We start from the raw sequence: 54,854 nt of genomic DNA on the forward strand, positions 1-54,854 counted from the left end.
CGGTGCGCTACTCTCGACCTGGTTCCGGCGCATGGAAGAATCCGTCGCCGAAACGGCAGCGGTCGACGCCACGCGTTGACCGCCACTTGCCCCCCGGCAAGGAAATGTGCACTATAGTGCGCACTGTGAGGACGACCTCACGACGCACCGCGTGACCGATCCGGGGACGGCCCCATCAACAGGTGGAGTACTGCGCATGTCCTGGATCATCCTGTTTTTCGCCGGCCTGTTCGAAGTCGGCTGGGCCATCGGCCTCAAATACACCGACGGCTTCACCCGCCCCCTGCCCACTGTGCTCACGGTTGCCGCCATGGCGGTCAGCCTCGGCCTGCTCGGCCTCGCCATGAAGGAACTGCCACTGGGCACCGCCTATGCGATCTGGACCGGTGTGGGCGCAGTGGGTACGGTGATTGCCGGGATCATCCTGTTTGGCGAATCCATGGCGTTGATACGCCTGGCCAGCGTGGCACTGATCATCATCGGCCTGGTGGGGCTCAAGGTCAGCGCCAGCTGACCTTGAGCCCCCGCGCCTAGCGCCAGGTGCCGCGTAGTTCGCTGACCCGCTCGCGCAACAGCGCCGGTTGCGCCGTTTCCACCGGTACGGCGCTACCGGCCACCAGGGTCACCCGCGACCACAGGCGCCGGAAAAACCCCTTGGCCGGGTCACGGCTGAAGAAACTCCCCCACAGGCCTTGCAGCGCCAACGGAATCACCGGCACCGGGGTGCGCTCCAGAATCAGGCTCAATCCGCCCTTGAATGCATCGATCTCGCCATCGGAGGTCAGCTTGCCTTCCGGGAAGATGCACACCAGCTCACCGTCAGCCAGGTAGGCGGCAATTTTCTCGAACGCACGCTCGTAGGTCGGCAGGTCTTCGTTGCGCCCGGCAATCGGGATCGCCCCCGCAGTACGGAAGATGAAATTGAGCACCGGCAGGCGGTAGATCTTGTAGTACATGACAAAGCGGATCGGCCGGCGCACGGCCCCGGCAATCAGCAGCGCATCGACGAACGACACGTGGTTGCACACCAGCAGCGCCGCGCCTTCATCCGGGATCTTGTCCAGGTCGCGGTGTTCGACGCGGTACATGGAATGGCTGAGCAGCCAGATCATGAAGCGCATGCTGAACTCGGGCACGATGCGGAAGATGTAGGTGTTGACTGCGATGTTGAGCAGCGACACCACCAGAAACAGCTGCGGGATACTCAGCTTGGCCAGCCCCAGCAACAGCATGGTGACCACGGCCGAGACCACCATGAACAGTGCATTGAGGATGTTGTTGGCCGCGATCACCCGGGCACGCTCGTCTTCGGGGGTGCGCGACTGGATCAGCGCGTACAGCGGCACGATGTAGAAACCGCCGAAAACACCCAGGCCCATGATCGACAGCAGGATCCACCAGGCCTTGCTCATGCCCAGCAGGGCGAGCCAGTCATACGGCGCGCCGGCGGCCGGGATATCCCCCGAATGCCACCACCACAGCAGGCCGAACACCGTCAGGCCGAACGAGCCGAAGGGTACCAGGCCGATCTCCACCTTGCGCCCGCTGAGGCGCTCGCACAGCAGCGACCCCACCGCGATGCCCACCGAGAACAGCGTGAGAATCAGCGTGACCACGGTTTCGTCGCCGTGCATCCACTCCTGGGCATAGGCCGGGATCTGCGTGAGGTAGATGGCACCGACAAACCAGAACCACGAGTTGCCCACGATCGAGCGCGATACCGCCGGGGTCTGTTTCAGGCCCATGCGCAGGGTCGCGACGGTCTGGCTGAAGATGTTCCATTGCAGCTTGAGTTGCGGCGACGAGGCCGCGGCACGGGGGATTGCGCGGCTGGCCAGGTAGCCCAGCACCGCCACCAGCACCACCGCGCTGGCCACGATGGGCGCGTAGTGGGTGCTGGACATCATCACCCCGGCGCCGATGGTGCCGGCCAGGATCGCCAGGAAGGTACCCATCTCCACCAGGCCGTTGCCGCCCACCAGCTCCTCTTCGCGCAGGGCCTGGGGCAGGATCGAGTACTTGACCGGGCCGAACAGCGCCGAATGGGTCCCCATGGCGAACAGCGCCACCAGCATCATCCACAGGTGGTTATAGAGAAAGCCCGCGGCGCCCACGCCCATGATGACGATCTCGGCCAGCTTGATGGTGCGGATCAGCGCATCCTTGGCGAACTTTTCGCCGAACTGGCCGGCCAGGGCCGAGAACAGGAAGAACGGCAGGATGAACAGCAGCGCGCAGAGGTTGACCAGCATCGTGCCGTCGCCGCCCAGGCTGAGCTTGTAGAGAATGGCCAGGATCAGCGATTGCTTGAACAGGTTGTCGTTGAACGCCCCCAGCGACTGGGTGACGAAAAACGGCAGAAAGCGCCGTTTTTGCAGCAGGGCAAACTGTGAGGGGTGACTCATCGTCCAGGGTCCTGAGTGGGGCTTTGTTATTGGAGGAAGCCAGCCCGCAAAAAGCCACAGATGCACGGGTAAATGCAAGCCACCGCATGAACCGCTTCGCCGACCAGGCCTTCTAGCGCCAGCAAAACCCTGCCGGAGCCGGCCTTGTCGGCGAAACTGCCACCATCGTCACTTGCCCGTGCACCCCGCAATGCACGGCGACACGAACAGCTCGCCACGCCAGGCCCCCGCCAGGGTCCGGCTGGCCACCACCAGCCACAGCCCTGCCAGCGCCACCACCAGCACGTGGCCCATCACCGTGAAGAACCCCAACTGCAGCCACGCCGCCAGCTTCAACGTGGCCAGGGCATACACCCCCAGCGGAAAGGTAAAGCCCCACCAGCCCAGGTTGAACGGCATGCCATCGCGCAGATGGCGCAGCGTGATCAACACGGCAGTGAGCAACCACCACAGCCCCGCGCCCCACAGCACGATACCGGCCACCAGCCCCAGCCCGCGGGCAATCTCGCCCAGGCTGCCCAGGCCATTGGCAGCGAAGATCGCCGGTGCATCACTGCCCAGCAACATCATGCCCAGGGCACCGGTGCCGATCGGCCCGAGTGCCAGCCAGCTCGAAGCGGCCATGCTCGCCTGGGGCAGCTTGTGCAGCGCCATGCGCAGGGTGAGGATGGTCAGGATGCTGAACGCCACCGGCAACGACACCGCCCACAGCACATAGCTGGTGATCAGTACCTGGAACTGGCGATGGACGTCCGTCAGGTGCGGGGCCAGCAGGCCGCCGCTGGCCGCCGCCACTTCGGCCGCTACCACCGGCAGCAGCCATACCGCGGTCATCTGGTCGATGCTGTGCTCCTGGCGGGTGAACATCAGGTAAGGGATCGCCACCCCGCACAGCAGCGCCAGGGCCACGTCCAGCCACCACAACGCCTCGACCCACGGCAGCACCCCCGTGCCCCAGCGCTCGACCCCGAATACCAGCGCCCCATTGAGAATGGTCGCCAGGCCCATGGGGATGGTGCCGAAAAACATCGAGACAGTGGAATGCGCGAAAATCCGCCGCGCCTCATCGAAGAACATCACCCAGCGCGCGGTGTAGAGCACGCTGAACAGCACGAACAGGCCAATGGTCAGCAGCCACAGCGCCTCGGCCATACCCGACAACCCCGGCACCGCCTGCCGCAGCGCCAGCGCCAGCACGCCGGTGCCCATGGTCGCGGCGAACCAGTTGGGGGTGAACTGTCGGATCACCTCGCGCGGGTGAGCCAGGCGGCTCAGCGGGCGCAAGGGGTGGGCTATCTTGGTGCAGGTCATGGTGTCGGTCTCCTGTCCTCCGGTGAGGTGAAATCGATGTTACAACCCTATGGAATATCGATATAACGGGTAATTTCTCTAACTGTTATCTGTTTTACCTATATATAAGCCGTTCGCGAGCCTTTCAAGGCTGACGTATGCTGGCGGCTGACCTCACCGGACAAGGACGTGAACATGCTCGAAAGCCTGCGGGGCTATGGCGCCGAGGTTCGCCTGCTGCTGTGCACCACCTTCGTGCTGACCCTGGCGCGGGCCATCACCCTGCCGTACCTGGTGGTTTACCTGTCGGAGCACTTCGCCCTGGGCATCAGCGCCATCGGCCTGATGATCGGCGGTGCACTGATCGTCGGCTCGCTGCTGAGCCTGTACGGCGGCTACCTGATCGACACCCTGCGCAGCTACACGGTGATCGTGTTCTCCACCCTGGCCTTCGCCCTGGCGTTCTTCGTGGCCGTGGCCAGCCGGCAACTGGGGATGCTGTTTGCCTGCCTGGTGGTGATCAACCTCACCCTGGCAGTGGTGGACATTGCCGCCAAGGCCGGCTTCTGCGCGCTGTTGCCAGTGCAGGCACGCGGCGAGGTGTTCTCGATCAAGTACACCCTGAGCAACGTCGCCTATGCCGTCGGGCCTTTTGTTGGGGTGGCGCTGGTGCTATTGGATGACCGGCTGCCGTTCGTGCTGTCGGCATTGCTGGGGCTGGGCATGTGCCTGAGCTATCAACGCCGGGGCGAGCGTGCGGCACGCGCCGGGCTCGGCGGGCCGACGCTGGGCCTGCTGGCGGTCGGCAGGCACCTGCTCGGCGATCGGCGCCTGGTGTACTTCACCCTGGGCGGCGCGCTCAGTGCGGTGGTGTTCGGCCAGTTCACGGCCTACCTGTCGCAGTACCTGGTGACCACCACATCGGCCATCCAGGCCAACCAGACCGTCAGCTACCTGGTGGCGACCAACGCCATCACGGTGATCGCCCTGCAATACGCCATCGGCCGGCGCATCGGCAGTCGCCAGCTGATGCCCTGGCTGCTGGCCGGGATGCTGCTGTTCGTGATCGGGTTGCTGGGGTTCTCGCTGGCGCAGACATTGTGGGTGTGGTGCCTGGCGATGCTGGTGTTCACATTGGGCGAGATCATCGTGATCCCGGCCGAATACATGTTCATCGACAGCATTGCCCCGGAGCACCTGCGCGGGGTGTATTACGGCGCACAGAACCTGTCCAACCTGGGGGCGGCGCTGGGGCCGGTGCTGTGCGGGTTTGCGCTGGCACACCTGATGCCGACGGCGATGTTCTACCTGATGATGCTGTCGGTGGGGCTTGCGGGGCTGTTCTATTGCCTGGGGGCACGGCGCCAGGCCTGAAGGCCGGCGCCGACAAAGATCCACGCTGCTCTTGCCGCAAAACGCAGCACCATCGAGATCAGATAGATCGCGCTCCGCGCATCGCCGGCAGGTTCAACACCCCCGCCACCGCGCACAACCCGACCAGCACCAGCGCATACACCTCGCTGGTGGCTACCAGCCCGAACTGGCGCACCATCAACCCGGCCGCCAGCGCAGGCATACAGAACGCCAGGTAGCTCAGCACGTAGAACGTGGCCATCAAGCCCGCCCGTTCATGGGCCTCGGCCAGTGGCAGGGTGCTGCGCAACGCACCCAGAAACCCCGCACCAAAGCCGCTGCCCGCCACCAGCGTGGCGGCGAAGAACAGCACCAGGCTGGCGTTGTGCAGCGCCAGCAGAATCAGCCCCACCCCGCCGGCCAGCAGCCCGGTGCCCAGCGCCAGCACCTGCTGTGCCGGGCGCAGGCGCAGCCGATAGATCGCCAGCGCACCACTGAGGGTCAGGGTCGCCACCAGCGCGCCACCGACCAGGCTTGAGCCCAGGCCGCTCACCTCCCGCACCAGCGACGGCCCCAGTGAGAGGAAGAACCCGCCAAGCGCCCACACCGCAATGTTAACCGGCAGCATGCGCCACACCGCGCCACGCGCCTGAGGCGGCACCAGCAGGCTCGGACGCAGGGCGCGCAGCGCGCCCGGCTGGCGGCTGACGCTCTCCGGCAAACGCCACACCAGCAGCGCCAGCACCACGAACAGCGCCAGCAGCACCCCATACACAAGGCGCAGCGGCCACGGCGCGAACTCCACCAGCACGCTGGTGCCCAGCGCCCCGCAGGCCATGCCCAGCAGCGGCGCCAGGCTGTTGACCAACGGCCCCTGTTCGCGGTCGGTATCGAGCAGCGCGGCGCCCAGCACACTGGTGGCCATGCCGGTGGCAAAGCCTTGCAGCAACCGCGCCGCAAGCAGCCAGGGCACCGACTCGGCCTGGATGAACAGCAGCATCGCCACGCTCTCGAGCAGCAACGCCACGAAGATCACCGGCCGGCGCCCCAGGTAATCGGACAGCGACCCCACCGTCAGCAACGCCGCCAGCAGGCTCAAGGCATACACCGCAAACACCAGGGTCAGGGTTGCCGGCGAAAACTGCCACGCATGCTGATACAGCTGGTACAACGGCGTCGGCGCACTCGAGGCCGCCAGAAACCCGAGCAGCGCGACGGCCAGGTACACCAGCCGCAAACGCGCCGACGCCGGACGGCTGAACAATCCGATCATGTGCTTTCTCCACTAAAGCTAACCGTTAGCTTTTGCGCAGTCTGCGCGCCCTGAATCCTTAACGCAAACCCTTTGTGTTAAGGTCGCGCCATGGCGATCAAAGAAGGTATTCGCACGGGTGGTCGCAGCGCCCGTGTCCAGCAATCGGTGCACAGCGCCGTGCGGGCCCTGCTCCAGGAGCAGGACCGCGCGAGCCTGACCGTGCCCATGGTGGCCGCACGTGCCGGCGTCACCCCCTCGACCATCTACCGGCGCTGGGGTGAACTGGCGGCGCTGCTGGCCGACGTGGCGGTGGAGCGCCTGCACCCCGACAGTGAACCCCTCGACACCGGCACCTTGCGCGGCGACCTGCTGGCCTGGGCCGAGCAGTACCTGGACGAGATGAGCTCCGAGCCCGGCCGACACATGATGCGCGACGTGCTCAGCAGCGCCTGCCCCGGCTACTGCACCACCCTGCTGCGCGGCCAGCTGCAGACCTTGCTGGACCGCGCGCAGCAGCGTGGCGAAGCCGGCCCCGGGGTGGAACGGCTGCTCGACCTGCTGGTGGCTCCCACGGTGTTTCGCATACTGTTCGCCGAAGCGCCCCCGAGCCTGCAGCAGCTGCATGAACTGGTCGAACTGGCCCTGCGCGACTGAGCACTGCGACGCTCTGCCACTGCGACCTTCGTCGGCGCTGACGAAGTGAGAACGGCGTGCCAGACTGATTGATCGTGGTTGGCCGTTACCGTTTTTTCGTTCGGAGTTTTCATGTCGCTGTCCAGCGGGCTGATCGCCCTGGTCGCCCTGGCCTATATGGCCATCATGTTCGCCATCGCCTTCTACGGCGACCGGCGCAGCACCCCGCTGCCGCCACGCCTGCGCGCGTGGGTGTACAGCCTGTCGCTGGCGGTGTACTGCACCAGCTGGACCTTCTTCGGCGCGGTCGGCCAGGCCGCCGAACAACTCTGGGCCTTTCTGCCCATTTACCTGGGGCCAGTACTGCTGATGCTGTTTGCACCCTGGGTGCTGCAGAAGATGGTGCTGATCAGCAAGCAGGAGAACATCACCTCCATCGCCGACTTCATTGCCGCGCGCTACGGCAAGTCCCAGACCCTGGCGGTGGTGGTGGCGCTGATCTGCCTGGTGGGCGTGCTGCCGTACATCGCCTTGCAGCTCAAGGGCATCGTGCTGGGGGTCAACCTGCTGATCGGTGCCGGGGCCGATGCCACCGGCAGCCGCGTGCAGGACACCGCGCTGGTGGTTTCGCTGGTGCTGGCGCTGTTCAGCATCGTGTTCGGTACCCGCAGCCTGGATGTGACCGAGCACCACCGCGGCATGGTGCTGGCCATCGCCTTCGAATCGCTGGTCAAGCTGCTGGCGTTTCTCGCCGTGGGCGCGTTCATCACCTTCAGTCTTTATGACGGCTTCGACGACCTGTTCAGCCAGGCCCGCCTGGCGCCCGCCCTTGACGGCTACTGGCAGGAAACCATCAACTGGCCGTCGATGATCGTGCAGACCGGCGTGGCGATGATGGCGATCATCTGCCTGCCGCGCCAGTTCCATGTCACCGTGGTGGAGAACATCGAACCGCAGGACATGCGTCTGGCACGCTGGGTGTTTCCGGCCTACCTTATCCTCGCCGCGCTGTTCGTGGTGCCGATTGCCCTGGCCGGGCAGATGCTGCTGCCCAACTCGGTGCTGCCGGACTCGTTCGTGATCAGCCTGCCGCTGGCCGAAGCACACCCGGCGCTGGCCTTGCTGGCCTTCATCGGCGGCGCCTCGGCCGCCACCGGCATGGTCATCGTCGAGGCCGTGGCGCTGTCGACCATGGTCTCCAACGACATGCTGCTGCCCTGGCTGCTGCGGCGCAACAACGCCGAGCGCCCGTTCGAGGTGTTCCGCCACTGGATGCTCACGGTACGCCGGGTGACCATCGTGGTGATCCTGCTGCTGGCCTACGTCAGCTACCGCCTGCTGGGCTCCACCGCCAGCCTGGCCACCATCGGACAGGTCGCCTTTGCCGCCGTCACCCAACTGGCCCCGGCCATGCTCGGTGCGCTGTACTGGAAGCAGGCCAACCGCCGCGGCGTGTTCGCCGGCCTGGCCACCGGCACCTTCCTGTGGTTCTACACCCTGGTACTGCCGATTGCCGCCCACAGCGTGGGCTGGTCGCTGGAGCTGTTCCCGGGCCTGGCCTGGCTGCACGGCAACCCGCTCAACCTGCCGATCACCCCGCTAACCCAGGGCGTGGTGCTGTCGCTGGCAGGCAACTTCACGGTGTTCGCCTGGGTCTCGATCCTGTCGCGCACGCGGGTATCGGAGCACTGGCAGGCCGGGCGCTTCATTGGCCAGGAAACCAGCGCGCGGCCCAGCAGCCGTTCGCTGCTGGCGGTACAGATCGACGACCTGCTGCACCTGGCCGCGCGCTTTGTCGGCGAAGAGCGTGCGCGCCAGAGCTTCATCCGCTTCGCCTATCGCCAGGGCAAGGGCTTCAACCCCAACCAGAACGCCGACGGCGAATGGATCGAGCACACCGAGCGCCTGCTGTCCGGCGTGCTCGGCACCTCCTCGACCCGCGCCGTGGTCAAGGCGGCCATCGAAGGCCGCGACATGCAGCTGGAGGACGTGGTACGCATCGCCGACGAAGCCTCCGAGGTGCTGCAGTTCAACCGCGCCCTGCTGCAAGGGGCCATCGAGAACATCAGCCAGGGCATCAGCGTGGTCGACCAGTCGCTGCGCCTGGTGGCCTGGAACCGTCGCTACCTGGAACTGTTCAACTACCCCGACGGGCTGATCAGTGTCGGCCGGCCGATTGCCGACATCATCCGCTACAACGCCGAACGCGGCCTGTGCGGCCCGGGCGAGGCCCAGGTGCATGTGGCGCGGCGCCTGCACTGGATGCGTCAGGGGCGCGCGCACACCTCCGAGCGGCTGTTCCCCAATGGCCGGGTGATCGAGCTGATCGGCAACCCCATGCCCGGCGGCGGGTTCGTGATGAGCTTTACCGACATCACCCCCTTCCGCGAGGCCGAGCAGGCCCTCAAGGACGCCAACGAAGGCCTGGAGCAGCGCGTGGCCGAGCGAACCCACGAGCTGTCGCAACTGAACCTGGCGCTGACCGAGGCCAAGAGCCATGCCGAAGCCGCCAACAAGTCCAAGACCCGCTTCCTGGCCGCCGTGAGCCACGACCTGATGCAGCCGCTGAACGCCGCACGGCTGTTCTCCGCCGCGTTGTCGCACCAGGAAGAGGGCCTGTCGGGCGACGCCCAGCAACTGGTGCAGCACATGGACAGCGCCCTGCGTTCGGCCGAAGAGCTGATCAGCGACCTGCTGGACATCTCGCGCCTGGAGAACGGCAAGATCAACCCGGACGCCAAGCCGTTCGCCCTCAGCGAACTGTTCGACGCCCTGGGTGCCGAGTTCAAGGTACTGGCCCAGCAGCAGGGCCTGGATTTTCGCGTGCGTGGCAGCAAGCTGCGGGTGCATAGCGACGTCAAGCTGCTGCGGCGTATCCTGCAGAACTTCCTCACCAACGCCTTCCGCTATGGCAAGAGCCCGATCCTGCTGGGCGTGCGCCGCGCCGGGGACCGCCTGTGGCTGGAAGTGTGGGACCGCGGCCCGGGCATTGCCGACGACAAGCTTCAGGTGATCTTCGAGGAATTCAAGCGCCTGGACAGCCACCAGACCCGCGCCGAAAAAGGCCTGGGCCTGGGCCTGGCGATCGCCGACGGCCTGTGCAAGGTGCTCGGCCACCCGCTGGAGGTGCGCTCATCGCCCGGCAAGGGCAGCGTGTTCCGCGTCAGCGTACCGCTGGCCAACGCCGCGAGCCCGGCCCAGGCCAAGCCAGCCGAACAGGCCGGCCAGCCGCTGGCGGGGTTGCAGGTGCTGTGCGTGGACAACGAAGACAGCATCCTGATCGGCATGAACAGCCTGCTCAGCCGCTGGGGCTGCCTGGTGTCGACGGCGCGCAACCGCGAGGAATGCGCCGCCCTGCTCGAGAAGGGCCTGCGCCCGCATCTGGCGCTGGTGGACTACCACCTGGACAACGGCGAAATCGGTACCGAACTGATGGCCTGGCTACGCACGCGCCTGGGCGAGCCGGTGCCGGGGGTGGTGATCAGTGCCGACGGCCACGGCGAGACCGTGGCGCGGGTACATGCCGCCGGCCTCGACTACCTGAGCAAGCCGGTCAAGCCGGCGGCCCTGCGCGCCCTGCTCAATCGTCATCTGAGCCTGGTGCAGTAAGGCCTTCGGCAAGATTGTCGGTGCCGCCCATGGCGCGTTCCAGCAGGTCGGCCGGCAGGCTCTTGCTGGCCCGCGCGCCGAGCAGCTTGAGCTGCTCGCTGCGACTGATCAGGTTGCCGCGCCCCTCGCAGAGCTTGTTGCGCGCTGCGGCATAAGCCTTGTCGACCTGCTGCAGGCGGTTGCCCAGCTCGTCCAGGTCCTGGATGAACAACACGAACTTGTCGTACAGCCAGCCGGCGCGCTCGGCGATCTCGCGGGCGTTCTGGCTCTGGCGCTCCTGTTTCCACAGGCTGTCGATGACCCGCAGGGTGGCGAGCAACGTGGTCGGGCTGACGATCACGATCTGGCGGTCGAAGGCCTCCTGGAACAGGTTGGGCTCGGCCTGCAGCGCCGCCGAAAACGCCGCCTCGATGGGCACGAACAACAGCACGAAATCCAGGCTGTGCAGGCCCTCGAGGCGATTGTAGTCCTTGCCCGAGAGGCCTTTGACATGGTTGCGCAGCGACAGCACATGCTGCTTGAGCGCGGCCTGGGCCACGTCGGTTTCACTGGCGTTTACATATTGCTGGTAAGCCGTGAGGCTGACCTTGGAGTCGACCACCACCTGCTTGTCGCCGGGCAGCATGATCAGCACGTCAGGCTGGAAACGCTCGCCATCGGCGCTCTTGAGGCTGACCTGGGTCTGGTATTCGCGGCCCTTTTCGAGCCCCGCATGTTCCAGCACCCGCTCCAGAATCAACTCGCCCCAGTTGCCCTGGGTCTTCTGGCCCTTGAGTGCCTGGGTCAGGTTGGTGGCCTCGTCGCTCAGGCGCTGGTTCAACTGCTGCAGGCGCTCGAGTTCCTTGCCCAGCGAAAAGCGCTCGCGGGCTTCCTGCTGGTAGCTTTCCTCGACGCGCTTCTCGAACGACTGGATACGCTCCTTGAGCGGGTCGAGCAGTTGCCCCAGGTGCTGCTGGCTGGTCTGGGCGAAACGCTGCTCGCGCTCGTCGAAAATCTTCGTCGCCATTTCGGCAAACTGTGCACGCAGCTCGTCGCGCGAGCCCTGCAGATCGTTCAGGCGCTGCTGGTGGCTGTCCTGCTGCTCGCGCAGTTCGGCGGCAAGGCCGGCGCAACGCGCTTCGAGGCGGCGCAGCTCGGCTTCACGGGCGTTGCGTTCAAGGTTCCAGGCATGGGCGGCATCGCGTGCGTTGTCGCGCTCGATCTGCAGCAACTCCAGCTCGCGGCCCTGAGCGGCCAGGCTGGCCTGCTTGGCGGCATTGGCCTGGCCCAGATCGCTGATTTCGTCACGACTGGCGTCGAGTTGCGCGCTCAGGCCCTCCTGGGCCAGCAGCGCACTGCTCAGGCGCTCCTCGGCCAGTGCGGCGGCGGCCTGCCTGTCGGCCAGCTGACGTTGCAGACGCACCAGCACCACCACAGCGGGCAAAGCCGCCACCACCATTCCCAGCACGATGCTGGTCAGATCCATTGCAGCCATAGACAGCATGCTCACCCCCAGGGAAATCCCCCAGAGCTTAACAGCCCCGGGCGGTCGATCAGTGGCTCGTGAGTTGCCCGAGCAGCCGCACGGCTTCTTTGGAGCCCTGCGCGGCGGCTTGTTCCAGCCAGTAACGTGCCTGCTCCGGCTCGTTGACCTGGGGCTGGGCGCACAGACGGCCATATTCGAGCTGTGCCCTGCGGTCACCGGCCCGGGCAGCCTGGCGCAGCAGCTCGTGGCCGATGCGCCGGTCACGGGCATTGCCGCAATCGCGGCACAGCATCTGCCCCAGCCGGCTCTGCGCCACCACCACACCCTGGCGTGCCGGTTGCTTGAGCAGGCGCCCGGCGAAGTGCTTGACGTTGGGGTTGTCGCCCAGGCGCGGGCTGTCGAGCAGCCACAGGGCCACCTTCAACGAAAAACGTCGGGGCTCGGCAACGGGGGGTTGGGCAGTAGGGCTTGGGGTTTTGCTGCGAAACTTCATAAAAAACGGCGAAGGCAACTCGAGAGGCGCGCCACTCTACCGGATTTTCTCGTGCATGGCCCGAGGGAATTCGAGGCTTTTTTTCCGTCAGGCGATGTTTTTTTTTGACACGTCAGTGGACATTTCGCGCGAGCCGAAATGCGCCGCGGAAATTGTCAGACACTTCCTGCATTGCTGGCACCCGCGTCCTAGAGCAGACCCGCATGACAATCCACAGAAGCTGTGGATAACTCGGTGGACAACCCCCTCCTACACCCCGCAAACCCCGGTAGAATGGGGCCCGCGCTCAAACTGACGATTTTTTCACCAGCTAAAAAAAGTGTTTTTTTTCATTGACTTGTACTTTCGAACTGGTCATCGCCAGGGCCCTGCCGCGGTGTAGCGCCACATTGACAAGAGGTGTTACAGGTGTGGACAGGTGCCCCAAAGCGAGGCACGGGATTGCACGAAAATGCTCCGCACGCGCGGTGGTGCCTCCTGGGGCCCTCTTCACAGAACAGCCTGAAATCGAGATAATGGCCGGCTTGGCGCACGAAAAGCACAAAGGGTTGCCACAACCTGAAAACTGCTGTAGTGTTGCCAGCGTTAGTACCAAGCTGAAACTCAATTCTGGCCAAAGCAGTCCTTGCAGCGTCCTGATCCGACAACGGAACAGCACCTGTTGAAACCAGGACCGGCCCACTTGATGACTCCCAGGTAACCATTACCTACTCTTGGCGAGTCACCCTGCAGATTGAACAGGATCTTCACACAGCGGCGCAGAACCTTAGCCCTGACGTGTTGCCTGTCTTCCTAGTACCTACCAGTCAGCCCTGGCGCCACCTAATCAATGCGCTTACCTCTGGCTGCCCTGTTCCAGTCAGGTTCTTCGCTCTAGCCCTAAAGCTTTGCGTTACTGGAACGTTTTATATGAACACGGCTCTTATGCTGTGTCTTTTGCAGGAACATCTAATAACTATGAATACATCCATCCATACTCAGGCTGCCATTCGCACCCTTAGCCAGGCATTTGCCCCGTTGAACTGCATGATCCATGCGGCGCGCAAGGGCAGCTTCAGCTTTACCCTGGTCAATGAACACGGCATTGCTCGTCACAGCGAGCGTCTGTATCCGGAGCAGTACGAGAGTGCTGAGCCGCTGCAAGCGGTGATTGACCGGACTCGCCAGGCACTGGTTGCCTGATGGTCGTCTGAGACGCAAGAAGCCCTGCCGATTGGCGGGGCTTTTTTATGCCTGAAATTCAGTGACCGCCGCGCTCGACCTGCCCTCTGCAAGGCCCGGATTCATTGGCCAAACCCCAACCACCGAAAGCGCTTTAACCCCCACGGCCTAATACCCAAGCGTCATATGGGTTATGCCAAGCCACCACAATCGATTTAAAAACAGTCCTTTACAGCATAGATATGACACTACACTTCAACTCAAGCGGCCTTGCCCGCTTCCGGCGGGCCTGACCCCGACCCACCTGCTGCCAAGCACCAGCGTCCCGCCGGCCATTTACGAAGTTCGAGGGCATTATGGCTATCGCCGCGAGCGAGTTGAGTGAATTCGTCATCCGCCCCACCCTGTTGTACCTGGGCCGCTACTGCCCCAGCGCCGAAGCCCTGCTGCTGGGCATCGCAGCCAGCCAGTCGGGCATGGGTTCGGCCCTGCACGACCGCCGTGGCCACGGCCTGTACCGCATCGGCGAACTGCGCCACCAATCGATCTGGGACCAGTTCCTGGCCCACGACCCCGAACTGGCCAGCCTGGTCCGCGGCCTCGCCAGCCAGCACGCGTTCCTCAGCGGCCCGCACCTGGAACTGACCGTCAACCTGCGCTACGCCACTGCCATCGCCTGGATGCTGGTCGAAGAAAAGGCGCTGCCGCTACCAGAATCCGACGACCTGCTAGGTCTCGCAAGAATCTGGCGTCAAACATTCCAGCCCCACGCCCGTTTACGCGACTTCACCCAGGCCTGGCAGGCATGCGTCGGCAAACCGGCACTCCAGGCCTGCTGAGAACCATTTTCAAACAACCGGATAAAATCAGCGAATCTGGTCGGATTGTCCTACAAAAACGCGGTATCTCCTGATTTAGAGCCTATAGCGCACGTCCAAAATTATTGATACTTTGCGCTCCGGTGATCCCATGGAGTTCTAATAATGAAAAAAGTAATACTCAAATCCTCACTCGGCCTCGCTGTCGCTTTCGCATCAACTCAACTCTTCGCCAGCGGTTTTGCCCTCAACGAGCAAAGCATCAGCGGCATGGGCACAGGTTTCGCGGGTCGTTCTTCTTCTGCCGATGACGCCAGCACCGTGTTTGGCAACCCTGCCGGCATGTCCCGCCTCAAACGCGAACAAGTGACCGTCGGCGGCGCGGCCATCATTGCCAAGTCCGACATCAAGGGCAGCGGCACCTTCGGCGGCAGCAACGACGGCGACATGGTCCCCGTGGTTGGCGTACCGATGGGCTACTACGTCAAGCCGATCGATGACCACTGGGCATTCGGCTTCGGGGTCTACGTGCCTTTCGGCCTGATCACCGACTACGAGCACGGCTTTGCCGGCCGCTACTTCGGCAGCAAGAGCGAAGTTCAGGTCGTGACCCTGCAACCGACCATCAGCTACGCCTTCAACGACAAGGTCTCGATCGGTTTCGGCCCGACCATCAACCGTATCGACGGCACCCTGGAGTCCGCCGCGCTGAACCGCGCCACCCCAGGCAGCAACGACGGCAAGGTCAAGATCACCGGTGACGACACCGCCGTCGGCTACAACATCGGCGTGATGGTGCAGGCCACCGACAGAACCCGCGTCGGCCTGACCTACCACTCGATGGTCGACTACAAGCTCAAGGGCGACACCAAGATCAGCGGCCCGGGCTTCGGCCCGTTCAGCGGCAGCAAGTTCGACGCCTCGCTGAAGATCAAGACCCCCGAGTCGGTCGACTTCTCGGTCACCCACGAACTGGATGACAACTGGACCCTGTACGCGGGCAGCACCTGGACCCGCTGGAGCCGCCTGGAGTCCATCGTGGTCAACAACGAGGGCACCGGGCCACTGGCACCGGCACTGGGCCAGATCGCCGAAGAACAGAACTGGCACGACACCTGGGCCCACGCCATCGGCGCTGCCTACAAGCTGAACAAGGAATGGACCCTGCGCGCCGGCTTCTCCGTCGACCAGTCGCCAGCCAACAACCAGAACCGTTCGCCACGCATCCCAACCGGCGACCGCAAGGTGTTCAGCCTGGGGGCAGGCTGGAACCCGAGCGACGACATGACCATCGACGTGGCCTACTCGTACCTGATGGAAGAAGACGTCAAGATTCACCAGAGCACCGCCATCACCGACCCTTCGTTCAAGGGCTCGTACAATGCCAAGTACGAAAACAGTGCACACGGCCTGGGTGCTTCGCTGACCTACCGCTTCTGATCGCTGTTGCATGAAAAAACCGCCTTCCAAAGGCGGTTTTTTTATGCCCGCGCGCGCACGCGCCAGGCCTGCGCCAGGCAGTCCTCCACATACGCCATGAAGGCCCGCACCTTGGGCGTCAGCGCCGAGCGGTCGGCCACGCACAGGTAGATGTCCATGGGCGAGGTCTGTGCATAGGCCTGGTGGGGTTGGGCATATTCGAACAGCGGCACCAGTTGCCCGTTCTCCAGGTAAGGCCGCGCCACGAACTCGGCCAGGCGCACGATCCCACCCCCCATCACCGCCATCTGCGCCAGCACGTCGATGTCATCGCTGATCGACACATCCCCGAACTCGGCATCGAAACGCAGGCCGTCACGCACAAAGCCCCACCGCAGAAAGCGGCCGTCCACCGGGTAACGGAACACCAGGCAGCGATGCCCCTTCAAGGCTTCCGGGGTGCCGGGCCGGCCGGCACGCTCCAGGTAGGCAGGCGCTGCGCAACAGATGAACGGGATCTGGGCAACGTGCCGCGCCAGCAGGCCGTCTTCCAGCTGGGGGGTGATGCGCACACTCACGTCAATCGACTCGCGCGCGTGGTCCACACGCCGGTCGCTCGTAAGCAATTCAATTGAAAGCTGCGGATAGCGCAGGTTGAATGCCGGCATCAGGGGCGCCAGCACATAGCGCGCGAAGGCCGAAGAAGAGGAGATGCACAACCGGCCCTGGGGTTCGCCGTCATCGGCCGTGACGGCCAGCTGCGCCAGCTCCAGATCACGCTCCACATGCCTGACCTTGTCGTAATAGGCGCGACCATTGGGCGTCAACGCCATGCTGCGGGTAGTGCGGGCCAGCAGGCGCACTTGCAGATGGGCTTCCAGGCGCGCGATGTTCTGGCTCACTGCGGCGGCGCTCAAGCCCAGGGTGCGGGCCCCACCGGCGATGCTGCCAGCCTCGACCACCTTGATGAAACTGCGTATCGAGCCCAACAGGTTCACGGCCAAACTCCAGGATTCGTAAGGTTCTCTTTATAAAGACCTAAGCTGGCGTCGTCTACCTCGTACCCTGGCAGCCTGCTAGTCTGGCGCCTCCCCTACCCTCAGGAGCCTGCATGACCAGCCAGACCCGCCCTCGCCCACGCCTGAAACTCGGCGTACGCGCCACCCCCTACGTATTCGCGTTCTACATGTCGTCGATCATGGCGCTGCTGATGTGCTTCGTGATCACCGCCGCCAACAGCGGCGTCGGCGAGCATTACCTGGCCAATGTGCTCAAGGCCTACCAACTGGCCATGCCGGTGGCCTTCGCCTGCGTGCTGGTGGTACGGCCGATCGTGCTCAAGCTGGTGGCCTGGACCGTCCACCCGGGCAAGGCCTGAGCCCGCCTCAGGGCTGCGAGGCGATGGCCTTCTCAATGGCAGCCCTGAACGCCGGGTCGTCCGGCTTGGTCAGGCTGGAGAAGCTGGCCACCACCTTGCCCTGGCGATCGACCACATACTTGTAGAAATTCCACCTGGGCGCATTGCTCTGCCTGGCCAGCTCGCGAAACAGCGGCGTGGCGTCGTCGCCGCGCACCTTCTGTGGCTCGGTCATGGTGAAGGTCACGCCGTAGTTGGCATAGCACACCTTGGCGGTCTTCTCGCTGTCGGCGTCTTCCTGCTTGAAGTCGTTGGACGGCACCCCGAGCATTTCCAGGCCCTGCCCGTGATAAGCCTTGTAGGTGCTCTCGAGCCCTTCGAATTGCGGCGCGAAGCCGCAATAGCTGGCGGTGTTGATCACCACCAGCGGCTTGCCGGCGAAGCGCTCGCACAGGTTCACCTGTTCCTTGGCGCGCAGCTTGGGCAACTCGCCCTGCAGCAAGGCCGGGCAGTCGGCGGCCAGCACGGCCCCCGAACCAGCCAGTATCAATAGCGGTACCAACAGCCAGCGTGCGTACATGGTGCGTCTCCCTTGCCTGAGTGCAGGGGTTCAGCTTACGCCTAGCACACGCCCATGCCCAACTGCATCAGCGCCAGACCACCCTGGTGCCAGCCCCACCACACCAGCGCCAGCATCAGGCCAGCCAGCACCAACGCTACCAGGCGCGCGGTCATGCCGCCTCCGGCCGCGCCTGCAGCCGCGCCACCGGGCGCTCGCGCACCGGCCAGTTGAGCGCGGCAGCCAGCAGGCTGAGCAGGATCGAGATCTGCCACACCAGGTCATAGTTGCCGGTACGGTCGTACACCACACCGCCCAGCCAGCCGCCCAGGAATGCGCCCAACTGATGGAACAGAAAGACGATGCCGCCCAGCATGGACAGGTTGCGCACCCCGAACAGGGTGGCGACGGTGCCGTTGGTCAGCGGCACGGTCGACAGCCACAGCAGGCCCATGGCGATACCGAACAGGTAGGCGCTGAACTGGGTCACCGGCGCCCACAGGAACAGCACGATCACCACCGCCCGCAGCAGGTACAGGGTGGTCAACAGGCGCGGCTTGGACATGCGCCCGCCCAGCCAGCCGGCGGTGTAGGTGCCGACGATATTGAACAGACCGACCAGTGCCAGCACCGTGGTGCCGATGGTGGCCGGCAGGTGCTGGTCGACCAGGTAGGCCGGCAGGTGCACGCCGATGAACACCACCTGGAAACCGCACACGAAAAAGCCCAGCGCCAGCAACCAGAAGCCCGAGTGCGAACAGGCTTCGCGCAGCGCCTGCATCAGGGTCTGTTCGTGCCCCTGGCTGGGCAGCGGGTTATCGCGCAGCATGCCCACCAGCGGCACGATGAAGGCCACCAGCAGGCCCAGCACCAGCAATGCCGCCGACCAGCCCAGCCAGCCGATCAGGCCCAGGGTGCCAGGCAGCATCGCGAACTGGCCGAAGGAGCCTGCGGCGCTGGCGATGCCCATGGCCATGCTGCGCTTGTCTGCCGGCACGGCACGCCCTACCACACCCAGGATCACCGAGAACGAGGTGCCCGACAGGCCGATGCCGATCAGCAGCCCGGCACTGAGCGACAGTGACCACGCCGAGTCCGCCATGCCCATCATCACCAGCCCCACGGCGTAGAGAATGCCGCCGATGATCACCACCTTGGCCGCGCCCAGGCGATCGGCCAGGGCACCGGCAAACGGCTGGGCCAGGCCCCAGATCAGGTTCTGCAAGGCGATGGCGAAGGCGAACACTTCGCGCCCCCAGCCGAATTCGGCGCTCATCGGCGCCAGGAACAGGCCGAAGCCATGCCGCACCCCCAGCGACAATGCCAGGATCAGCGCCGCCCCCAACAGCACCCAACCGCTCGTGCGCCATACCGATGTCATTCTTGTTCTCCCAGACCGCCGCAAGGTTACACGGGTATATACCCGCTTATTGGTGTAATACGCTCAAGCCAACTGTTCCAACAGGCGCACCAGTTCATCGCGCTGCCCTTCGCCAAGGTTGCTCACCAGGGCATCCTGGGCCTGCTCCCAGGCAGGCGTGGCGGCCACCAGGCGCGCCAGGCCCTTCTCCGTCAGCAGTACGATGCGGTTGCGCAAGTCGACACCTTCGGCCAACGCCACCAGGCCGTCGGCTTCCAGCACCCGCACGTTGCGACCCAGCGTGCTGCGATCCAGGCCCATGGACTCGGCCAGCACCGAGATGCTGGGCTGATCGAGGCGCTGCAGATGCCGCAGCAGGGAAAACTGGGCGACATTGATGCCGAAGCCCACAAGGGCTTCGTCATAGTGCCGGCTGACCCCACGGGCGGCCCGGCGCAGATGAGTACAGATGCAATGGCTCTTCAACATAGATGCGTGTATATACCCGTAGTTATCAGGATGCAAGCGTTCAGTGGGGTGCGCCATTGAGGGCAAGGCGTTTTCGAATCGGTTCCAACAGGCTGGAGGGCGTGCGCTTGAGCGGGTCCGGCAGGCCCTTTTCGATCGCCTGCCAATAAGCCCACGGCACTTTGGCGCTGCCCAGCTCGTAGTCCATCCCGTCCCAACTGTCTTCGCGAAAGCTGTAGAAGGCCCAGTGCACCTGCTGGCGATCGAGGGTGCCCAGTACATCCTCCAGATAGGCGGTACAGCCTGCCCAGCGGCGCATGCAGCCGAACTCGCCGGCCACCAGGCGATTGGCCGGCACCGCGTGCCTGCCGGCCCAGTCCAGCGGGCGCTGCAGATACTGCTGCACCCGGGCCTTGTTCCATTGCGCAACGCTGCCGCCAAAGGGCGCGGGCCCAGGGTAGGCATAGGGCGTGGCGCGCTCCAGGTTGGGCGCGCTGGTGGCCGCGTAGGGTTCGTACATGTGAAAGCTGTAGAGCAGGCGCTGGTCGTCGAGCGCGCCAGGCCAGTACTCGAAGGCATCGGCCGCGGCGTACCAGCCGGCATCGAGCATGATCGGGGTGAGTGGATCGACTTCGCGTATCGCCGCCACCAACTGGCGATACAGCGCCGGCAGGTCGCGGGTGCTGCCCTGCTGCTGTCGGTACCAGGCGCGCATCTGCTCGGCGCTGGCGTGCTCGGCCAGGCCGCCGAGTTTCTCGGGCGCCGGTTCGTTGATCAGGTTGTAGGCCGCCACCGCCGGATGGTCCTTGAGCGCCCGCGCCAGGTCACGCCAGAAGTCGGCGGCCTGGGCCCAGTAGGCCTTGTCCTGCCAGAGCCGGTCATCGAACTGGCCGGCGTTGTTCTGTGCCCAGCGCATGCCGGGCAGTGAGAGGGGCGTGATAACGACCTTGAGGCCTGCGGCGTGCGCGCGGTCCAGGGTGGCCTTTAGCGTGGCAAGGTCGGCGGCCGGCAGCCCTTGGTAGGTATCGGCATTACCGAGCAGAAAATCACGCTGCGCCGCTTGCCACTTGTCATAGGACAACCGCACCCAGCTCGCCCCGTAGCCGTGCAGCGCCACGAAATAGGCCTGGTCGGGCGGCAGGCGGTTGAAGCTGTTGCCGCCATGGCGCGGCGTGTTCCAGAAGTCGATCAGGTCGGCGGCGTGGGCCGGCAGGGACGAACAGGCGATAAGGCAGGCCAGCAGCTGGTTGCGCATCGGGGCACCCCGCAAAGACAGAGGAACGTAAGGCTAGCGCTTGCGAAGGCTGACAACGTGCTGCATTCAGTTGCAAAACACTACAGATTCATGACCGCAGCGAAGAGCTCCTGACAGCCCCTTCAGAGTGCCAGGCTTACCACCACCGCCAGCTCCAGCAGCTCCAGCAACGCCCCTGCTGTATCCCCGGTGGTGCCCCCCAGGCGCTTGAGCATCACCTGGCGCAGCAGCGCGAACACCAGCAGCGCCACGCCCACGGCCAGGATACCGTTCCATCCCGCCAGCACCAGGCACCCCAAACCGGTCGCCAGCAACACGGCCTTGGCTTCGCCACGCGGCAGATGCTCGGCCAGCGCCTGTCCCAGGCCGCCTGCGCGCACATACGGCGTGCACAGGAACAACCCCAGCATCGCCGCCCGCCCCAGTACCGGTGCCAGTAGCAGGGCCACCGCCTGCCCGCTGTCGACCAGCGCGAGCAACGCGCAGAACTTGAGCAGCAGCACCAGTACCAGCGTCACCACCGCAATCGGCCCGCTGCGCGGGTCCTTCATGATCGTCAGGGTGCGTTCGCGATCGCCGAACCCGCCCAGCCAGGCATCGGCGCTGTCGGCCAGGCCATCCAGGTGCAACGCACCGCTCAACCACACCCAGATGCACAGCAGCAGGGCCGCCTGCAGCATCGGCGGGCTGCCCGCCAGCAGCGCGCTGGCCGCCCACAGCACCCCGCCGAACAACAGCCCCACCAGCGGGTAGCACAGCAGGGAGCGCCCCATCTGCTCGGGCGCGGGCATGCCCGCCAGGCGCACCGGCAGGCTGCTGAGAAACTGCAGGGCAATCCAGAACGCCTGCATCAGGCGATTTCCGCGAAACGACCGTCGGCCGCGCAATGCAGACGGTGCACCGCGCCGTGCCCGACCACCACCTGCAGCAGCTGCTCGCGCGGCAGGCCGCGGGCACGGGCCAGCAGCAGGCGCATCACGCCGCCGTGGGTCACCAGCAGCACGCGCTCGCCGGCGTGGGCCTGGTACGCCCGCGCCATGGCCGCCAGCACCCGCTCGGCAAACGCCGTGACCGGCTCGCCATCCGGCGGCGTGAAGGCATAAGGGTCGGCCCAGAACAGCCCCAGGCCCTGTTCGTCGGTAAGCATGAGGTCGGCGGTGCTGCGCCCCTCCCAGTCGCCGAAGTGCAGCTCCTGCAGGCCGGCCTCCAGTTGCATGGGCACGCGCACCTGATCGGCAAGTTCTTCGGCGAATCGCGCGCAGCGCTGCAGCGGCGAGCTGATGATCCGCGTCCACGGCCCGCCCTCGACCACAGCCGCACGCATCTGCGCCCAGCCAAGTTCGGTCAGCGCGTCGTCCAGGCTGCCGCGCAGCCCACCGCCCAGTTCGGTTTCACCATGACGCAGCAGGTCGACGATCATGTATCGCGGTCCGCCACCGCCGCCTCGGCGAAGGTCGCCATCTGCCCGTGCAGGTCGCAGGCCATGCGCAGCAGCGGTACCGCCAGCGCCGCCCCGCTGCCCTCGCCCAGGCGCAGGCCCAGCTCCAGCAGCGGTTGCGCCTGCAACGCTTCGAGCACCCGCTGGTGCCCGGGCTCTGCGCCGCGATGACCGAACAGCAGCCAGGCCCGGCAACCGGGGTTGATGCGCGTTGCAACCAGCGCCGCCACGGTGCAGATAAAACCGTCCACCAGCACCACGATGCCTTGCTGCGCGCACGCCAGGTACGCCCCCACCAGCGCGGCAATCTCGAAGCCGCCAAAGCACAACAGCTGCTCCAATGGGTCGTCGGCCAGCGCCGCGTGGGTGAGCAGCGCGCGTTCGATCACGCGGGTCTTGTGTTCGACACCGGCAGCATTCAGGCCAGTGCCGGGGCCGGTCAGCTCGCCAGGGGCGCATTTGAGCAATGCACTGGCCACCGCACTGGCAGAGGCCGTGTTGCCGATGCCCATTTCGCCGCCGATGAACAGTTGCGCCCCGGCATCACGCGCACGCAAGGCGCTCTCGCGCCCGGCCTGCAGCGCCAGGCGCCCCTGCTCGGTGGTCATTGCCGGCACCTGGGCGAAGTTGGCGGTGCCCGCCCCGATGCGCAGATGGCGTACACCGGCAAGTTCCAGGGTCAGGTCGACCGTCCCCAGGTCGACCACCTCCAGCTGCGCACCCAACTGGCGGGCCAGCACGCTGATGGCTGCGCCGCCGCCGACGAAGTTCTGCAGCATCTGCCGCGTGACCACCTGCGGATAGGCCGAAACCCCCTCGGCCACCACGCCGTGATCGCCCGCGAAAATCGCGATCCATACCTGCCGCACGCCAGGCTTGAGCTTGCCCTGCAAGCCGGCCAGCTCCACCGCAACCAGCTCCAGCCGGCCCAGTGAGCCGGCTGGCTTGGTCAGCTCGCGCTGGCGCTCCAGCGCCTGTTCGCGCACAGCCAGGTTGATCGGCTGACACGCGTTCTGCCACCAGTTTTGACTCATGTTCAGGCTCCCTTGAGCGTAAGTGGCAGGCCGGCAACGGTCAGCACCACGTGCTGGCAACGTTCGGCAATGGCCTGATGCAGCCAGCCGGCTTCATCGACGTAACGACGGGTCAGCTCGCCCATGGGCACCACGCCCAGGCCGGTCTCGTTGCTGACCAGGATGATTTCACCCGGCAACTGCGCCAGGCAGTCCAGCAGTGCATCGCGCTCGGCGGCCAGGCGCTCGGGGTCTTCGAGCATCAGCAGGTTGGTCAGCCACAGGGTCAGGCAGTCCACCAGCAGGCAACGCTCGGGCGCGGCGGTTTCGCGCAGCACCTGCGCCAGCGCCAGCGGCTCCTCGATCAGCGCCCACTCGGCAGGGCGACGCGCACGGTGCAGTTGCACGCGGGCATTCATTTCACCGTCCAGCGGCTCGCTGGTGGCGATATAGGTCACCGCCAGCGCGCTGTCGACGGCATATTGTTCGGCCAGGCGGCTCTTGCCCGAACGGGCGCCGCCAAGAATCAGCTTGAGCATGTCAGTCCAGCCCGCAGAGTTGACGAAGCCGGGCGCCGTCCAGGTGCGTGTCCACCAGGTCGGCCAGGCGTTCGATGTCCAGTTCACGCAGAGCATGGTAGTCCACCTGCTGCACATCGTTCAGGCCAGCCCAGCGCAGCAGCGCCGTGCACGAATGCGGCGACTCGAACAGGCCGTGCAGGTAGGTGGCCAGGATCTGCCCGTCGGCGCTGACCGCGCCATCGCTGCGACCGTCGGCCAACTGTACGGCGGGCTGCGCCAGCGCCGGCCCGCGGGTGACCCCGGCATGGATCTCGTAGCCACTGACGGGCGCCTGCTCCAGGTTCAGCGTACCGCTGACATTGCGCAGCTGCTTCTCGGCCTCCAGCTGCGTGCTGTAGTCCAGCCAGCCCAGCCCCGCGCTGCTGCCGGCGGCGCCTTCCAGGCCCAGTGGGTCTTGCACGTGGGTCCCGAGCATCTGCAGGCCACCACAGATGCCCAGCAGTTTGCCGCCGTAGCGCAGGTGGCGGGTTATCGCCTCTTCCCAGCCGCGCTCGCGCAGGTGCGCCAGGTCGCTGCGTACGCTCTTGGAGCCCGGCAGGATGATCAGGTCGGCCGGCGGTATCGCGTCGCCCGGCCCGATGAACTGCAGATCCACCTGCGGATGCAGGCGCAGCGGGTCGAAGTCGGTATGGTTGCTGATGCGCGGCAGCACCGGCACGATCACCTTGAGCACCTGCGCGGCTTTCTGGCCCTGGCGCCGGTCCAGGCCATCCTCGGCCTCCAGATGCAGGTCCAGCACATACGGCAGCACGCCCAGCACCGGCTTGCCGGTACGCGCCTCGAGCCAGTCCAGGCCGGGCTGCAGCAGGGCGATGTCGCCACGAAAGCGGTTGATCACGAAGCCCTTGACCCGCGCCTGCTCGCTGGGCGACAGCAGCTCCAGGGTGCCGACCAGGTGTGCGAACACCCCGCCGCGGTTGATATCGGCGATCAGGATCACCGGGCAGTCGACCGCCTCGGCAAACCCCATGTTGGCGATGTCCCCGGCCCGCAGGTTGATTTCGGCCGGCGAGCCCGCGCCCTCCACCATCACCACCGGGTAGGCGTCGCTCAGGCGCTGGTGCGAGGCCAGTACCGCCTGCATGGCGATGGCCTTGTAGTCGTGATAGGCCACCGCGTTCATGCTGGTGACCGCGCGGCCATGCACGATCACCTGGGCTCCGGTCTCGCTGTTGGGCTTGAGCAGTACCGGGTTCATGTCGGTGTGCGGCGCCAGCCCGGCGGCCTGGGCCTGCACCGCCTGGGCACGGCCGATTTCGCCGCCGTCGGCCGTCACCGCACTGTTGAGTGCCATGTTCTGCGGCTTGAACGGCACGACACCCACGCCCTGGCGCGCCAGCCAGCGGCACAGCGCGGTCACCAGGGTGCTCTTGCCGGCATCGGAGGTGGTGCCTTGCACCATCAGGGTGGTCATGGGTGTTCCTTGCGGTAGTCGTCCAGCGCCTGGACCAGGCGCTGCCAATCGGTGTCGGTGGCCGGCAGGCCGAAACGCAGGCTGCCCAGGTGCTCGAACAGGCGCAGCAGGATGCCGCGCCGCGCCATGAACTGGTGCAAATGCGCGGCGTGGGCAAGCTCCAGGTACTGGAACAGGTCGCAGCCGCCGGCCGGCGTGAAGCCGGCAGCATCGAGTACCTGCGCCAGGCGTGTGCTGGCCTCGGCGCAGCGGGTGATCTGGCGCTGCTGGGCGCCATGGTCGAGCAGGCAGGCCTGGCCCAGCACCCGCGTGGGCCCGGCGATCGACCAGGGCCCCAGTTGTTCGGCCAGCAGCTGCAGCAGTTGGCGTTCGGCCAGCACGAAGCCCAGGCGTACACCGGCCAGGCCGAAGAACTTGCCGAACGAGCGCAGCACGATCAGCCCGTTGCGCCAGGTTTCGGCGGCGATGCTGTGTTGCGGGGTGTTGTCCATGAACGCTTCATCCACCACCAGCCAGCCACCGCGCTGGGCCAGGCGGGCGTGCCAGCCCAGCAGGCGCTCGGCGCTCAACAGGCGCCCGGTGGGGTTGTTGGGGTTGACCACCACCAGCACATCGAGGCTGTCGAGAAAGAACTCCACCTCGGCCTCGCCGACTTCACGCACGCGGTGCCCGGCGCGCCGCCAGCCCTCGGCATGTTCGGCGTAGCACGGCGACAGCACACCGACCTTGCCACTGCGACGCAAGCGCGGCAGGGCCTGGATGGCGGCCTGGGACCCGGCCACCGGCAGCAGTTGCGGCACGCCGTAGTACTCGCGGGCCGCCTGCTCCAGGCCATCGTCGGTTTCGGGCAGGCGTGCCCAGGCGCGCAACGGGATCTCGGGGATCGCGAAGGGCCACGGCGCGATGCCGCTGGACAGGTCGACCCAGTCCTGCACCGCGATGCCGTACTCCAGCACCGCCCGTTGCAAACGACCACCGTGCTCAAGCATAGAATTGCGCCCCCACGCACAACAGCAGCAACCACAACCACACGCCCTTGCACACCAGGTGCCAACCACGCTTGATGGCGTCGGCATCGGCCGGCGGGCCTTCGCCCAGTTGCGGGCGCTGGTGCAGCTCGCCGTGGTACACCGCCGCGCCGCCCAGCTCGACACCCAGCGCACCGGCGCCAGCTGCCATCACCGGGCCGGCGTTGGGGCTGTCCCACAACGGCGCCTGGCGACGCCAGCAGCTCAGTGCCAGGCGCGTCCTGCCCAGCACCGCGTAGGTCAGGGCCACCAGCCGCGCCGGAATATAGTTGAGCAAATCGTCGATGCGCGCTGCGGCCCAGCCAAAGCGCTCGAAGCGCTCGTTGCGATAGCCCCACATGGCATCCAGGGTATTGCTCAGGCGATACAGCACCACACCTGGCGCCCCCGCCACCACGAACCAGAACAGGGCGGCGAACACTGCATCGCTACCGTTCTCCAGTACCGATTCGGTGGCGGCACGCGCCACGGCGGTGTCATCCAGTTCGCCGGTTTCACGGCTGACCAGGTAGCCCACGCGGCGGCGCGCTTCGTCCAGGTCGCCGCCACGCAGCGCCTCGGCCACGGGCCGTACATGTTCGCCAAGGCTGCGCAGGCCCAGCGCGCAATACACCGCCAGTATCTCCACCAGCCAGCCGATGTAGGGCAGCCACGACAGCACAGTCACCAGCAGGGTCAGGGGCACCACCGCCAGAAACCACGCGGTGACGCCATGGCTGCGCCAGCCACGACCGCCGGCATTGAAGCGTTGTTCCAGGCGTCCGGCATAACGGCCGAACGCGACCAGCGGGTGCGCACGCCGGGGCTCGCCCAGCAAGGCATCCAGCGCCACCCCGGCCACACTCAGCAAGGCCACACTCATCAACGCTCTCCCCAATGGTTTTCGTAGAGCATCTCGCTCAATGGCCGCTCGCGGGCCCAGCCTTCGAGCACCAGCATGGGCGCCTCGTAGAACGCCTCGACCGGGCCCAGGCACAGTACCGCCAGCGGTTTGGCACCGGCCGGCATGCCCAGCAGGTCGGCCAGTGCCTGCGGTTCGAACAGCGACACCCAGCCCATGCCCAGGCCCTCGGCACGGGCCGCCAGCCACAGGTTCTGGATGGCGCACGACAGCGAGGCCAGGTCCATTTCCGGCAAGGTGCGACGGCCGAAGATGTGCGCCTCGCGCCCGTCCATCAGCGCCGCCACCAGCACCTCGGCGCAATCGTTGATGCCCTCGACCTTGAGCCGCATGAAATCGTCAGAACGCTGCCCCAGTGCCTCGGCGGTGCGCACCCGCTCCTGCTCCACCAGCGCCTGGATCTGCTGGCGCAGCTCGCGACGGGTGATGCGGATGAAACGCCAGGGCTGCATCAGACCCACGCTCGGGGCCTGGTGCGCCGCCTGCAGCAGGCGTGCCAGCAGCTCGGGGGCCACCTCGCCGCCGCTGAAATGGCGCATGTCGCGACGTTCGCCGATGGCGCGGTAGACCGCCGCGCGCTCGGCGTCGTTGAAGGCCTGGTCGCTCATGGTGCCAGCAGCGCCGCCAGCGCAGACGGGTTGGACGGGAAGTAGAAATGCACATACGAGGCCGTCAGCCGGCCGCAACGGTACACCGCCTCGGCGCCGCGCCCGCCGTTGGGGCTTTGCCCGCGGGCGATGGGTTCGAGCGCGGTGCTGGTCAGCGAATGGTGATAGGTATGCCCGCGCAGGGTGCCCTCGGGCAGCTCTACCGCTTGCAGGGCCAGGGCCGCCAGGCGCTTCTGCATCACCGCCTCGCCCGGCAGCAGGCCGGCCAGTTCGGCCCGTTCGCCGGCCACATCGGTCAGTGCATCGAGCAGGTAGAGCATGCCGCCGCATTCGGCCAGCAAGGGCTTGCCGGCCTGGTGATGGGCCCGGATCGCCGCCAGCATCGGCGTGTTGGCAGCCAGCGCATGGTGGTGCAGCTCAGGGTAGCCGCCGGGCAGGTACAGGCTGTCGCAGTCTGGCAGCAGGCGGTCGTGGATCGGCGAGAAGAAGCTCAGCTGTGCGCCCATCTCGCGCAACAGGTCCAGGCTGGCGCCATAGGTGAATGCGAAGGCTTCGTCGCGCGCCACGCCGATCCGCACGCCGGCCAGCAGTGGCTCGATGCTGCGCGGCTGCGGCGCATCGAAGGCCACCGCCGGCGGCAGGGCCGACTCGCAGCTGTCGCCCAGGGCGTTGGCGGCGGCGTCCAGGCGCAGGTCCAGGTCGGTCAGTTCACTGGCCTGCACCAGGCCCAGGTGACGGCTGGGCAGTTCGATGCCGGTTTCCCGCGACAGCCCGCCGTACCAGCGCAGGCCTTCGGTCAGGCTGCCTTCGAGCAGTTGCGCGTGACGCAGCGAGCCCACCCGGTTGGCCAGCACGCCGGCAAACGGCAGGTCGGGCTGGTAGCGCGCCAGGCCCAGGGCCAGCGCGCCGAAGGTCTGGGCCATGGCCGTGCCGTCGATCACCGCCAGCACCGGCACGCCGAAATGCCGCGCCAGGTCGGCGCTGGACGGCGTACCGTCGAACAGCCCCATCACCCCTTCGATCAGGATCAGGTCGGCGTCGGCGGCGGCTTCCCACAGCAGGCGCCGGCTTTCCTCGGCACCGACCATCCACAGGTCCAGCTGGTACACCGGTGCGCCACTGGCGCGCTCCAGAATCATCGGGTCGAGAAAGTCCGGGCCACACTTGAACACCCGGACCTTGCGCCCCTGGTTGCGGTGCAGGCGCGCCAGTGCGGCCGTCACCGTGGTCTTGCCCTGGCCAGATGCAGGTGCCGCGATCAGCACCGCCGGGCAATGACGGGTTTGCCTCATAGTTCCACGCCCTTCTGGGCGCGAATGCCAGCCTGGAAGGCGTGCTTGACCATGCCCATCTCGGTCACGGTGTCGGCCAGCTCGATCATCTCGGGCTTGGCGCCGCGGCCGGTGACGATCACATGCTGCATCGGTGGGCGTGCCTGCAGGTCGCCGAGCACCTGGTCGAGGTCGAGGTAGCCGTGCTTGAGGGCGATGTTGAGCTCATCGAGCACTACAAAACCGATGGCCGGGTCCTGCAGCAACTGGCGCGAAACCGCCCAGGCAGCCTCGGCGGCGGCGATGTCGCGCTGGCGGTCCTGGGTTTCCCAGGTAAAGCCCTCGCCCATCACGTGGTAGCGCACCTGTTCGGGGAAGCGGCGGAAGAACAGCTCCTCGCCGGTGCTGTTGCGGCCCTTGATGAACTGCACCACGCCGCATTGCATGCCGTGGCCCAGGGCCCGCGCCAGCATGCCGAAGGCCGAGCTGCTCTTGCCCTTGCCGTTGCCGCTGAGTACCAGCAGCAGGCCGCATTCGTTGGGCGAGTTGGCAATGCGTTCGTCGATTACCGCTTTTTTGCGCAGCATGCGCGCCAGATGGCGTTCGTCGCGATCGGTGGTGTCGGTCATCGGAGGCTCCGTGGGCAACTGGCGCGCACAGGGACCGGGGGGGGATCGAGTCGGCGCGACAGCAGGTTGGCGATGGCACACGGAAAACGCGCAGGCCCTGCCACTGGCCGGGAGAACCGCGCATCACCCTCCGTGATGCCGTTGATCTGTGACAGGCCGGTCTCCGGGCTCATGGGCGGGTCTGATCGACCCGGATCGCGCGCGCCTTCCCGGGCTGTTGCACCCAGTGGCCCTGCGCGATCCCGACTCATTTACCGTTGCGGGGGCAGCGCCGGAATCGCACGTTGCACGTGCCCACCGGCTTCCCTGTTTCACCCTGCCGGCATCTTGGCCGCAGAGCACCTGAAACAAGTCGCGAAGGTTAGAGGGTTGGGCCATGAGCGTCAATCAAAGGCGCTGCGAAGCGGTCTGGATCAATGGCATTTATGTCATCTTGTGTCACACTCACTGCAGTGATATCACATAGCCATTATCCGCACCTCTCCGATCCACAATAACAATGGAGCACGGCATGCAAGGTCTGATCATCAACAACCCGCGTCTGGAGTTCCTGCGCCCCGCCCTGGAACGTTGGGCCGAGTGCCTGGAGCGCTACAACCAGACCCTGGGCGACAGCGACGCCCCCTACTGGCAAGGCGTGCAAAGCAACCTTGGCGTGCTGAGCGCGGCGGCCTGGCAGGCGGAGCTGGTGACCTTGCAGGGTGCGCAGACCAAGAAGCAGCGCGACGAAGGCGAGCGTGCGGCGCACTGCGACCTGGTGATCGCCAGCAAGGAAGAGACCGCCTACCTGCAAGCCACCCAGCGCTGGCCACGGGTCGGCAAGCTCGACCTCACCGATGCCCTGCAGGAGAGCGTCGCCCAGGCTCGCCTGGTGGGCTATGCCAGCCAGCTCAAGGTCGCCGCGCTGTTCGTCAGCCCGTACAAGGCCGGGCAACACGCCAGCCCCGAAGAGCTTCAGGACCTGGTCGACGACCTGCAAAAGCACAATGCATGCGCCATCGCCTGGGTGTTCCCCTATGGCTACCGCAAGCTGCACGACGACGTGGGCCGCTACCACCCCGGCATCGCGCTGCTGCTCAAGCAGGCCTGAGCCCCTGCCGAGGGAACCTCGCCGACGTGCCCGCCTCTACCTTACTGGACACGGCCAACTTCGCGAGGGACACCGATCATGGGCAACATGCGCATTGCTGTACTGCTGGCACTCACCACCGGGCTGGTGGCCTGCGGCGAGAACGCCCGCCTGGACGTCACCGATGGCACCGGCCCGTCGCCGCGCCTGCCCGAACCGAACAAGACCCTGATCCCCACGGTAAACATCGCGCCGGCCATCGGCTGGCCGAAGGGCGGCAAACCCAAGGCTGCGGCAGGCACCCAGGTGGTGGCCTTCGCCGACAAGCTCGACCACCCGCGCTGGCTGTACGTGCTGCCCAACGGCGACGTGCTGGTGGCCGAGACCAACGCGCCGCCCAAGCCCGATGACGGCAAGGGCATCAAGGGCTGGGTGATGGGCAAGGTGATGGGCCGCGCCGGCGCCGGAGTGCCCAGCCCCAACCGCATCACCCTGCTGCGTGACAGCGACAAGGACGGCGTGGCCGACACCCGCACCACCTTCATCGAGGGGCTGAACTCGCCGTTCGGCATGGCCCTGGTGGGCAACGACTTCTATGTGGCCGACACCGATCGGCTGTTGCGCTTCACCTACGAGCCAGGCGCCACCCGCCTGCAGGGCAGCGGCACCAAGGTGGTCGACCTGCCGGGCGGCACGCTCAACCACCACTGGACCAAGAACGTGATCGCCAGCCCCGACGGCAAGAAGCTGTACGTGACCGCGGGCTCCAACAGCAACGTGGCCGAGAACGGCATGGAGCAGGAGAAAGGCCGCGCCGCGATCTGGGAGGTCGACCCGGCCACCGGCAGCCAGCGCCTGTTCGCCACCGGCCTGCGCAACCCCAACGGCCTGGCCTGGGAACCCCATAGCCAGCAGCTGTGGACGGCGGTGAACGAACGTGACGAGATCGGCAGCGACCTGGTGCCGGACTACATCACGTCGGTGAAGGACGGCGCCTTCTATGGCTGGCCCTACAGCTATTACGGGCAGCATGTGGATGAACGCGTACAACCGCAGGATGCGAAACTGGTGGCCAGCGCGATTGCGCCGGACTATGCGGTGGGGCCGCACACCGCCTCGCTGGGGCTGGCGTTTACCGTGCCGAACGCCTTGCCGGCGCCGTTCGACCAAGGCGCGTTCATCGGCCAGCACGGTTCATGGAACCGCAAGCCGCACAGTGGCTACAAGGTGATCTTCGTGCCGTTCAGCACGGCGGGCAAACCGTCGGGCAAACCCATCGATCTGCTGACCGGGTTTCTCGACGAGGACGGCAAGGCCATGGGGCGCCCGGTCGGCGTGGTGAACGATCAGCGTGGCGGGGTGCTGGTGGCCGACGACGTGGGCAATGTGATCTGGCGGGTGAGCAAGGCGCAGTAGCACTGCGCTGACGTGTTCGCCGGCAAGGTCGACTCCTGCTGGAGCCGGCTTTGCAGGCCACGCTGTCAGGGATTGCGCGCCAGGTGCGCCGGCTGCAGCACGCGCTTGGCGTTGAGGTAGGCCTTCTGCCAGTAGCTGTTGGACAGGTAGTCCAGGCGCACCGTACCGCCCGTTGACGGTGCATGCACGAAACGCCCCTCACCCACGTAGATACCGGCATGGCTTACCTGGGTGCCGCCATTGGTGGCGAAGAACACCAAGTCGCCCGACTGCAACGCACCCTTGTCGATGTCCGGGGCACGAATGCCGATCATCTCGCGGGTCGAGCGCGGCAGGGCGATACCCGCCGCGTCCCGGTACACGTAGCCAATCAGCCCGCTGCAATCGAACCCCGAGTCCGGGGTATTGCCGCCCCAGCGGTAAGGCGTGCCCACCAGGCCCAGGGCCCGGAACAGCACATCCTCGGCCACTGGCGAGAAATACACCTGGGGCGCCATCACCTTCGGTTCGACCACCTGAGGTTTCTGCGGGGCATGGCTGGAGCAGGCACCCAGCAGGGCAGCCAGGGAAAGTACAGCAACGCGCGCGAGTATCGACATAGTCAGAACATCCTGTCTGAAGCCGCCCGACCCCAAGTCGGAAATAGGTGAGAAACTAGATTAGACGTTTTCTGTAAACACGCACGGCGGCGAGCTTTTCAGCTACGCCGCCGTGCGGGACATCACGCGCAGACTCAGTTACGCGACAGGGTAGTCGGTGCCATGGCCAGCGCGCGCTTGGCTTCGATGAAGGTCTTGCTCCAGTAGCGGTCACCGAGATTGTCGATGCGCACGCCACCGCTGCGGCGGCTGCTGGAGTGGATGAACTGATCGTCGCCCAGATAGATGCCGGCGTGGCTGACGCGGCCGCGACCATTGGTGCTGAAGAACAGCAGGTCGCCTGGCTTGAGCTTGTTGCGCGCAACCAGCGGGGCTTTCACGTTGATCATTTCGCGGGTGGAGCGCGGCAGGTTCATGCCGGCCTCTTCGCGGAACAGGTAGCCGATGAAGCCGCTGCAGTCGAAGCCGGACTTCTCCGAGGTGCCGCCGAAACGGTAGCGGGTACCGATCAGGGACATGCCACGTTCGAGAATGTTGTCGGCCAGGGCTGGCAGTTCGTAGGGCTTGGTGCTGGAGGAGAACGCTTCCAGGTCCTGCTCGGTGGCCAGCTCTTCTTCGAACACCGACGCGGCGGTGGAAGGCTTGGCGGCAGCCTGGGCAGCAACTGGAGCGGGAGCCTGCTGGTGGGTGACGGGACCGGTGGTCGCGCAGCCGAACAGCAAGGTCACAAGTGCGAGGGGCACGAGGGGTGCGAAGCGATTTAGCATGGGCACGACCGTGGCTTGAATTTGATGAAGCCGAGACTATGCCTTCTATCGGATCGATTTGCAAATTCAATCGAAAAAAATGTGACTTTTATGTGCCGAGGCTCTGGGCCGGCCCTACCAGCCCAATGTCTCTTTCAAAAACGGGATGGTCAGCTTGCGCTGCGCCTGCAGTGAAGCCTGGTCGAGGCGTTCGAGCAGGTCGAACAGTGCGCTCATGCTGCGCGTGCCTCGGGTCAGGATGAAATGCCCGACTTCGTCGGTGAGATGCAGGCCCCGGCGCGAGGCGCGCAATTGCAGGGCACGCAGCTTGTCTTCATCCGACAGGGCGCGCATCTGGAAGATCAGCGCCAGGGTCAGGCGCGACTTCAGGTCGGCCAGCTTGATCGGCAATTCCCGGGGGGAGCTGGACGCTGCCAGCAGCAAGCGGCGGCCGCTGTCGCGCAGGCGGTTGAACAGGTGGAACATGGCCTCTTCCCAGTCCGGCTTGCCGGCAATCACATGCAGGTCGTCCAGGCACACCAGTTCGTACTGTTCCAGGTTGTCGAGCAGTTCCACGCCGCGATCGAGCAGTTGCGCCAGAGGCAGGTACACCGCAGGCTCGCCCAGTTGCTCGAAGCGCAGGCACGCGGCCTGCAGCAGGTGGGTGCGCCCTACGCCCTGCTTGCCCCACAGGTAGATCAGGCTTTCGGTCCAGCCGGCGTCGGCTTCGCAGAGTCGCTCGACGTAGCCCAATGCGGCGGCGTTGGCACCCGGATAGTAGTTGATGAAGGTGGCGTCATCACGCAGACGCACACCCAGGGGCAACTGGATCGGTTTCATGCTGGCTGGGCAGTCCCGAGGAACCGCAAGGGGCCTTTGGTGAAAAGTCCGCAAAGTCTATACCCGTGACGCCAACCGCACAATGCGTTAGCAAAATCAAAGGCTTGCGCGGCATATGGGGCAGGCATGGGTCAATCCTCCAGCAGTTCCTCTGCACTCAGGCGAAACAGCTCCACGGTGTTGATGCTCGCCCCTTCGAGCGAGCCTTCCTTATCCAGTACCTGGTTGGCCGCGTTCATCTCCGAACTGCGCCCGGCAACGCGCTGGAAGGTGCTGCGCGGTAGTGCGGCGCTACAGCCATTCTCGAAGGTGTTGTAGGCCAGGGTCAGCGCCGCGGTGAAGTAGTGCTGATTGGCGACCGGGATCCGCACCGCATTGTCGTCCTGGTCATAGGCCGTGAAATGACTGGGCAGCGCCTTGAGCCCCAGACGCTTGAGCACCACCCAGGAAAACGCCGAGGGTACGAACATCGTGAGCTTCTCGGCCGCGTGCCGCGAGTAGCCCTGCTGCTGCAGGGCCGCTGCCACCTCATCCTCGTCGAGGTCGTCGGCCAGCAGCGGCAATGCATCCATCACGCCTGCCAATGCACAGGCGTGGTCGGTTTCATGTTCCATCACTCAGGGTGTCCTTCAAAGGTCCGGGTCGATTTCACCAGCATACATGTCCGACTCTTTATAGAGGTCGTGCATGTGCCGCAGCAACACCATGATCACCGCCGCCACCGGCAGCGCCAGCAGTACCCCGGTGAACCCGAACAGCTCGCCGCCGGCCAGGATCGCGAAGATCACCGCCACCGGGTGCAGACCGATGCGGTCGCCCACCAGCAACGGCGTGAGCACCATGCCTTCAAGCGCCTGGCCCACCATGAACACCGCGACGATGCCCAGCATCGGGTACAGGTCGCCGCCGAACTGGAACATGCCGGCGATCAATGCCGCGCCGATGCCGATGATGAAACCCATGTACGGCACGATGGCCGCAAGCCCGGCCATGATACCGATCAGCAGGCCCAGTTCGAGGCCCACCAGCATCAACCCGGCGGCGTAGATCACCCCCAGCGCCAGCATCACCAGCAACTGCCCGCGCACGAACGCACCGAGCACCTCGTGGCATTCCAGGGCCAGCGACACCACCTGCTCTTCGCGCTGGCGCGGCAACAGGCGGCGCAGCTTGGCCATCATCAGGTCCCAGTCGCGCAGCAGGTAGAAGCCCACCACCGGGATCAGCACCATGTTGGCCAACCAGCCGATCAGCGCCAGCCCGGACGCGGTAGCCTGGCTGAGCACGATGCCGACGATGTCGGTGGTCTGGCCCATGTGCTCGCTGATCGCCGACTTGATCTTGTCGAACTTCCAGAAGCCATCGGCCAGCCCCAGGCGCGTCTGCACCCACGGCAGCGCCACGTGCTGCAACCAGTCGAGCATCTGTGGTGCCAGCTCGTACAGGCGCACCAACTGCTTGGCCAGCATCGGGATCAGCACCAGCAGCATCGCCATGAACACCAGGGTGAACAGGGCGAACACCACCACCACGCCCCAGGTGCGTGACAGCCCGGCGCGCTCCAGCCGGTCCACCAGCGGGTCGGCCAGGTACGCCAGGCCGATACCTATAAGGAAGGGCGAGAGGATCCCGTGCAAGAAGTACAGCAGCGTGCCGATTACCAGCACCCCCAACACCCATACCCAACGGCGTGTATCCATCATTCAGTCACGCTCCCTGCCAACGAAACCGCAAACCGGTGAACGGTGCGGGCGCAGCCACCTGGGCCTCGCCTGGGGCTGCGGGTGCGACCGGCGCTGGGGCGGCGGCCTCTGCCGGCACCTCCTGCAGCCTGGCCAGGCCCAGTTGCGCACGCACCTGTTCGGGGGTGCCGCTGACGGTGTAGGTCAGGGTATCGCCGTCCACATAGGTCAGGCGCCCGCCCAGCGGCTCAAGGGTCTGCAAAAGCTGCGCATAGCGCTCCAGGGTCATGCCCTGCACCTGTATCTGGTTTTCGCCACCGGTGCCCGGCCGCGCGACAAAGCGCGGCGCCAGGCGCGTGCTGACGGCCAGCATCACCGCGTCGGCCAGGGCGGCCTGATCGGCGCCTTCGACCTTGCCCTGCTCACGCTGGTCGCCCAGCCACAGGCGCCAGGTGCCCTGCCATTTGCCCTCGCCCTCGGTGGCATGCACCGCCAGCAACGCATCGGCCGCGTAGCGCTCGGAGGCCTCGCGCAGGGGCGCGGGGTCGGTGCCTTCGAGGTTCTTGGCAGTGGCCACCAGTTGCTCGTTCAGGTCGCCCATGGGCAGGCGCAGCGGCAAGCCACGGTGTTGCGCGGCGCGGCGCAGCGGTTCGGCGCTGCTCTGGCCATCGCCCACCAGGCTCGAACCGCCCACGCTGTCGTTCAACCACCAGCCGAGGATGGCCGGCCGGTTGCTGCCCCACAGGGCCAGCCCGGCCTGGCGCAAAGCCCGGTCGGTGCTGCCGGGGTCGAAATCCACCAGCACGGTTTCAGGCGGGCCGGCCTCGAAACCGAACTGGCTGATGATTTGCTGCGGGTCCTTGCGTAGCCCTGCCAGGCCCGCACTCTGCGGCGCCTTGGGGTCGCCCGTGAGGCGCACCACCAGGGTACTCAGGGCATTCTGGGTGGCCTGGGCGCGGGCTTCGGTGCCCTCGCCGCTGACCGGCTCGCGCACCTGATAAAGGCCAGTGAGGGTTTCGGCCTGAACGCTCAGGCCAAACAGGGCAAGGCAGCCAACGGCCAGGTATGAACGCAAACGCATGGAGGATTCCTGTCCAGGTAAATAGAAAGCGCGGTCAGTGAAAAGTGAAGCTCTGACCACCCCCGCGGGTAAAACATTCAGCCCTGCGGTCAAATTTCATTACCTATACCTTATACAGCCCATGGCGCGGCAACCAGCGGCCATACCGAATCAATGTTTTTATGTCGAATGAGGCCCTGCCCGTCGGCCTGAGGATGGCCGCTACCGGGTAACCCTGATAAAATCGCGCGCCTTCGCAGACCGGCGACGCTCAGGCAGCAGGAAAACCCTCGCAATGCCTGGCAGGTGCCGGTCGATTCCCCCGAATCCCTCCCCCTAAAGGCCTGGATCATGAGCAAGCAACCCTCCCTGAGCTACAAGGACGCCGGTGTAGACATCGACGCCGGTGAAGCATTGGTCGAACGCATCAAAGGCGTCGCCAAGCGCACGGCGCGCCCGGAAGTCATGGGCGGCCTGGGGGGCTTCGGCGCCCTCTGCGAAATTCCGGCCGGCTACAAGCAGCCGGTGCTGGTTTCGGGCACCGACGGCGTGGGCACCAAGCTGCGCCTGGCACTGAACCTGAACAAGCACGACACCATCGGCCAGGACCTGGTCGCCATGTGCGTCAACGACCTGGTGGTGTGCGGCGCCGAGCCGCTGTTCTTCCTCGACTACTACGCCACCGGCAAGCTCAACGTCGACACCGCGGCTGACGTGGTCACCGGCATCGGCGCCGGCTGCGAACTGGCAGGCTGCTCGCTGGTAGGCGGCGAAACCGCTGAAATGCCGGGCATGTACGAAGGCGAAGACTACGACCTGGCCGGCTTCTGCGTCGGCGTGGTGGAAAAGGCCGAGATCATCGACGGCTCCAAGGTGGCTGCCGGTGACGCCCTGATCGCCCTGCCATCGTCGGGCCCGCACTCCAACGGTTACTCGCTGATCCGCAAGATCATCGAAGTGGCCGGCGCCGACATCCAGAACGTCCAGCTCGACGGCAAGCCGCTGACCGAACTGCTGATGGCCCCGACCCGCATCTACGTCAAGCCGCTGCTCAAGCTGATCAAGGACACCGGCGCGGTCAAGGCCATGGCCCACATCACCGGTGGCGGCCTGCTCGACAACATCCCGCGCGTGCTGCCAAAAGGCGCCCAGGCCGTGGTCGACGTGGCCAGCTGGCAGCGCCCGGCGGTATTCGACTGGCTGCAGCAGCAGGGCAACGTCGACGAGACCGAAATGCACCGCGTACTCAACTGCGGCGTGGGCATGGTGATCTGCGTGGGTCAGGATCAGGTCGACAACGCCCTGAACGTGTTGCGCGAAGCCGGCGAGCAGCCTTGGGTGATCGGCCAGATCGCCACCGCCGCCGAAGGCGCCGCCCAGGTCGAGCTGAAGAACCTCAAGGCGCACTGATGCCGAGCACGTCTTGTGATGTAGTGGTGCTGCTGTCCGGCACCGGCAGCAACCTGCAGGCCCTGATCGACAGTACCCGCACCGGCGACAGCCCGGTGCGGATCCGCGCGGTGATCTCCAACCGCGCCGATGCCTACGGCCTGCAGCGCGCCCGCGATGCGGGCATCGACACCGCCGTGCTCGACCACAAGGCCTTCGACGGCCGCGAGGCCTTCGACGCGGCGCTGGTCGAGCTGATCGACGGCTTTGCCCCGCAGCTGGTGGTGCTGGCCGGCTTCATGCGTATCCTCAGTGCCGGTTTCGTGCGCCATTACCACGGCCGCCTGCTCAATATCCACCCTTCCCTGCTGCCCAAGTACAAGGGCCTGCATACCCACCAGCGGGCGCTGGAAGCCGGGGATGCCGAGCATGGCTGCAGTGTGCACTTCGTCACCGAGGAACTCGATGGCGGGCCACTGGTCGTACAGGCTGTGATACCGGTAGTCTCGGATGACACGCCGGCGCAACTGGCCCAGAGGGTTCACAGCCAGGAACACCTGATTTATCCGCTGGCGGTGCGCTGGTTCGCCGAAGGCCGTTTGCGCCTTGGCGAGCACGGTGCTCTACTGGATGGCCAGCCCTTGGCGGCCAGCGGCCACTTGATTCGACCCTAGGAGATTTTATGCGTCGTGCCCTGCTCTTCGCACTTGCCGTGCTTGCACTGCCGCTTCAGGCAGCCGATCTGAAGCCTTTTTCGGCCAGCTACACCGCCGACTGGAAGCAACTGCCCATGAGCGGCACCGCCGAGCGCAGCCTGGCCAAGAACGCCAACGGGACCTGGAGCCTCAACTTCAAGGCCTCGATGATGATTGCCAGCCTGACCGAGCAAAGTACCCTGCGCCTGGACAAGGACACCCTGCTGCCGCAGACCTACCACTTCGAACGTGGCGGCCTGGGCAAGGCCAAGAAGGTCGACCTGGACTTCGACTGGTCGAGCAAGAAGATCACCGGCTCCGACCGTGGCGATGCGGTCAACCTGCCGCTCAACCGCGGCGTGCTGGACAAGTCGTCCTACCAGCTGGCCCTGCAGCATGACGTGGCAGCCGGCAAGAAGAGCATGACCTACCAGGTGGTGGATGGCGACGAGATCGACACCTACGACTTCCGCGTGCTGGGTACCGAGAAGGTCAGCACCAAGACCGGCCAGGTCGATGCGATCAAGGTCGAGCGCGTGCGCGACCCGAGCCAGAGCAAGCGCGTCACCGAGCTGTGGTTCGCCAAGGACTGGGACTACCTGCTGGTGCAACTGCGCCAGGTCGAGACCGACGGCAAGGAGTACGTGATCGTGCTGCAGGACGGCACGGTCGACGGCAAGTCGGTCAAGGGCAGCTGACAGGCCGCTAGCGTGCATTACCCGAAACCCCGCCTTGTGCGGGGTTTTGTTTTTGTGGCGTGGCCCTCCCTGCAGACACCAGCCTTGCTGGCGAAGGAGTCGCCTCGACCGTGCGGCATGAAAGATGTTTCATGCGCCAAGCATTTACTTAGGCTGCTAACAAATTCTATAAAAGAGACCTGCGACACGGTGCCGCAGTTAACTGGATTTGGAGTTAGCAGATGACTGTCAAAGTAACTGAGCGCGATGAATCGAAACTGTCCCACGAAGGCCTGGCCGCAGGCGTGCGTATCTGGGATGTGCATCAGCAGGACCAACTGGTCGGCATGTTCCACAACGAACAGGAAGCCCACAGCTACCGGATCGAACTGGAGTACCTCGAAGCCAAGCGCCAACCCCAGTAATTCCCCGTCTTCAGAAACAGCAAACCCCGCCGAGGCGGGGTTTGTCGTGTCTAGCCCAGCAGGCTTACCACATCAGGTCATCCGGGATGACGTAGGCGGCGTACGGGTCGTCCGCATCCGGCGCTTCGACCTGGGTGTTGAGCAGCACGATGCGCTGCGGGTCGCGCTCCTGGATCTTCAGCGCGGCCTCGCGCGGGATCACCTCGTAGCCACCGCCATGCTGCACGATCGCCAGCGAGCCGCTGCTCAGCTTGCTGCGCATCAACGCGTTGACCGACAGGCGCTTGACCTTCTTGTCGTCGACGAAGTTGTAGTAGTCCTCGGTGGTCAGCTTGGGCAGGCGCGACACCTCGATCAACTGCTTGACCTGGGCGGCACGGGCCTTCTGCTCGGCCTTTTCCTGCTGCTGGCGGTTGAGCTCCTGGTCACGCTTGGCCTTCTCGGCCATGGCTTCCTTGGCCAGGCGCTGCTGGGTGTCGTCGACTTCGACCTGGCCTTTGTGCTCCAGGCGTTTCTGTTTCTTCTGTTCTTTGCTGACCTGCTTGACCTGCTTCTGGTTGACCAGGCCGGCTTTGAGCAGTTGGTCACGAAGGGAAAGGCTCATCGGTGTTCACTCACTTATGCAACAGCTCAGCCGCAGCTGGGCAGGTTCTTTTCCTGACGTTTGGCTTCGCCCCAGAGCGCGTCCAAGTCTTCGAGGGTGCAATCTTCAATCGGGCGCCCCATGTCGCGCAATGCCTGTTCGATAAAACGGAAACGTCGTTCGAACTTGCGATTGGCGCCACGCAGGGCGTTTTCCGGGTCCAGCTTGAGGTGGCGGGCCAGGTTGACGGTGGCGAACAGCAAATCGCCCACCTCGTCGGCCAGCGCCGCCGGGTCGTTGTCGGCCATGGCCTGGAGTACTTCGTCGAGCTCCTCGCGCACCTTGTCCAGCACCGGCAACGGGTCGTCCCAGTCGAATCCGACCTGGGCCGCACGCTTTTGCAGTTTGGCCGCACGCGACAGGGCCGGCAAGGCCGCCGGCACGTCGTCGAGCAGCGACAGTTGTTCGGGCTCGCCCTTTTCGGCGCGCTCCTGGGCCTTGATCTCTTCCCAGCGCTGCTTGACCTGTTCTTCATCGAGCCGTGGCAGGTCCAGCGGCGCATGGAGCTCGCCGGTGGGGAACACGTGCGGGTGGCGACGGATCAGCTTGCGGGTGATGCTGTCGATCACCCCGGCGAATTCGAAACGGCCCTCTTCACGGGCCAGCTGGGCGTAATACACCACCTGGAACAGCAGGTCGCCCAGTTCGCCCTGCAAGTGTTCGAAGTCGCTGCGCTCGATGGCGTCGGCCACCTCGTAGGCTTCTTCGAGGGTGTGCGGGATGATCGTGGCGTAGGTCTGCCTGAGGTCCCACGGGCAGCCGTACTGCGGGTCGCGCAGGCGGGCCATGAGGTGGAGCAGGTCGTCTAGGGTGTACATCGTGTGCTCTCTGTTCGGCAGGTCTGGCCTCATCGCGGGTCAAGCCCGCTCCCACAAGGATCCTGCAGGAGCGGGCCTGCCCGCAATGGCGCCCTCAAGGCGTACGGTTGCGCCGCGTCTCGATGATGTTGGGCAACTGCGAAATGCGCCCCAGCAAGCGCCCCAGGGCGTCCAGGCCCGGGATCTCGATGGTCAGCGACATCAGCGCGGTGTTGTCCTCCTTGTTCGAACGGGTATTCACCGCCAGCACGTTGATGCGCTCGTTGAGCAGCACCTGCGACACGTCACGCAGCAGGCCCGGGCGGTCATACGCACGCACGATGATGTCCACCGGGTAGGTCTGCACCGGCACCGGGCCCCAGCTGACCTGGATGATGCGCTCCGGCTCGCGACCGGCCAGTTGCAGCACCGAGGCGCAGTCCTGGCGGTGAATGGTCACCCCACGGCCCACGGTGATGTAGCCGACGATGGCATCGCCCGGCAGCGGCTGGCAGCACCCGGCCATCTGCGTCAGCAGGTTGCCAACGCCCTGGATCTGGATATCCCCGCGCTTGCCCGGCTTGTAGCCGGTGGCCTTGCGCGGCACCAGCTCGATGTGGTCGATGCGGTCCGGCTCCACCAGTTGCTGCGCGGCGTTGACCAGGTGCGCCAGGCGCAGGTCGCCGGCGCCCAGCGAGGCGAACATGTCTTCGGCAGTCTTGAGGTTGGCCTTTTCGGCCAGGCGCTCGAAGTCCACCTGCGGCAGGCCCAGACGGTTGAGTTCGCGCTCGAGCAGTGTCTTGCCGGCGGCGACGTTCTGGTCGCGGGCCTGCAGCTTGAACCAGTGCACGATCTTGGCCCGCGCCCGCGAGGTGGTGACGTAGCCCAGGTTCGAGTTCAGCCAGTCGCGGCTCGGGTTGCCGTGCTTGCTGGTGATGATCTCCACCTGCTCGCCGGTCTGCAGGCTGTAGTTGAGCGGCACGATGCGCCCGTTGATCTTGGCGCCCCGGCAGTTGTGGCCGATCTCGGTGTGCACGCGGTAGGCGAAGTCCAGCGGCGTGGCGCCCTTGGGCAGGTCGATGGCGTGGCCGTCGGGGGTGAACACGTACACCCGGTCCGGCTCGATATCCACGCGCAGCTGTTCGGCCAGGCCGCCGATGTCCCCCAGTTCCTCGTGCCACTCCAGCACCTGGCGCAGCCACGATATCTTCTCTTCGTAGTGGTTGGAGCTGGGCTTGACGTCGGTGCCCTTGTAGCGCCAGTGCGCGCAAACGCCCAGTTCGGCCTCCTCGTGCATGGCATGGGTGCGGATCTGCACCTCCAGCACCTTGCCCTCGGGGCCGATCACCGCGGTGTGCAGCGAGCGGTAGCCGTTCTCCTTGGGGTTGGCGATGTAGTCGTCGAACTCCTTGGGGATGTGCCGCCACAGGGTATGCACGATGCCCAGCGCGGTGTAGCAGTCGCGCATCTCGGGCACCAGCACGCGCACGGCGCGCACGTCGTAGATCTGGCTGAACTCCAGGCCCTTGCGCTGCATCTTGCGCCAGATCGAATAGATATGTTTGGCCCGGCCGCTGATGTCGGCCTTGACGCCCGTGGCCAGCAGCTCGTTCTGCAGCTGGTTCATCACGTCGCTGATGAAGCGCTCGCGGTCGAGCCGGCGCTCGTGCAGCAGCTTGGCGATCTGTTTGTACTGGTCGGGTTCCAGGTAACGGAACGAGAGGTCTTCGAGCTCCCACTTGATGTGGCCGATGCCCAGGCGGTGGGCCAGCGGCGCGTAGATGTCGAACACCTCGCGGGCCACGCGGTTGCGCTTCTCGTCGTCGGCGCCCTTCACCGCACGAATGGCGCAGGTTCGTTCGGCCAGCTTGATCAGCGCCACGCGCACGTCGTCGACCATCGCCACGAGCATCTTGCGCAGGTTCTCGACCTGCGCCTGCGAGCCCAGCACCAGCGAATGGCGCGGGCTGAGGCTGGCACTGATGGCCGCCATGCGCAGCACGCCGTCGATCAGCTTGGACACCACCGGGCCGAAACGCTGGCCCACCTCGGCCAGGGTCACCTTGCCTTCACGCACCGCACGGTAGATGACCGCCGCCACGAGGGAGTCCTGGTCGAGCTTGAGGTCGGCGAGAATCTCGGCGATCTCCAGGCCCGCCTGGAAGCTCGAGGTACCGTCGGCCCAGGAATGCTTGGCCGGGTTACCTTTTTTCTCTATGTCCTGAGCGAACTCGCAGGCCGCCTTGAGGGCTTCCCGGTCCAGCGCCAGGTCGACGCTGACCACATGATCCAGCCATGCTTCGAGATTGATACTGCCGTCGGTGTTGACCGGCTGGTGCACTCTCACCTGTACCATCTTTGTTTACCTTTCCCTACAGCGCATGCTCATGCGCTTGAAAACACGGGTGTCGCCCCTGCCAGATCGAAGGGGCTACACCGGGCGGGCCAGCGTCGCTAACCCACCTCGAATAACGCCATGGCCTCGACATGCGCAGTCTGCGGAAACATGTCGAGGATCCCGGCACATTTTAACCGGTACCCCTGCTTGACCAGCTCGACGGTGTCGCGGGCCAGCGTCGCCGGGTTGCACGACACGTAGACCAGACGTCGGGCGCCAAGTGCGGCGATGTTGCGCACCACCTCGAAGGCACCGTCGCGCGGTGGGTCCAAGAGTACCGCACAAAAGCCTCCTGCCGCCCAGCCTGAAGTCGCCAGAGGCTGGGATAAATCGGCCTGAAAAAACTGCGTGTTATGCAGTTTGTTGCGTTGGGCATTGGCCGCGGCCCGATCGACCATGGCCTGCACCCCTTCCACCGCCACCACTTCGCGGGCCTGCCGGGCCAGCGGCAGGGCGAAGTTGCCAAGGCCGCAGAACAGGTCCAGCACACGCTCGTCGGCCTGTGGCGCAAGCCATGCCAGGGCCTGCTCGATCATCGCGGTGTTGACCTGGGCATTGACCTGCACGAAGTCACCTGGCCTGTAGGCCAATTCCAGATTCCACGGTTCCAGGGTAAACCCTAGCGTGTCCGCTGGATTGGCCGGGGCCGGTTGCCCCTCACCTTGTAACCAGAGTTGTACACCCGCCTCGCTGCAGAACGCCTGCAAACGTGCCAGGTCGGCCTCGACCAGTGGCGCGGTATGGCGCAGCAGCAGTGCCAGGGCGGTACCGCTGAACAGCTCCACGTGCCCCACCACCTGTGGCTTGCTCAGGCTCTGCAACAGCAGCGGCAGGTGACGCAGTATCGACTGCAAGGGTTGTACCAGCACCGGGCAGTCGTCGATGGCGACGATGTCCTGGCTGGCTTCGGCGCGAAAGCCCACGTCGAGCTTCCGGGCCTTGGCGTCCCAGCGCACCGCAACGCGGGCGCGCCGGCGGTAACCGAATTCGGGGCCGGACAACGGCGCGGCCCACTGCTCGGGCACCACGCCGGCGACCCGCTGCAACTGCTCGGCCAGCAGGCGCTGCTTGAGTTCGAGCTGAGCGGCATGGGGCAGGTGCTGCAGGTTGCAGCCGCCACAGCGATCGAAGTGCTTGCACGGCGCCGGGCGCCGCGCCTCGCTGGCGCTGAACACACGCTCCAGGCGTGCCTCGACCACCTTGCCGTGGGCATTGAGCACCCGTGCCTCGACCTCTTCACCGGCCAGGGCGCCGCTGACGAACCAGGTGCGCCCTTCGAAGAAGGCGATGCCGCGGCCGTCACCGGCCAGGCGCTCGATGCTCAGGCGCTGCTTCTTGCCCGTTGGCACCTGGGGCGCACGGGTACCACCGGTCGGCTGGAAGCGCAGACCGCCATTGCGTTTGGCCTTGGACATCAGTTGGCCGCGTCGAAGATGCCGGTCGACAGGTAACGGTCGCCACGGTCACAGATGATCGCCACCATTACCGCGTTTTCCAGCTCGCGCGACAGGCGCAGCATGGCCGCCACCGCACCACCGGAGGACACGCCACAGAAAATGCCCTCTTCGCGGGCCAGCCGGCGGGTGGTTTCTTCGGCTTCGCTCTGGGCCATGTCGACCACACGGTCGACGCGGCTGGCGTCGAAGATCTTCGGCAGGTACTCGTGGGGCCAGCGACGGATCCCGGGGATCGCCGAGCCTTCCATCGGTTGCAGGCCGACGATCTGCACGTTGGGGTTCTGCTCCTTGAGGTAGCGCGAGCAGCCCATGATGGTGCCCGTGGTGCCCATGGAGCTGACGAAATGGGTGATGCTGCCGCCGGTCTGCTGCCAGATTTCCGGGCCGGTGCTGACGTAGTGGGCTTCGGGGTTGTCACCGTTGCCGAACTGGTCGAGCACCTGGCCACGGCCTTCGGCCTGCAGGCGCTCGGCGAGGTCGCGGGCGCCCTCCATGCCTTCTTCCTTGCTGACCAGGATCAGCTCGGCGCCATAGGCGGTCATGGCGGCCTTGCGTTCGGCGCTGGAGTTGTCGGGCATGATCAGGATCATCTTGTAGCCCTTGATCGCCGCTGCCATCGCCAGGGCGATACCGGTGTTGCCGGAGGTCGCCTCGATCAGCGTGGCGCCTGGCTTGATCTGCCCGCGCAGTTCGGCACGGGTGATCATCGACAACGCCGGCCGGTCCTTGACCGAGCCTGCCGGATTGTTGCCTTCGAGCTTGAGCAGGAGGGTATTGCTGGTCTCGCCGGCCATGCGCTGCAGGCGAACCAGGGGCGTGTTGCCGACGCAATCGGCGATGGTAGGGTACTGCAAGGTCATGGCGTATTTCGCAATCCAGACTGCGGGGGCGCCTATCATACCGGCAAACGGCTTTGGCCCATATCACGCAATGGTTGAGGGTTATAGCCGAGGGATATAAGCAGCCCGCGCGCAGCAACTTGAAACGGTGGTGGTGCATTGGCCGGCAAGGCCGGCGCCTACAGCCGAAGCGGTGCTAGATCACCGCCGGCAGCTGCATGTTCACCCGCAAGCCCTTGGCGTTGTTCTGCGCCCACAGCTGCCCGCTCTGACGCTGCAGGGCATTGCGCGCAATGCTCAGGCCCAGGCCGAAGCCGCCGTTCCCCGGCCGCGAGTCGTCCAGGCGGGTGAACGGCGCAAAGATGTGTTCCAGCTGCGCCTCGTCCACGCCTCCGCCTTCGTCCTCCAGCCACAGCAGCCACTGGCCCCCCTGGCGGCTTCCCGCCAGGCGTATCACCCCGCCCGGCGGCGAGTGGCGAATGGCATTGCGCAGAATGTTCTCCAACGCCTGGGCCAGGCTGTTGAGGTTGCCCTGCACCCAGCAGTCGGCCCCCAGCGTGCACACCAGTTGCTCCCGCGGCCAGCCACTTTCGAAGCAGGCATCCTCCGCCAGCATCTCCCACAACGCCTGCACCTGGATCGGTTCGCTGACCAACTGCGTGCGCTCGGCGTCCAGCCAGGCCAGTTGCAGGGCGTCTTCCACCAGGCGCTGCATGTTGTCCACTTCCCGGCCGAGGCGTTCGCGCAGCGCCTCCAGGTCGGTCTCGCCCTCGCTGGCCACCCGCAGGCGGCTCAGCGGCGTGCGCATTTCATGGGACAGGTCGCGCAGCAACTGCTGCTGCAGGGCCACCGTGCCCTGCAGGCGCTCGGCCATGTCGTCGAAGGCGCGCCCCAGCTCGCCGAACTCGTCCTTGCGGCTGGTGGTGTCGCTGGCCACCCGCGCGGTGAGCCGGTCGGCGCGCCAGGCATTGGCCTGCTCGCGCAACTGGCTCAGCGGGCGAATCAGCATGCGATACAGGCCCACGCAGAACACCAGGGTCAGCAAGCCGGGGATCAGGCCGTTGGTGACCATTCGCCAGAACAGCATGTTCAGGCGCCCCGGCATCAGCCGCTGCGGCAGTTCGATCACCAGGCTGCCCAGGCTGGAGTCGTCCGGGAACGGCACGAGCATCCATGGCGAGCGCGCCGAATGCCGGCTTACCGGCCAGTCGGTGCCGCGCAGAAACGTCAGGCGCTGGCTCTGGGCGTCGGTCAGCGGCACGCTGCCCAGCGATTGCAGGTCGCTGCCGATCACGCCCACGAAACCGCGCTCGCGCTCGTGCATCTGCGTCAGCCACGCATCCACGCCGGCCTGCCCGCCGCGGCGCACGGCGTTTTCGGCCTCGCGGGCGTAGTCTTCCAGGGTGGCGCGCGCCTTGGGCGACAGGTAGGCGTTGCGGATCTCCATGTGCCGGCCCCACTGCCAGCTCAGGGCAATCATCAGCAGGCAGAACACCACCAGCAGCAAGGCCAGCTTCCAGAACAGGGAATGACGGCTGAGCACCTACAGGTCCTCGCTGGCGCTGAGCACATAGCCCTTGCCCCACACCGTGCGCACCTGGCGCTCCAGGTAACCGATGGCCTTGAGCTTGCGGCGGATCTGGCTCACGTGCATGTCCAGGCTGCGGTCATGCCGGGCATAGCCGCGCTGCAATACGTGCTGATAAAGGAATGCCTTGCTCAACACCTCTTCATGGCTGCGGTGCAGGGTGTCGAGCAGGCGGTACTCGCTTAAGGTCAGGCCGGCCCGCTGCTGCCCGTGGAGCACATCGCAGGCCAGTTCATCGAACACCAGTTCGCCCGCGGGCGTGCCCTCCCCCGGCTGGTGCCGGCGCTCCAGCGCCACCCGCCGCAGGATCGCCTCGATGCGCACGCGCAGCTCGACCATGCTGAACGGTTTGGGCAGGTAGTCGTCGGCGCCGCGCTGGAAGCCGGTGATGCGATCGCCTTCGGCGCCCAGCGCCGACATCAGGATCACCGGTATCGAGCTCTTCTCGCGCAGCCGCGCCAGGGCATCCAGCCCGTTCAGGCCGGGCAGCAGGATATCCATCAGCACCACATCGAAGCTGCGCTGGCGAGCCATCTGCAGCCCTTCGCGGCCATCGCGGCACCAGGTCACCAGAAACCCGCTGCGCTCGAGCTGCTCGTGCAGGTGGGCACCCAGGACCGGATCATCCTCGATGGCAAGTATGTTTGAGGCGTTAATGGCGACGGGATTCATTGGCGGGTGCTAGCAATTCTCAATCGCTCGATTATTGAGCATTCCCCCCATGCAAGCAACACGCGCCGACAAAAGCACCTGCGCCTCCTACAATCGACAAAAACAGATACAAATGAGTGCATTAGATACACAGTCGCGGTAATTTTCAGAGTTGGGTCGTCGGAACATGCCGACGAAGGTCCTACAGCGCTAACCGAGCACAGGAGAGTGGGCGTGCTGAATCGATTGGGAATCAGAAGCCGCGTACTGCTGCTCGCCCTGCTCCCGGCCAGCATGATGGCGCTGGTGCTGGGTGGTTACTTCACCTGGTTGCAGCAAAGCGAACTGCAGGCCCAGCTGCTGCAACGCGGTCGCATGATCGCCGAGCAACTGGCGCCCCTGGTGGCCCCGGTGCTGGCCCGCAACGATTCGGCGCAGCTCGAGCGCATCGCCGCCGAGGCGCTGGAGCAGGCCGACGTGCGCGCCGTGTCGTTTCTGCACCCCGACCGCAGCCACCTGGCCCACGCCGGCCCGAGCATGCTCAACCAGCAGCCCAGCGGTGGCGGCACCCAGTTGCTGCAACGCAGCGGCAACGATGCCACGCGCTACCTGTTGCCGGTGTTCGGCCGCCATCGCGAGCTGGCCGGCGAACGGGTTCCCGGTGAAGCCGACCGCCTGCTGGGCTGGGTCGAGATCGAGCTGTCCCACGATGGCACGCTGCTGCGCGGCTACCGCAGCCTGTTCGCCAGCCTGCTGCTGATTCTGGTGGGCCTGGGCGCGACCGCCCTGCTGGCGCTGCGCATGAGCCGCACCATCAACGGCCCCATCGGGCAGATCAAGTTCGCGGTCAACCAGCTCAAGGACGGCAACCTCGAACAGCGCCTGCCGAGCCTGGGCAGCCATGAGCTGGATGAACTGGCCAATGGCATCAACCGCATGGCCGAAACCCTGCACAACGCCCATGAAGAGCTGCAGCACAGCATCGACCAGGCCACCGAGGACGTGCGCCAGAACCTTGAGACCATCGAGATCCAGAACATCGAGCTGGACATGGCGCGCAAGGAAGCCCTGGAAGCCAGCCGCATCAAGTCCGAATTCCTGGCCAACATGAGCCACGAGATCCGCACGCCGCTCAACGGCATCCTGGGCTTTACCCACCTGCTGCAGAAAAGCGAACTGACCCCGCGCCAGCTCGACTACCTGGGTACCATCGAAAAATCCGCCGACAGCCTGCTGGGAATCATCAACGAGATCCTCGACTTCTCCAAGATCGAGGCCGGCAAACTGGTGCTCGACAGCATCCCGTTCAACCTGCGCGACCTGATCCAGGACACCCTGACCATCCTCGCCCCGGCGGCCCACGCCAAGCAGCTCGAACTGGTCAGCCTGGTGTACCGCGACACCCCGCTGTCGCTGGTGGGCGACCCGCTGCGGCTCAAGCAGATCCTCACCAACCTGGTGAGCAATGCGATCAAGTTCACCCGCGAAGGCACCATCGTTGCCCGCGCCATGCTCGATGACGAAACCGAAGACAGCGTGCAATTGCGCATCTGCGTGCAGGACACCGGCATCGGCCTGTCCAGCCAGGATGTGCGTGCCCTGTTCCAGGCCTTCAGTCAGGCCGACAACTCGCTGTCGCGCCAGCCCGGCGGCACCGGCCTGGGGCTGGTGATCTCCAAGCGCCTGATCGAACAGATGGGCGGCGAGATCGGCGTCGACAGTACCCCGGGCGAGGGTTCGCAGTTCTGGATCAGCCTCAACCTGCCCAAGGCCCGCGACGACGCCGAGGACCTGCCACCCCAGGCGCTGCAAGGCCGGCGCATGGCAATCGTGGACGACCACGAACTGGCCCGCCAGGCATTGGCGCACCAGATGCAGGACTGCGGCCTGGACGTGACCACCTTCACCACCAGCGAGCAGTTGCTCAAGGGTATCGAGGCCGCCTTTCTTGCCGGCCAGCCGTTCGAGCTGGCGATCATGGGGGTCAACCTGCAATCGCTGGCGCCCGAGCGCCTGGGCCAGTACATCCAGCGCCTGGAGCACTTTGCCTGTCAGGCCCTGGTGCTGTGCCCCACCACCGAACAGGCGCTGTACCACCCGCACCTGCCCAATGCCCACGGCCAGCTGCACGCCAAGCCTGCGTGTACGCGCAAGGTGCGCCGGGCCCTGCTCGAGCTGGTGCAGCCCAGGCGCACCAGCGGCGAATACAAGGTGCCCAGCGGCCAGCGCCAGCCCCGCGTGCTGTGCGTGGACGACAACCCGGCCAACCTGCTGCTGGTGCAGACCCTGCTCGAAGACCTCGGCGCCGATGTGCTGGCGGTGGACAGCGGCCATGCGGCGATCAGCGCAGTGCAGGACGAGCACTTCGACCTGGTGCTGATGGACGTACAGATGCCGGTGATGGACGGGCGCGAATGCACCGAACAGATCCGCCAGTGGGAGGCCACGCGCAGCGCCCCGGCCTTGCCGATCGTGGCCTTGACCGCGCATGCCATGGCCAACGAGAAGCGCGCCCTGCTGCACAGCGGCATGGACGACTACCTGACCAAGCCGATCAGTGAGCGCCAGCTGGCCCAGGTGGTGCTGAAGTGGACCGGCCTGCAACTGGGCAGCCCGACCAACGAGCGCGGCGCCGAACTGCCGGTCGACGGCAACGACCTGAAGGTGCTGGACCCTGAGGAAGGCCTGCGCCTGGCGGCAGGCAAGCCGGACCTGGCCGCCGACATGCTGGCCATGCTGCTGGCTTCGCTGGATGCCGACCGCGACGCGATCCGCTGCGCCCGCGAGGCCGACGACCGCCACGCCACCATCGAGCGCGTGCACCGACTCAATGGCGCCACGCGCTATTGCGGCGTACCGCAGCTGCGCGCCGCCTGCCAGCGCAGCGAAACCCTGCTCAAGCAGGACGACCCCGAGGCCCAGCGTGCCCTCGACGAACTGGACCAGGCCATCAACCGCCTGACGACCGTGGCCCGCCAGAGCGCCTGATCTCTGGCAAGGCCCGGGCCTTGCCGGTTGGTTACACTGACGGCATCCGACCCTTGGGAACCATGCCATGCAAGCCTTGCTCTTCAGCAGCCAACACTATGACCAGGACAGCTTCAGCAGCGCGCCAGGGGCCACGCAACTGGCGCTGCACTTTCAAGGCGCGCGCCTGACCGAAGACACTGCGGCACTGGCCGAAGGCTACGAGGTAGTGTGCGCGTTCATCAACGACGACCTCTCGGCGCCGGTGCTGAGCCGCCTCAAGGCCGGCGGCACGCGCCTGATCGCGCTGCGCTCGGCCGGCTACAACCATGTCGACCTGGCCGCCGCCAAGCGCCTTGGGCTGACGGTGGTGCGGGTGCCGGCCTACTCGCCGCATGCGGTGGCCGAACACGCCGTGGCACTGATTCTTGCCCTCAATCGCCGCCTGCACCGTGCCTACAACCGCACCCGCGAGGGCGATTTCAGCCTGCACGGGCTGACCGGTTTCGACCTGCACGGCAAGACCGTCGGCGTGGTCGGCACCGGCCAGATCGGCCTGGCGTTTGCGCGGATCATGGCAGGCTTCGGCTGCCAGCTGCTGGCGTACGACCCCTACCCCAACCCCGAGGTGGAGGCGCTGGGTGCACGTTACCTGGACCTGCCGGAGCTGCTGCGCGAATCGCGCATCATCAGCCTGCACTGCCCGCTCACGCCGCAGACCCGGCACCTGATCAACCCGCAGAGCCTGGCCAGCCTGCAGCCGGGCGCCATGCTGATCAATACCGGGCGCGGCGCGCTGGTCGACACACCGGCGCTGATCGACGCGCTCAAGAGCGGCCAGCTCGGCTACCTGGGGCTGGACGTGTACGAGGAGGAGGCGCAGATCTTTTTCGAGGACCGCTCCGACCTGCCGTTGCAGGACGACGTGCTGGCGCGGCTGCTGACCTTCCCCAACGTGATCGTGACCGCGCACCAGGCCTTCCTGACCCGCGAGGCACTGGCGGCGATCGCCGCCACCACGCTGGAGAACATTGCCCGCTGGGCGGCAGGCAATCCGCAGAATCTGGTCGAGGGATGATGCTAGGATACGCGCCATATTTGGAGGACCCATGGTCGAACACGATTTCCGCTACACCCTGTTCAATCCGCAACACACCCTGATCGAATGCCGCTCGCTGGTACCCGGTCGCTATCAGGTCACCGGCAACGGTGGCTCGATCCAGAAAGGCGACGTACTGCTGGTGACCCTCAAGGGCAGCAAGACCCTGTCGATGCGCCTGACGGTCGAGACCGTGCGCCACCTGATCAACCCCACCGGCCAGTGGGTGGCGGTAGCGGCGGGCCCGGTGTTCGGCGAGCTGGCGATTCATGCATGGCAGGTCAACTGCGATGGCTGCCAGGCCACCCTGGACTTCGAATTCGCCGTGGATGCCAAACTGGGCACCAAGGCGCAGAAGCCGGCGGCCGTGGCGCGCATCGCCGAATTGGGTTGGCGCACACAGGGCGACAAGCACCTGTGCCCGAAATGCCAGGAGGCTGCAAAGTGAAACCCGTGATGGTCTGTGCAGCGGTGGTCGCGACCCTGGCCGGTTGCGCAGCCGAGCCGATGAAGCTGCAACAGGAACAGAGCTACGTGCTGGAGTGGATTGGCGAACGTCCGCTGATCGACTACAGCCACCTGACCCTGACGCTGGCCGAGGATGGCCGGGCGTATGGCAATGCCGGCTGCAACCACTGGTTTGCGCCGTATACGCTGGACGGCGAGAAACTCAGCTTTGGCCCGGTGGGCAGCACGCGCAAGCAGTGCGCGCCGGCGCTGATGGAGCAGGAAAAGCGCTTTCTGAAGGCGCTGGAGACCGTGCAGCGCTGGGACATTTCGCCGATCGAGCAGGTGCGCTTCTGGCCCGAACAGGGCAAGCCGCTGCGCTTCTGGCCTGAGGAAGGCTGACAGCCCGCATCGCCTGCATCGCGGGCCAGGCCCGCCCCACAACGCTGTGGGAGCGGGCTTGACCCGCGATCGGCGCACCGCCGATCAGGCGCCCTTTAGCACCTTGATCTTCTCGGCCAGCCCCTCGGCCGTCTGCTCGCCCATCAACTGCTCACGCACCTTGCCCTTGTCGTCGATGATGTAGGTCACCGGCAGCGCCTCGCTGCGCGGCAGGTCGTAGCGCTCGGCCGGGTCGTCGGCCAGCACGGTGAAGTCGATGCCCAGCGCCTGGCTGGCCTTTTTCAGCTCATCGCCGCGCAAGCCGTCGAAATTCACCCCCAGTACGGTGATCCCCTGCGCCTGCCAGTCCTTGGCGGCTGCGTTCAGTTCGGGGATCTCGGTGCGGCACGGCCCGCACCATTCGGCCCAGTAGTTGAGCACCACCCAGCGCCCTTCGATCTGCTCGGCTTTCACCGCATTGCCGTTCTGGTCGAGGCCGTAGTCCACACCGCATCCGCCGAGCAACAGGCTCGCGGTGATGGCCAGGGCTGCTGCCAATCGCCTTGTCATGGGTCAATCCTTCTTCAAGATTCAGGCAAAATGCCAATTCGCTGCGGTTAGAATAGCCGCCACCCCCTGCCGGATGCGACCCCGAACATGACCGAACTGACCCTGTATCACAACCCGCGCTGCTCCAAGTCCCGTGGCGCGCTGGAATTGCTCGAAGCCCGTGGCCTGACCCCGGAGGTGGTGCGCTACCTGGAAACCCCACCCGACGCCGCCACCCTCAAGGCCCTGCTCGGCAAGCTGGGCATCGGCGCACGCCAGCTGCTGCGCAGTGGCGAAGACGAATACAAGACCCTGGGCCTGGCCGACCCGGCCCTGAGCGACGACCAGTTGATCGACGCCATGGCCCGGCACCCCAAGCTGATCGAACGCCCGATCCTGGTGGCGGGCAACAAGGCCGTGATTGGCCGGCCGCCCGAGAAGGTGCTGGAGATTCTGCCGTGAGCGCGCCCTATATCCTGATCCTGTTCTACAGCCGCCACGGCTCCACCAGCGAAATGGCCCGGCAGATTGCCCGTGGCGTCGAACTGGGTGGGCTGGAGGCGCGCCTGCGCACGGTGCCGGCGATTTCCACCGAGTGTGAAGCGGTGGCCCCCGACATCCCCGAGAACGGCGCGCTGTATGCCACCCTCGACGACC

The 54,854-nt window shown here is 65.8% G+C and carries 55 protein-coding genes and 1 riboswitch (2 of these 56 running past the window's edge); of the genes, 21 read left to right on the forward strand and 34 right to left on the reverse strand.

The features are described from left to right. Both LOY33_RS18960 and sugE read left to right on the forward strand, forming a co-directional pair. On the forward strand, positions 1–79 hold the 3' end of the coding sequence (locus tag LOY33_RS18960; RefSeq protein WP_258659647.1) for a bile acid:sodium symporter family protein. The gene continues 884 nt to the left of window position 1, outside the view; 79 of the gene's 963 nt are visible here — the last part of the coding sequence; the start codon falls outside the window, past its left edge; the stop codon is at positions 77–79. 117 nt (positions 80–196) lie between these two features. Then, positions 197–514: a quaternary ammonium compound efflux SMR transporter SugE gene (gene sugE, locus LOY33_RS18965; RefSeq protein WP_253086716.1), complete on the forward strand. Its 318-nt coding sequence runs from the start codon at positions 197–199 to the stop codon at positions 512–514. A 16-nt stretch (positions 515–530) separates the two neighbouring features. On the opposite strand, the gene LOY33_RS18970 is transcribed toward sugE, so the two are convergent. Both LOY33_RS18970 and LOY33_RS18975 read right to left on the reverse strand, forming a co-directional pair. After that, on the reverse strand, positions 531–2,405 hold the full coding sequence (locus tag LOY33_RS18970) for an MFS transporter (RefSeq protein WP_043860015.1): 1,875 nt from the start codon (positions 2,403–2,405) through the stop codon (positions 531–533). Positions 2,406–2,573: 168 nt separating this feature from the next. Further along, complete coding sequence (locus LOY33_RS18975) at positions 2,574–3,716, reverse strand: TDT family transporter (RefSeq protein WP_058541019.1); 1,143 nt, start codon at positions 3,714–3,716, stop codon at positions 2,574–2,576. Between the two features lie 174 nt (positions 3,717–3,890). Between LOY33_RS18975 and LOY33_RS18980 the strand changes: the two genes are divergently transcribed. Beyond that, entirely contained in the window at positions 3,891–5,069 is a 1,179-nt protein-coding gene (locus tag LOY33_RS18980) for an MFS transporter (RefSeq protein WP_043860013.1), read from the forward strand. 58 nt (positions 5,070–5,127) lie between these two features. Here the strand turns inward: LOY33_RS18980 and LOY33_RS18985 are convergent, their stop codons facing one another. Continuing rightward, complete coding sequence (locus LOY33_RS18985) at positions 5,128–6,321, reverse strand: MFS transporter (RefSeq protein ID WP_058541017.1); 1,194 nt, start codon at positions 6,319–6,321, stop codon at positions 5,128–5,130. A gap of 90 nt (positions 6,322–6,411) precedes the next feature. Between LOY33_RS18985 and LOY33_RS18990 the strand changes: the two genes are divergently transcribed. Beyond that, the gene (locus tag LOY33_RS18990) at positions 6,412–6,957 is read left to right on the forward strand and encodes a TetR/AcrR family transcriptional regulator (RefSeq protein WP_043860011.1); all 546 of its coding nucleotides are present in this window, start codon (positions 6,412–6,414) and stop codon (positions 6,955–6,957) included. 111 nt (positions 6,958–7,068) lie between these two features. Then, positions 7,069–10,545 carry a hybrid sensor histidine kinase/response regulator gene (locus LOY33_RS18995; protein WP_058541016.1) on the forward strand — a complete coding sequence of 1,159 codons (3,477 nt, stop codon included), beginning with the start codon at positions 7,069–7,071 and terminating at the stop codon, positions 10,543–10,545. On the opposite strand, the gene rmuC is transcribed toward LOY33_RS18995, so the two are convergent. Both rmuC and LOY33_RS19005 read right to left on the reverse strand, forming a co-directional pair. Further along, positions 10,517–11,902 (reverse strand): DNA recombination protein RmuC, encoded by a 1,386-nt coding sequence (rmuC, locus tag LOY33_RS19000; protein WP_162484864.1) that lies wholly within the window; start codon positions 11,900–11,902, stop codon positions 10,517–10,519. The genes LOY33_RS18995 and rmuC overlap by 29 nt on opposite strands. Positions 11,903–12,077: 175 nt before the next feature. After that, positions 12,078–12,503, reverse strand: a complete 426-nt coding sequence (locus LOY33_RS19005) for a tetratricopeptide repeat protein (RefSeq protein WP_100635013.1) — start codon at positions 12,501–12,503, stop codon at positions 12,078–12,080. Positions 12,504–13,460: 957 nt separating this feature from the next. Here LOY33_RS19005 and LOY33_RS19010 point away from each other — a divergent pair. The 3 genes from LOY33_RS19010 to LOY33_RS19020 all read left to right on the forward strand — a co-directional run bounded on the left by LOY33_RS19010 (position 13,461) and on the right by LOY33_RS19020 (position 15,922). Continuing rightward, a complete protein-coding gene (locus tag LOY33_RS19010; RefSeq protein WP_043862639.1) occupies positions 13,461–13,685 on the forward strand; it encodes a hypothetical protein in 225 nt (74 codons plus the stop codon). Between the two features lie 335 nt (positions 13,686–14,020). Then, the gene (locus tag LOY33_RS19015) at positions 14,021–14,503 is read left to right on the forward strand and encodes a hypothetical protein (protein WP_054914682.1); all 483 of its coding nucleotides are present in this window, start codon (positions 14,021–14,023) and stop codon (positions 14,501–14,503) included. A 144-nt stretch (positions 14,504–14,647) separates the two neighbouring features. Then, positions 14,648–15,922 (forward strand): OmpP1/FadL family transporter, encoded by a 1,275-nt coding sequence (locus LOY33_RS19020; protein ID WP_043862525.1) that lies wholly within the window; start codon positions 14,648–14,650, stop codon positions 15,920–15,922. A 41-nt stretch (positions 15,923–15,963) separates the two neighbouring features. Here LOY33_RS19020 and LOY33_RS19025 read toward each other — a convergent pair whose 3' ends face one another. Then, a complete protein-coding gene (locus LOY33_RS19025) occupies positions 15,964–16,899 on the reverse strand; it encodes a LysR family transcriptional regulator (RefSeq protein ID WP_054914683.1) in 936 nt (311 codons plus the stop codon). Between the two features lie 113 nt (positions 16,900–17,012). On the opposite strand from LOY33_RS19025, the gene LOY33_RS19030 reads away from it, so the two are divergent. After that, positions 17,013–17,279 carry a DUF2798 domain-containing protein gene (locus tag LOY33_RS19030; RefSeq protein WP_043862527.1) on the forward strand — a complete coding sequence of 89 codons (267 nt, stop codon included), beginning with the start codon at positions 17,013–17,015 and terminating at the stop codon, positions 17,277–17,279. Between the two features lie 7 nt (positions 17,280–17,286). Here LOY33_RS19030 and LOY33_RS19035 read toward each other — a convergent pair whose 3' ends face one another. The 14 genes from LOY33_RS19035 to cobO form a co-directional block, all read right to left on the reverse strand. Then, positions 17,287–17,838, reverse strand: coding sequence for a glutathione peroxidase (locus LOY33_RS19035; protein WP_043862528.1), 552 nt, complete (start codon positions 17,836–17,838; stop codon positions 17,287–17,289). A 151-nt stretch (positions 17,839–17,989) separates the two neighbouring features. Beyond that, positions 17,990–19,198: an MFS transporter gene (locus LOY33_RS19040; protein WP_043862529.1), complete on the reverse strand. Its 1,209-nt coding sequence runs from the start codon at positions 19,196–19,198 to the stop codon at positions 17,990–17,992. A gap of 63 nt (positions 19,199–19,261) precedes the next feature. After that, entirely contained in the window at positions 19,262–19,666 is a 405-nt protein-coding gene (locus LOY33_RS19045; protein WP_043862530.1) for a MarR family winged helix-turn-helix transcriptional regulator, read from the reverse strand. A 40-nt stretch (positions 19,667–19,706) separates the two neighbouring features. Beyond that, positions 19,707–20,900, reverse strand: coding sequence for a glycoside hydrolase family 5 protein (locus LOY33_RS19050; RefSeq protein ID WP_258659662.1), 1,194 nt, complete (start codon positions 20,898–20,900; stop codon positions 19,707–19,709). A gap of 122 nt (positions 20,901–21,022) precedes the next feature. After that, complete coding sequence (locus LOY33_RS19055; protein WP_258659665.1) at positions 21,023–21,751, reverse strand: adenosylcobinamide-GDP ribazoletransferase; 729 nt, start codon at positions 21,749–21,751, stop codon at positions 21,023–21,025. After that, positions 21,751–22,320: an alpha-ribazole phosphatase family protein gene (gene cobC / locus LOY33_RS19060; RefSeq protein WP_258659666.1), complete on the reverse strand. Its 570-nt coding sequence runs from the start codon at positions 22,318–22,320 to the stop codon at positions 21,751–21,753. The genes LOY33_RS19055 and cobC overlap by 1 nt, the downstream gene beginning before the upstream one ends. Then, a complete protein-coding gene (gene cobT, locus LOY33_RS19065; protein ID WP_258659668.1) occupies positions 22,317–23,372 on the reverse strand; it encodes a nicotinate-nucleotide--dimethylbenzimidazole phosphoribosyltransferase in 1,056 nt (351 codons plus the stop codon). The genes cobC and cobT overlap by 4 nt, the downstream gene beginning before the upstream one ends. 2 nt (positions 23,373–23,374) lie before the next feature. Continuing rightward, positions 23,375–23,890, reverse strand: coding sequence for a bifunctional adenosylcobinamide kinase/adenosylcobinamide-phosphate guanylyltransferase (gene cobU / locus LOY33_RS19070; RefSeq protein ID WP_043862535.1), 516 nt, complete (start codon positions 23,888–23,890; stop codon positions 23,375–23,377). 1 nt (position 23,891) lies between these two features. Then, the gene (locus tag LOY33_RS19075; RefSeq protein ID WP_258659673.1) at positions 23,892–25,346 is read right to left on the reverse strand and encodes a cobyric acid synthase; all 1,455 of its coding nucleotides are present in this window, start codon (positions 25,344–25,346) and stop codon (positions 23,892–23,894) included. After that, positions 25,343–26,335, reverse strand: a complete 993-nt coding sequence (gene cobD / locus LOY33_RS19080; protein ID WP_258659677.1) for a threonine-phosphate decarboxylase CobD — start codon at positions 26,333–26,335, stop codon at positions 25,343–25,345. The genes LOY33_RS19075 and cobD overlap by 4 nt, the downstream gene beginning before the upstream one ends. Then, positions 26,328–27,236, reverse strand: a complete 909-nt coding sequence (gene cbiB, locus LOY33_RS19085) for an adenosylcobinamide-phosphate synthase CbiB (protein ID WP_258659680.1) — start codon at positions 27,234–27,236, stop codon at positions 26,328–26,330. Before cbiB ends, cobD begins: the two co-directional genes overlap by 8 nt. Next, complete coding sequence (gene bluB, locus LOY33_RS19090; RefSeq protein ID WP_043862539.1) at positions 27,236–27,883, reverse strand: 5,6-dimethylbenzimidazole synthase; 648 nt, start codon at positions 27,881–27,883, stop codon at positions 27,236–27,238. Before bluB ends, cbiB begins: the two co-directional genes overlap by 1 nt. Continuing rightward, a complete protein-coding gene (locus tag LOY33_RS19095) occupies positions 27,880–29,175 on the reverse strand; it encodes a cobyrinate a,c-diamide synthase (RefSeq protein WP_043862540.1) in 1,296 nt (431 codons plus the stop codon). The genes bluB and LOY33_RS19095 overlap by 4 nt, the downstream gene beginning before the upstream one ends. Further along, entirely contained in the window at positions 29,172–29,783 is a 612-nt protein-coding gene (gene cobO / locus LOY33_RS19100) for a cob(I)yrinic acid a,c-diamide adenosyltransferase (protein WP_054914693.1), read from the reverse strand. Before cobO ends, LOY33_RS19095 begins: the two co-directional genes overlap by 4 nt. A 136-nt stretch (positions 29,784–29,919) precedes the next feature. Beyond that, a riboswitch (cobalamin riboswitch) is annotated at positions 29,920–30,144 on the reverse strand. A 150-nt stretch (positions 30,145–30,294) separates the two neighbouring features. Here cobO and LOY33_RS19105 point away from each other — a divergent pair. Both LOY33_RS19105 and LOY33_RS19110 read left to right on the forward strand, forming a co-directional pair. Next, positions 30,295–30,873, forward strand: a complete 579-nt coding sequence (locus tag LOY33_RS19105) for a hypothetical protein (RefSeq protein ID WP_058541005.1) — start codon at positions 30,295–30,297, stop codon at positions 30,871–30,873. 78 nt (positions 30,874–30,951) lie between these two features. Then, positions 30,952–32,268 (forward strand): sorbosone dehydrogenase family protein, encoded by a 1,317-nt coding sequence (locus LOY33_RS19110; protein WP_258659687.1) that lies wholly within the window; start codon positions 30,952–30,954, stop codon positions 32,266–32,268. A 65-nt stretch (positions 32,269–32,333) separates the two neighbouring features. Here LOY33_RS19110 and LOY33_RS19115 read toward each other — a convergent pair whose 3' ends face one another. From LOY33_RS19115 to LOY33_RS19140, 6 genes are all read right to left on the reverse strand, one after another. Next, complete coding sequence (locus LOY33_RS19115; RefSeq protein ID WP_213606142.1) at positions 32,334–32,867, reverse strand: C40 family peptidase; 534 nt, start codon at positions 32,865–32,867, stop codon at positions 32,334–32,336. A 134-nt stretch (positions 32,868–33,001) separates the two neighbouring features. Then, entirely contained in the window at positions 33,002–33,634 is a 633-nt protein-coding gene (locus LOY33_RS19120) for a C40 family peptidase (protein ID WP_043862545.1), read from the reverse strand. A 114-nt stretch (positions 33,635–33,748) separates the two neighbouring features. Next, positions 33,749–34,453 (reverse strand): DnaA regulatory inactivator Hda, encoded by a 705-nt coding sequence (gene hda, locus LOY33_RS19125; RefSeq protein WP_043862546.1) that lies wholly within the window; start codon positions 34,451–34,453, stop codon positions 33,749–33,751. A 131-nt stretch (positions 34,454–34,584) separates the two neighbouring features. After that, positions 34,585–35,067: a hypothetical protein gene (locus LOY33_RS19130; RefSeq protein WP_258659698.1), complete on the reverse strand. Its 483-nt coding sequence runs from the start codon at positions 35,065–35,067 to the stop codon at positions 34,585–34,587. 15 nt (positions 35,068–35,082) lie between these two features. Next, positions 35,083–36,156, reverse strand: coding sequence for an AI-2E family transporter (locus tag LOY33_RS19135; protein ID WP_043862548.1), 1,074 nt, complete (start codon positions 36,154–36,156; stop codon positions 35,083–35,085). A gap of 4 nt (positions 36,157–36,160) precedes the next feature. Continuing rightward, positions 36,161–37,216 (reverse strand): DUF2066 domain-containing protein, encoded by a 1,056-nt coding sequence (locus LOY33_RS19140; protein ID WP_058541003.1) that lies wholly within the window; start codon positions 37,214–37,216, stop codon positions 36,161–36,163. A 330-nt stretch (positions 37,217–37,546) separates the two neighbouring features. Here LOY33_RS19140 and purM point away from each other — a divergent pair, with 330 nt between their 5' ends. The 4 genes from purM to LOY33_RS19160 all read left to right on the forward strand — a co-directional run bounded on the left by purM (position 37,547) and on the right by LOY33_RS19160 (position 40,381). After that, positions 37,547–38,605, forward strand: a complete 1,059-nt coding sequence (gene purM, locus LOY33_RS19145; protein WP_043862550.1) for a phosphoribosylformylglycinamidine cyclo-ligase — start codon at positions 37,547–37,549, stop codon at positions 38,603–38,605. Further along, the gene (purN, locus tag LOY33_RS19150; protein ID WP_054914698.1) at positions 38,605–39,258 is read left to right on the forward strand and encodes a phosphoribosylglycinamide formyltransferase; all 654 of its coding nucleotides are present in this window, start codon (positions 38,605–38,607) and stop codon (positions 39,256–39,258) included. Before purM ends, purN begins: the two co-directional genes overlap by 1 nt. A gap of 8 nt (positions 39,259–39,266) precedes the next feature. Next, entirely contained in the window at positions 39,267–39,977 is a 711-nt protein-coding gene (locus LOY33_RS19155; RefSeq protein WP_043862552.1) for a DUF3108 domain-containing protein, read from the forward strand. 221 nt (positions 39,978–40,198) lie between these two features. Further along, entirely contained in the window at positions 40,199–40,381 is a 183-nt protein-coding gene (locus LOY33_RS19160) for a hypothetical protein (protein ID WP_043862553.1), read from the forward strand. A gap of 64 nt (positions 40,382–40,445) precedes the next feature. Here the strand turns inward: LOY33_RS19160 and LOY33_RS19165 are convergent, their stop codons facing one another. The 7 genes from LOY33_RS19165 to LOY33_RS19195 form a co-directional block, all read right to left on the reverse strand. Further along, the gene (locus LOY33_RS19165) at positions 40,446–40,985 is read right to left on the reverse strand and encodes a DUF2058 domain-containing protein (protein ID WP_043862554.1); all 540 of its coding nucleotides are present in this window, start codon (positions 40,983–40,985) and stop codon (positions 40,446–40,448) included. Positions 40,986–41,011: 26 nt separating this feature from the next. Beyond that, a complete protein-coding gene (mazG, locus tag LOY33_RS19170) occupies positions 41,012–41,842 on the reverse strand; it encodes a nucleoside triphosphate pyrophosphohydrolase (protein WP_043862555.1) in 831 nt (276 codons plus the stop codon). A 94-nt stretch (positions 41,843–41,936) separates the two neighbouring features. After that, on the reverse strand, positions 41,937–44,177 hold the full coding sequence (gene relA, locus LOY33_RS19175) for a GTP diphosphokinase (RefSeq protein WP_054914700.1): 2,241 nt from the start codon (positions 44,175–44,177) through the stop codon (positions 41,937–41,939). A gap of 98 nt (positions 44,178–44,275) precedes the next feature. Next, complete coding sequence (gene rlmD / locus LOY33_RS19180) at positions 44,276–45,634, reverse strand: 23S rRNA (uracil(1939)-C(5))-methyltransferase RlmD (protein ID WP_043862557.1); 1,359 nt, start codon at positions 45,632–45,634, stop codon at positions 44,276–44,278. Next, complete coding sequence (cysM, locus tag LOY33_RS19185; RefSeq protein ID WP_162484876.1) at positions 45,634–46,536, reverse strand: cysteine synthase CysM; 903 nt, start codon at positions 46,534–46,536, stop codon at positions 45,634–45,636. The genes rlmD and cysM overlap by 1 nt, the downstream gene beginning before the upstream one ends. A gap of 175 nt (positions 46,537–46,711) precedes the next feature. Beyond that, positions 46,712–47,995 (reverse strand): sensor histidine kinase, encoded by a 1,284-nt coding sequence (locus LOY33_RS19190; protein WP_078479810.1) that lies wholly within the window; start codon positions 47,993–47,995, stop codon positions 46,712–46,714. Positions 47,996–48,058: 63 nt separating this feature from the next. Then, complete coding sequence (locus LOY33_RS19195; RefSeq protein ID WP_043862560.1) at positions 48,059–48,775, reverse strand: response regulator transcription factor; 717 nt, start codon at positions 48,773–48,775, stop codon at positions 48,059–48,061. A gap of 213 nt (positions 48,776–48,988) precedes the next feature. Between LOY33_RS19195 and LOY33_RS19200 the strand changes: the two genes are divergently transcribed. The 4 genes from LOY33_RS19200 (at position 48,989) to LOY33_RS19215 (ending at position 53,669) form a co-directional block, all read left to right on the forward strand. Further along, complete coding sequence (locus LOY33_RS19200) at positions 48,989–51,742, forward strand: response regulator (RefSeq protein WP_043862561.1); 2,754 nt, start codon at positions 48,989–48,991, stop codon at positions 51,740–51,742. A 67-nt stretch (positions 51,743–51,809) separates the two neighbouring features. Further along, positions 51,810–52,799: a 2-hydroxyacid dehydrogenase gene (locus LOY33_RS19205; protein WP_043862562.1), complete on the forward strand. Its 990-nt coding sequence runs from the start codon at positions 51,810–51,812 to the stop codon at positions 52,797–52,799. A 31-nt stretch (positions 52,800–52,830) separates the two neighbouring features. After that, a complete protein-coding gene (locus tag LOY33_RS19210) occupies positions 52,831–53,268 on the forward strand; it encodes a hypothetical protein (RefSeq protein ID WP_043862563.1) in 438 nt (145 codons plus the stop codon). Positions 53,269–53,276: 8 nt separating this feature from the next. Further along, positions 53,277–53,669 carry an META domain-containing protein gene (locus tag LOY33_RS19215; protein ID WP_078479811.1) on the forward strand — a complete coding sequence of 131 codons (393 nt, stop codon included), beginning with the start codon at positions 53,277–53,279 and terminating at the stop codon, positions 53,667–53,669. 84 nt (positions 53,670–53,753) lie between these two features. On the opposite strand, the gene LOY33_RS19220 is transcribed toward LOY33_RS19215, so the two are convergent. Continuing rightward, positions 53,754–54,218 carry a TlpA disulfide reductase family protein gene (locus LOY33_RS19220; protein WP_043862565.1) on the reverse strand — a complete coding sequence of 155 codons (465 nt, stop codon included), beginning with the start codon at positions 54,216–54,218 and terminating at the stop codon, positions 53,754–53,756. 87 nt (positions 54,219–54,305) lie between these two features. Between LOY33_RS19220 and arsC the strand changes: the two genes are divergently transcribed. Both arsC and wrbA read left to right on the forward strand, forming a co-directional pair. Beyond that, positions 54,306–54,659 (forward strand): arsenate reductase (glutaredoxin), encoded by a 354-nt coding sequence (arsC, locus tag LOY33_RS19225; protein WP_054914702.1) that lies wholly within the window; start codon positions 54,306–54,308, stop codon positions 54,657–54,659. After that, positions 54,656–54,854 carry the 5' end (the start) of an NAD(P)H:quinone oxidoreductase gene (gene wrbA, locus LOY33_RS19230; RefSeq protein WP_043862567.1) on the forward strand. It continues 407 nt past the right edge of the window, so 199 of the gene's 606 nt are visible here — the first part of the coding sequence; its start codon is at positions 54,656–54,658; its stop codon lies beyond the right edge, outside the window. The genes arsC and wrbA overlap by 4 nt, the downstream gene beginning before the upstream one ends.

The organism is Pseudomonas sp. B21-036, assembly GCF_024748925.1.
In the GTDB taxonomy this organism is placed as follows: Bacteria; Pseudomonadota; Gammaproteobacteria; order Pseudomonadales; family Pseudomonadaceae; genus Aquipseudomonas; species Aquipseudomonas palmensis.

What these genes read in the sequence shown, in the direction of transcription:
- sugE (WP_253086716.1), top strand. Translation starts at nt 197, where the DNA reads ATGTCCTGGATCATCCTGTTTTTCGCCGGCCTGTTCGAAGTCGGCTGG.
- LOY33_RS18970 (WP_043860015.1), bottom strand. Translation starts at nt 2,405, where the DNA reads ATGAGTCACCCCTCACAGTTTGCCCTGCTGCAAAAACGGCGCTTTCTG.
- LOY33_RS18975 (WP_058541019.1), bottom strand. Translation starts at nt 3,716, where the DNA reads ATGACCTGCACCAAGATAGCCCACCCCTTGCGCCCGCTGAGCCGCCTG.
- LOY33_RS18980 (WP_043860013.1), top strand. Translation starts at nt 3,891, where the DNA reads ATGCTCGAAAGCCTGCGGGGCTATGGCGCCGAGGTTCGCCTGCTGCTG.
- LOY33_RS18985 (WP_058541017.1), bottom strand. Translation starts at nt 6,321, where the DNA reads ATGATCGGATTGTTCAGCCGTCCGGCGTCGGCGCGTTTGCGGCTGGTG.
- LOY33_RS18990 (WP_043860011.1), top strand. Translation starts at nt 6,412, where the DNA reads ATGGCGATCAAAGAAGGTATTCGCACGGGTGGTCGCAGCGCCCGTGTC.
- LOY33_RS18995 (WP_058541016.1), top strand. Translation starts at nt 7,069, where the DNA reads ATGTCGCTGTCCAGCGGGCTGATCGCCCTGGTCGCCCTGGCCTATATG.
- LOY33_RS19005 (WP_100635013.1), bottom strand. Translation starts at nt 12,503, where the DNA reads ATGAAGTTTCGCAGCAAAACCCCAAGCCCTACTGCCCAACCCCCCGTT.
- LOY33_RS19010 (WP_043862639.1), top strand. Translation starts at nt 13,461, where the DNA reads ATGAATACATCCATCCATACTCAGGCTGCCATTCGCACCCTTAGCCAG.
- LOY33_RS19015 (WP_054914682.1), top strand. Translation starts at nt 14,021, where the DNA reads ATGGCTATCGCCGCGAGCGAGTTGAGTGAATTCGTCATCCGCCCCACC.
- LOY33_RS19020 (WP_043862525.1), top strand. Translation starts at nt 14,648, where the DNA reads ATGAAAAAAGTAATACTCAAATCCTCACTCGGCCTCGCTGTCGCTTTC.
- LOY33_RS19030 (WP_043862527.1), top strand. Translation starts at nt 17,013, where the DNA reads ATGACCAGCCAGACCCGCCCTCGCCCACGCCTGAAACTCGGCGTACGC.
- LOY33_RS19035 (WP_043862528.1), bottom strand. Translation starts at nt 17,838, where the DNA reads ATGTACGCACGCTGGCTGTTGGTACCGCTATTGATACTGGCTGGTTCG.
- LOY33_RS19040 (WP_043862529.1), bottom strand. Translation starts at nt 19,198, where the DNA reads ATGACATCGGTATGGCGCACGAGCGGTTGGGTGCTGTTGGGGGCGGCG.
- LOY33_RS19045 (WP_043862530.1), bottom strand. Translation starts at nt 19,666, where the DNA reads ATGTTGAAGAGCCATTGCATCTGTACTCATCTGCGCCGGGCCGCCCGT.
- LOY33_RS19050 (WP_258659662.1), bottom strand. Translation starts at nt 20,900, where the DNA reads ATGCGCAACCAGCTGCTGGCCTGCCTTATCGCCTGTTCGTCCCTGCCG.
- LOY33_RS19055 (WP_258659665.1), bottom strand. Translation starts at nt 21,751, where the DNA reads ATGCAGGCGTTCTGGATTGCCCTGCAGTTTCTCAGCAGCCTGCCGGTG.
- cobC (WP_258659666.1), bottom strand. Translation starts at nt 22,320, where the DNA reads ATGATCGTCGACCTGCTGCGTCATGGTGAAACCGAACTGGGCGGTGGG.
- cobT (WP_258659668.1), bottom strand. Translation starts at nt 23,372, where the DNA reads ATGAGTCAAAACTGGTGGCAGAACGCGTGTCAGCCGATCAACCTGGCT.
- cobU (WP_043862535.1), bottom strand. Translation starts at nt 23,890, where the DNA reads ATGCTCAAGCTGATTCTTGGCGGCGCCCGTTCGGGCAAGAGCCGCCTG.
- LOY33_RS19075 (WP_258659673.1), bottom strand. Translation starts at nt 25,346, where the DNA reads ATGACCACCCTGATGGTGCAAGGCACCACCTCCGATGCCGGCAAGAGC.
- cobD (WP_258659677.1), bottom strand. Translation starts at nt 26,335, where the DNA reads ATGCTTGAGCACGGTGGTCGTTTGCAACGGGCGGTGCTGGAGTACGGC.
- cbiB (WP_258659680.1), bottom strand. Translation starts at nt 27,236, where the DNA reads ATGAGTGTGGCCTTGCTGAGTGTGGCCGGGGTGGCGCTGGATGCCTTG.
- bluB (WP_043862539.1), bottom strand. Translation starts at nt 27,883, where the DNA reads ATGAGCGACCAGGCCTTCAACGACGCCGAGCGCGCGGCGGTCTACCGC.
- LOY33_RS19095 (WP_043862540.1), bottom strand. Translation starts at nt 29,175, where the DNA reads ATGAGGCAAACCCGTCATTGCCCGGCGGTGCTGATCGCGGCACCTGCA.
- cobO (WP_054914693.1), bottom strand. Translation starts at nt 29,783, where the DNA reads ATGACCGACACCACCGATCGCGACGAACGCCATCTGGCGCGCATGCTG.
- LOY33_RS19105 (WP_058541005.1), top strand. Translation starts at nt 30,295, where the DNA reads ATGCAAGGTCTGATCATCAACAACCCGCGTCTGGAGTTCCTGCGCCCC.
- LOY33_RS19110 (WP_258659687.1), top strand. Translation starts at nt 30,952, where the DNA reads ATGGGCAACATGCGCATTGCTGTACTGCTGGCACTCACCACCGGGCTG.
- LOY33_RS19115 (WP_213606142.1), bottom strand. Translation starts at nt 32,867, where the DNA reads ATGTCGATACTCGCGCGCGTTGCTGTACTTTCCCTGGCTGCCCTGCTG.
- LOY33_RS19120 (WP_043862545.1), bottom strand. Translation starts at nt 33,634, where the DNA reads ATGCTAAATCGCTTCGCACCCCTCGTGCCCCTCGCACTTGTGACCTTG.
- hda (WP_043862546.1), bottom strand. Translation starts at nt 34,453, where the DNA reads ATGAAACCGATCCAGTTGCCCCTGGGTGTGCGTCTGCGTGATGACGCC.
- LOY33_RS19130 (WP_258659698.1), bottom strand. Translation starts at nt 35,067, where the DNA reads ATGGAACATGAAACCGACCACGCCTGTGCATTGGCAGGCGTGATGGAT.
- LOY33_RS19135 (WP_043862548.1), bottom strand. Translation starts at nt 36,156, where the DNA reads ATGATGGATACACGCCGTTGGGTATGGGTGTTGGGGGTGCTGGTAATC.
- LOY33_RS19140 (WP_058541003.1), bottom strand. Translation starts at nt 37,216, where the DNA reads ATGCGTTTGCGTTCATACCTGGCCGTTGGCTGCCTTGCCCTGTTTGGC.
- purM (WP_043862550.1), top strand. Translation starts at nt 37,547, where the DNA reads ATGAGCAAGCAACCCTCCCTGAGCTACAAGGACGCCGGTGTAGACATC.
- purN (WP_054914698.1), top strand. Translation starts at nt 38,605, where the DNA reads ATGCCGAGCACGTCTTGTGATGTAGTGGTGCTGCTGTCCGGCACCGGC.
- LOY33_RS19155 (WP_043862552.1), top strand. Translation starts at nt 39,267, where the DNA reads ATGCGTCGTGCCCTGCTCTTCGCACTTGCCGTGCTTGCACTGCCGCTT.
- LOY33_RS19160 (WP_043862553.1), top strand. Translation starts at nt 40,199, where the DNA reads ATGACTGTCAAAGTAACTGAGCGCGATGAATCGAAACTGTCCCACGAA.
- LOY33_RS19165 (WP_043862554.1), bottom strand. Translation starts at nt 40,985, where the DNA reads ATGAGCCTTTCCCTTCGTGACCAACTGCTCAAAGCCGGCCTGGTCAAC.
- mazG (WP_043862555.1), bottom strand. Translation starts at nt 41,842, where the DNA reads ATGTACACCCTAGACGACCTGCTCCACCTCATGGCCCGCCTGCGCGAC.
- relA (WP_054914700.1), bottom strand. Translation starts at nt 44,177, where the DNA reads ATGGTACAGGTGAGAGTGCACCAGCCGGTCAACACCGACGGCAGTATC.
- rlmD (WP_043862557.1), bottom strand. Translation starts at nt 45,634, where the DNA reads ATGTCCAAGGCCAAACGCAATGGCGGTCTGCGCTTCCAGCCGACCGGT.
- cysM (WP_162484876.1), bottom strand. Translation starts at nt 46,536, where the DNA reads ATGACCTTGCAGTACCCTACCATCGCCGATTGCGTCGGCAACACGCCC.
- LOY33_RS19190 (WP_078479810.1), bottom strand. Translation starts at nt 47,995, where the DNA reads ATGATTGCCCTGAGCTGGCAGTGGGGCCGGCACATGGAGATCCGCAAC.
- LOY33_RS19195 (WP_043862560.1), bottom strand. Translation starts at nt 48,775, where the DNA reads ATGAATCCCGTCGCCATTAACGCCTCAAACATACTTGCCATCGAGGAT.
- LOY33_RS19205 (WP_043862562.1), top strand. Translation starts at nt 51,810, where the DNA reads ATGCAAGCCTTGCTCTTCAGCAGCCAACACTATGACCAGGACAGCTTC.
- LOY33_RS19210 (WP_043862563.1), top strand. Translation starts at nt 52,831, where the DNA reads ATGGTCGAACACGATTTCCGCTACACCCTGTTCAATCCGCAACACACC.
- LOY33_RS19215 (WP_078479811.1), top strand. Translation starts at nt 53,277, where the DNA reads ATGGTCTGTGCAGCGGTGGTCGCGACCCTGGCCGGTTGCGCAGCCGAG.
- LOY33_RS19220 (WP_043862565.1), bottom strand. Translation starts at nt 54,218, where the DNA reads ATGACAAGGCGATTGGCAGCAGCCCTGGCCATCACCGCGAGCCTGTTG.
- arsC (WP_054914702.1), top strand. Translation starts at nt 54,306, where the DNA reads ATGACCGAACTGACCCTGTATCACAACCCGCGCTGCTCCAAGTCCCGT.